This is a genomic window from Curtobacterium sp. MCLR17_045, assembly GCF_003234405.1.
GTDB lineage: Bacteria > Actinomycetota > Actinomycetes > Actinomycetales > Microbacteriaceae > Curtobacterium > Curtobacterium flaccumfaciens.
Map to the genome: position 1 here is coordinate 57,672 of NZ_QKTB01000010.1, position 56,179 is coordinate 113,850.

At 70.8% G+C, this 56,179-nt stretch carries 55 protein-coding genes and 4 tRNA genes (2 of these 59 only partly in view); 18 read left to right on the top strand and 41 right to left on the bottom strand.

The genetic code is table 11. The features are described from left to right. Positions 1–644, bottom strand: partial view of an ABC transporter ATP-binding protein gene (locus tag DEJ05_RS08695; RefSeq protein ID WP_111110241.1) — the 5' end (the start) only. 1,231 nt of this gene lie to the left of the window's left edge; the window shows 644 of its 1,875 coding nt (coding positions 1–644); it begins with the start codon at positions 642–644; its stop codon lies beyond the left edge, outside the window. Positions 645–770: 126 nt separating this feature from the next. Between DEJ05_RS08695 and DEJ05_RS08700 the strand changes: the two genes are divergently transcribed. Together DEJ05_RS08700 and DEJ05_RS08705 are read left to right on the top strand one after the other, a co-directional pair. Then, the gene (locus DEJ05_RS08700; protein WP_111110242.1) at positions 771–2,195 is read left to right on the top strand and encodes an amino acid permease; all 1,425 of its coding nucleotides are present in this window, start codon (positions 771–773) and stop codon (positions 2,193–2,195) included. A gap of 327 nt (positions 2,196–2,522) precedes the next feature. Next, positions 2,523–3,332 (top strand): hypothetical protein, encoded by an 810-nt coding sequence (locus DEJ05_RS08705; protein WP_111046796.1) that lies wholly within the window; start codon positions 2,523–2,525, stop codon positions 3,330–3,332. 177 nt (positions 3,333–3,509) lie between these two features. Here the strand turns inward: DEJ05_RS08705 and rplL are convergent, their stop codons facing one another. The 4 genes from rplL to DEJ05_RS08725 form a co-directional block, all read right to left on the bottom strand. Next, entirely contained in the window at positions 3,510–3,893 is a 384-nt protein-coding gene (gene rplL / locus DEJ05_RS08710; RefSeq protein WP_027466380.1) for a 50S ribosomal protein L7/L12, read from the bottom strand. Between the two features lie 51 nt (positions 3,894–3,944). Continuing rightward, a complete protein-coding gene (gene rplJ, locus DEJ05_RS08715) occupies positions 3,945–4,460 on the bottom strand; it encodes a 50S ribosomal protein L10 (protein ID WP_017888663.1) in 516 nt (171 codons plus the stop codon). A 279-nt stretch (positions 4,461–4,739) separates the two neighbouring features. Then, positions 4,740–6,260 (bottom strand): cell wall metabolism sensor histidine kinase WalK, encoded by a 1,521-nt coding sequence (locus DEJ05_RS08720; protein WP_111110244.1) that lies wholly within the window; start codon positions 6,258–6,260, stop codon positions 4,740–4,742. Further along, the gene (locus DEJ05_RS08725) at positions 6,257–6,997 is read right to left on the bottom strand and encodes a response regulator transcription factor (protein WP_017888661.1); all 741 of its coding nucleotides are present in this window, start codon (positions 6,995–6,997) and stop codon (positions 6,257–6,259) included. Before DEJ05_RS08725 ends, DEJ05_RS08720 begins: the two co-directional genes overlap by 4 nt. A 103-nt stretch (positions 6,998–7,100) precedes the next feature. On the opposite strand from DEJ05_RS08725, the gene DEJ05_RS08730 reads away from it, so the two are divergent. From DEJ05_RS08730 to DEJ05_RS08750, 5 genes are all read left to right on the top strand, one after another. Beyond that, a complete protein-coding gene (locus DEJ05_RS08730; RefSeq protein ID WP_111110245.1) occupies positions 7,101–8,135 on the top strand; it encodes an acyl-CoA/acyl-ACP dehydrogenase in 1,035 nt (344 codons plus the stop codon). Beyond that, positions 8,132–9,487, top strand: a complete 1,356-nt coding sequence (locus DEJ05_RS08735) for a bifunctional PIG-L family deacetylase/class I SAM-dependent methyltransferase (RefSeq protein ID WP_258376123.1) — start codon at positions 8,132–8,134, stop codon at positions 9,485–9,487. Before DEJ05_RS08730 ends, DEJ05_RS08735 begins: the two co-directional genes overlap by 4 nt. Then, positions 9,484–10,194, top strand: a complete 711-nt coding sequence (locus DEJ05_RS08740; RefSeq protein ID WP_181440694.1) for a glycosyltransferase family 2 protein — start codon at positions 9,484–9,486, stop codon at positions 10,192–10,194. Before DEJ05_RS08735 ends, DEJ05_RS08740 begins: the two co-directional genes overlap by 4 nt. A gap of 129 nt (positions 10,195–10,323) precedes the next feature. After that, entirely contained in the window at positions 10,324–11,865 is a 1,542-nt protein-coding gene (locus tag DEJ05_RS08745; protein ID WP_111110248.1) for an ABC transporter permease, read from the top strand. 101 nt (positions 11,866–11,966) lie between these two features. Then, positions 11,967–12,644: an ABC transporter ATP-binding protein gene (locus tag DEJ05_RS08750; protein ID WP_071406345.1), complete on the top strand. Its 678-nt coding sequence runs from the start codon at positions 11,967–11,969 to the stop codon at positions 12,642–12,644. A 148-nt stretch (positions 12,645–12,792) separates the two neighbouring features. On the opposite strand, the gene DEJ05_RS08755 is transcribed toward DEJ05_RS08750, so the two are convergent. From DEJ05_RS08755 to DEJ05_RS08780, 6 genes are all read right to left on the bottom strand, one after another. Beyond that, the gene (locus tag DEJ05_RS08755; protein ID WP_111110249.1) at positions 12,793–13,740 is read right to left on the bottom strand and encodes a biopolymer transporter Tol; all 948 of its coding nucleotides are present in this window, start codon (positions 13,738–13,740) and stop codon (positions 12,793–12,795) included. 157 nt (positions 13,741–13,897) lie between these two features. Continuing rightward, positions 13,898–14,737: a carbohydrate ABC transporter permease gene (locus DEJ05_RS08760; protein WP_017888647.1), complete on the bottom strand. Its 840-nt coding sequence runs from the start codon at positions 14,735–14,737 to the stop codon at positions 13,898–13,900. Beyond that, the gene (locus DEJ05_RS08765; protein ID WP_017888646.1) at positions 14,730–15,725 is read right to left on the bottom strand and encodes a carbohydrate ABC transporter permease; all 996 of its coding nucleotides are present in this window, start codon (positions 15,723–15,725) and stop codon (positions 14,730–14,732) included. The genes DEJ05_RS08760 and DEJ05_RS08765 overlap by 8 nt, the downstream gene beginning before the upstream one ends. Before the next feature lie 216 nt (positions 15,726–15,941). After that, entirely contained in the window at positions 15,942–17,243 is a 1,302-nt protein-coding gene (locus DEJ05_RS08770) for a sugar ABC transporter substrate-binding protein (protein ID WP_111029394.1), read from the bottom strand. Positions 17,244–17,356: 113 nt separating this feature from the next. Further along, on the bottom strand, positions 17,357–18,508 hold the full coding sequence (locus DEJ05_RS08775; RefSeq protein ID WP_071406323.1) for a Gfo/Idh/MocA family protein: 1,152 nt from the start codon (positions 18,506–18,508) through the stop codon (positions 17,357–17,359). Then, the gene (locus DEJ05_RS08780) at positions 18,505–19,251 is read right to left on the bottom strand and encodes a sugar phosphate isomerase/epimerase (protein ID WP_071406322.1); all 747 of its coding nucleotides are present in this window, start codon (positions 19,249–19,251) and stop codon (positions 18,505–18,507) included. The genes DEJ05_RS08775 and DEJ05_RS08780 overlap by 4 nt, the downstream gene beginning before the upstream one ends. Positions 19,252–19,395: 144 nt before the next feature. Here DEJ05_RS08780 and DEJ05_RS08785 point away from each other — a divergent pair, with 144 nt between their 5' ends. Continuing rightward, entirely contained in the window at positions 19,396–20,607 is a 1,212-nt protein-coding gene (locus DEJ05_RS08785; protein ID WP_027466368.1) for an ROK family transcriptional regulator, read from the top strand. A 67-nt stretch (positions 20,608–20,674) separates the two neighbouring features. Next, positions 20,675–21,418 carry a YqaJ viral recombinase family protein gene (locus tag DEJ05_RS08790; protein WP_111046788.1) on the top strand — a complete coding sequence of 248 codons (744 nt, stop codon included), beginning with the start codon at positions 20,675–20,677 and terminating at the stop codon, positions 21,416–21,418. On the opposite strand, the gene DEJ05_RS08795 is transcribed toward DEJ05_RS08790, so the two are convergent. The 6 genes from DEJ05_RS08795 to DEJ05_RS08820 all read right to left on the bottom strand — a co-directional run bounded on the left by DEJ05_RS08795 (position 21,415) and on the right by DEJ05_RS08820 (position 25,050). Then, the gene (locus DEJ05_RS08795) at positions 21,415–22,023 is read right to left on the bottom strand and encodes a Pr6Pr family membrane protein (protein ID WP_071406320.1); all 609 of its coding nucleotides are present in this window, start codon (positions 22,021–22,023) and stop codon (positions 21,415–21,417) included. The genes DEJ05_RS08790 and DEJ05_RS08795 overlap by 4 nt on opposite strands. 101 nt (positions 22,024–22,124) lie before the next feature. Next, the gene (gene rplA / locus DEJ05_RS08800; protein WP_017888639.1) at positions 22,125–22,814 is read right to left on the bottom strand and encodes a 50S ribosomal protein L1; all 690 of its coding nucleotides are present in this window, start codon (positions 22,812–22,814) and stop codon (positions 22,125–22,127) included. Between the two features lie 90 nt (positions 22,815–22,904). Further along, a complete protein-coding gene (rplK, locus tag DEJ05_RS08805; protein ID WP_017888638.1) occupies positions 22,905–23,336 on the bottom strand; it encodes a 50S ribosomal protein L11 in 432 nt (143 codons plus the stop codon). 158 nt (positions 23,337–23,494) lie between these two features. Then, positions 23,495–24,544 carry a transcription termination/antitermination protein NusG gene (gene nusG, locus DEJ05_RS08810; protein ID WP_111110250.1) on the bottom strand — a complete coding sequence of 350 codons (1,050 nt, stop codon included), beginning with the start codon at positions 24,542–24,544 and terminating at the stop codon, positions 23,495–23,497. A 134-nt stretch (positions 24,545–24,678) separates the two neighbouring features. Then, the gene (gene secE / locus DEJ05_RS08815; protein ID WP_371830607.1) at positions 24,679–24,942 is read right to left on the bottom strand and encodes a preprotein translocase subunit SecE; all 264 of its coding nucleotides are present in this window, start codon (positions 24,940–24,942) and stop codon (positions 24,679–24,681) included. A gap of 35 nt (positions 24,943–24,977) precedes the next feature. Beyond that, positions 24,978–25,050 (bottom strand) — tRNA-Trp (locus DEJ05_RS08820). Between the two features lie 151 nt (positions 25,051–25,201). Here DEJ05_RS08820 and DEJ05_RS08825 point away from each other — a divergent pair. Then, on the top strand, positions 25,202–26,428 hold the full coding sequence (locus DEJ05_RS08825) for a pyridoxal phosphate-dependent aminotransferase (protein WP_111110251.1): 1,227 nt from the start codon (positions 25,202–25,204) through the stop codon (positions 26,426–26,428). 117 nt (positions 26,429–26,545) lie between these two features. Here the strand turns inward: DEJ05_RS08825 and DEJ05_RS08830 are convergent, their stop codons facing one another. Genes DEJ05_RS08830 through DEJ05_RS08840 form a run of 3 tightly spaced genes read right to left on the bottom strand, consistent with a single transcriptional unit; the run spans position 26,546 to position 28,448 of the window. Continuing rightward, positions 26,546–27,574, bottom strand: a complete 1,029-nt coding sequence (locus DEJ05_RS08830) for a UDP-N-acetylmuramate dehydrogenase (protein ID WP_111110252.1) — start codon at positions 27,572–27,574, stop codon at positions 26,546–26,548. Positions 27,575–27,576: 2 nt separating this feature from the next. Next, positions 27,577–28,002 carry a MaoC/PaaZ C-terminal domain-containing protein gene (locus tag DEJ05_RS08835; RefSeq protein ID WP_111110253.1) on the bottom strand — a complete coding sequence of 142 codons (426 nt, stop codon included), beginning with the start codon at positions 28,000–28,002 and terminating at the stop codon, positions 27,577–27,579. Then, the gene (locus DEJ05_RS08840) at positions 27,999–28,448 is read right to left on the bottom strand and encodes a MaoC family dehydratase N-terminal domain-containing protein (protein WP_084741396.1); all 450 of its coding nucleotides are present in this window, start codon (positions 28,446–28,448) and stop codon (positions 27,999–28,001) included. Before DEJ05_RS08840 ends, DEJ05_RS08835 begins: the two co-directional genes overlap by 4 nt. Positions 28,449–28,579: 131 nt before the next feature. Between DEJ05_RS08840 and DEJ05_RS08845 the strand changes: the two genes are divergently transcribed. After that, positions 28,580–28,978 carry a hypothetical protein gene (locus DEJ05_RS08845; protein ID WP_071406316.1) on the top strand — a complete coding sequence of 133 codons (399 nt, stop codon included), beginning with the start codon at positions 28,580–28,582 and terminating at the stop codon, positions 28,976–28,978. Positions 28,979–29,089: 111 nt separating this feature from the next. Then, positions 29,090–30,985, top strand: a complete 1,896-nt coding sequence (locus DEJ05_RS08850; RefSeq protein WP_111110254.1) for an ABC transporter ATP-binding protein — start codon at positions 29,090–29,092, stop codon at positions 30,983–30,985. Between the two features lie 93 nt (positions 30,986–31,078). On the opposite strand, the gene DEJ05_RS08855 is transcribed toward DEJ05_RS08850, so the two are convergent. The 5 genes from DEJ05_RS08855 to DEJ05_RS08875 all read right to left on the bottom strand — a co-directional run bounded on the left by DEJ05_RS08855 (position 31,079) and on the right by DEJ05_RS08875 (position 33,629). After that, positions 31,079–31,152, bottom strand: a tRNA-Met gene (locus DEJ05_RS08855). Between the two features lie 32 nt (positions 31,153–31,184). Next, a tRNA-Thr gene (locus tag DEJ05_RS08860) sits at positions 31,185–31,256 on the bottom strand. Positions 31,257–31,349: 93 nt separating this feature from the next. Beyond that, complete coding sequence (locus DEJ05_RS08865) at positions 31,350–32,507, bottom strand: M23 family metallopeptidase (RefSeq protein WP_111110255.1); 1,158 nt, start codon at positions 32,505–32,507, stop codon at positions 31,350–31,352. Positions 32,508–32,655: 148 nt separating this feature from the next. After that, the gene (locus tag DEJ05_RS08870) at positions 32,656–33,486 is read right to left on the bottom strand and encodes an inositol monophosphatase family protein (RefSeq protein WP_111110256.1); all 831 of its coding nucleotides are present in this window, start codon (positions 33,484–33,486) and stop codon (positions 32,656–32,658) included. Positions 33,487–33,544: 58 nt separating this feature from the next. Further along, positions 33,545–33,629, bottom strand: a tRNA-Tyr gene (locus DEJ05_RS08875). 137 nt (positions 33,630–33,766) lie between these two features. Between DEJ05_RS08875 and DEJ05_RS08880 the strand changes: the two genes are divergently transcribed. Next, positions 33,767–34,255: a YajQ family cyclic di-GMP-binding protein gene (locus tag DEJ05_RS08880; protein WP_017888627.1), complete on the top strand. Its 489-nt coding sequence runs from the start codon at positions 33,767–33,769 to the stop codon at positions 34,253–34,255. A 39-nt stretch (positions 34,256–34,294) separates the two neighbouring features. Next, on the top strand, positions 34,295–35,755 hold the full coding sequence (cls, locus tag DEJ05_RS08885) for a cardiolipin synthase (RefSeq protein WP_111110257.1): 1,461 nt from the start codon (positions 34,295–34,297) through the stop codon (positions 35,753–35,755). Between the two features lie 415 nt (positions 35,756–36,170). Here cls and DEJ05_RS08890 read toward each other — a convergent pair whose 3' ends face one another. The 4 genes from DEJ05_RS08890 to DEJ05_RS08905 all read right to left on the bottom strand — a co-directional run bounded on the left by DEJ05_RS08890 (position 36,171) and on the right by DEJ05_RS08905 (position 40,650). Further along, on the bottom strand, positions 36,171–37,286 hold the full coding sequence (locus DEJ05_RS08890; RefSeq protein ID WP_111110258.1) for a heparan-alpha-glucosaminide N-acetyltransferase domain-containing protein: 1,116 nt from the start codon (positions 37,284–37,286) through the stop codon (positions 36,171–36,173). A gap of 7 nt (positions 37,287–37,293) precedes the next feature. Continuing rightward, on the bottom strand, positions 37,294–38,667 hold the full coding sequence (locus DEJ05_RS08895) for an FAD-dependent oxidoreductase (protein ID WP_110863405.1): 1,374 nt from the start codon (positions 38,665–38,667) through the stop codon (positions 37,294–37,296). Positions 38,668–38,750: 83 nt separating this feature from the next. Continuing rightward, positions 38,751–39,827 carry a polyprenyl synthetase family protein gene (locus DEJ05_RS08900; protein ID WP_027466355.1) on the bottom strand — a complete coding sequence of 359 codons (1,077 nt, stop codon included), beginning with the start codon at positions 39,825–39,827 and terminating at the stop codon, positions 38,751–38,753. Between the two features lie 31 nt (positions 39,828–39,858). Beyond that, a complete protein-coding gene (locus DEJ05_RS08905) occupies positions 39,859–40,650 on the bottom strand; it encodes a demethylmenaquinone methyltransferase (RefSeq protein ID WP_071406309.1) in 792 nt (263 codons plus the stop codon). 86 nt (positions 40,651–40,736) lie between these two features. Between DEJ05_RS08905 and DEJ05_RS08910 the strand changes: the two genes are divergently transcribed. Then, positions 40,737–41,996: an isochorismate synthase MenF gene (locus tag DEJ05_RS08910; protein ID WP_111110259.1), complete on the top strand. Its 1,260-nt coding sequence runs from the start codon at positions 40,737–40,739 to the stop codon at positions 41,994–41,996. Positions 41,997–42,090: 94 nt separating this feature from the next. Here DEJ05_RS08910 and menD read toward each other — a convergent pair whose 3' ends face one another. Beyond that, positions 42,091–43,839 (bottom strand): 2-succinyl-5-enolpyruvyl-6-hydroxy-3-cyclohexene-1-carboxylic-acid synthase, encoded by a 1,749-nt coding sequence (gene menD / locus DEJ05_RS08915; protein ID WP_111110265.1) that lies wholly within the window; start codon positions 43,837–43,839, stop codon positions 42,091–42,093. After that, positions 43,832–44,191 carry a PLDc N-terminal domain-containing protein gene (locus tag DEJ05_RS08920; RefSeq protein ID WP_111110260.1) on the bottom strand — a complete coding sequence of 120 codons (360 nt, stop codon included), beginning with the start codon at positions 44,189–44,191 and terminating at the stop codon, positions 43,832–43,834. The genes menD and DEJ05_RS08920 overlap by 8 nt, the downstream gene beginning before the upstream one ends. Before the next feature lie 64 nt (positions 44,192–44,255). On the opposite strand from DEJ05_RS08920, the gene DEJ05_RS08925 reads away from it, so the two are divergent. Beyond that, a complete protein-coding gene (locus DEJ05_RS08925) occupies positions 44,256–44,591 on the top strand; it encodes a DUF4229 domain-containing protein (protein ID WP_111110261.1) in 336 nt (111 codons plus the stop codon). Positions 44,592–44,636: 45 nt separating this feature from the next. Here the strand turns inward: DEJ05_RS08925 and DEJ05_RS08930 are convergent, their stop codons facing one another. Genes DEJ05_RS08930 through DEJ05_RS17850 form a run of 4 tightly spaced genes read right to left on the bottom strand, consistent with a single transcriptional unit; the run spans position 44,637 to position 48,324 of the window. After that, positions 44,637–45,638, bottom strand: coding sequence for a 1,4-dihydroxy-2-naphthoate polyprenyltransferase (locus DEJ05_RS08930; RefSeq protein ID WP_071406305.1), 1,002 nt, complete (start codon positions 45,636–45,638; stop codon positions 44,637–44,639). A 40-nt stretch (positions 45,639–45,678) separates the two neighbouring features. Further along, a complete protein-coding gene (locus DEJ05_RS08935; protein WP_111103630.1) occupies positions 45,679–46,818 on the bottom strand; it encodes an AMP-binding protein in 1,140 nt (379 codons plus the stop codon). After that, positions 46,818–47,747 carry a 1,4-dihydroxy-2-naphthoyl-CoA synthase gene (locus DEJ05_RS08940; protein WP_111029377.1) on the bottom strand — a complete coding sequence of 310 codons (930 nt, stop codon included), beginning with the start codon at positions 47,745–47,747 and terminating at the stop codon, positions 46,818–46,820. Before DEJ05_RS08940 ends, DEJ05_RS08935 begins: the two co-directional genes overlap by 1 nt. Positions 47,748–47,778: 31 nt before the next feature. Then, positions 47,779–48,324, bottom strand: a complete 546-nt coding sequence (locus DEJ05_RS17850) for a hypothetical protein (RefSeq protein WP_146245060.1) — start codon at positions 48,322–48,324, stop codon at positions 47,779–47,781. Positions 48,325–48,442: 118 nt separating this feature from the next. Here DEJ05_RS17850 and DEJ05_RS08950 point away from each other — a divergent pair, with 118 nt between their 5' ends. Continuing rightward, complete coding sequence (locus tag DEJ05_RS08950; RefSeq protein WP_111110262.1) at positions 48,443–49,432, top strand: o-succinylbenzoate synthase; 990 nt, start codon at positions 48,443–48,445, stop codon at positions 49,430–49,432. A 275-nt stretch (positions 49,433–49,707) separates the two neighbouring features. Here DEJ05_RS08950 and ccsB read toward each other — a convergent pair whose 3' ends face one another. The 6 genes from ccsB to DEJ05_RS08980 all read right to left on the bottom strand — a co-directional run bounded on the left by ccsB (position 49,708) and on the right by DEJ05_RS08980 (position 56,037). Further along, positions 49,708–50,727 (bottom strand): c-type cytochrome biogenesis protein CcsB, encoded by a 1,020-nt coding sequence (gene ccsB / locus DEJ05_RS08955; RefSeq protein ID WP_111110266.1) that lies wholly within the window; start codon positions 50,725–50,727, stop codon positions 49,708–49,710. 5 nt (positions 50,728–50,732) lie between these two features. Beyond that, positions 50,733–52,457 carry a cytochrome c biogenesis protein ResB gene (locus DEJ05_RS08960; protein WP_258376124.1) on the bottom strand — a complete coding sequence of 575 codons (1,725 nt, stop codon included), beginning with the start codon at positions 52,455–52,457 and terminating at the stop codon, positions 50,733–50,735. Further along, positions 52,441–53,139 carry a cytochrome c biogenesis CcdA family protein gene (locus DEJ05_RS08965; protein ID WP_071247888.1) on the bottom strand — a complete coding sequence of 233 codons (699 nt, stop codon included), beginning with the start codon at positions 53,137–53,139 and terminating at the stop codon, positions 52,441–52,443. The genes DEJ05_RS08960 and DEJ05_RS08965 overlap by 17 nt, the downstream gene beginning before the upstream one ends. A gap of 45 nt (positions 53,140–53,184) precedes the next feature. Beyond that, positions 53,185–53,823 (bottom strand): TlpA disulfide reductase family protein, encoded by a 639-nt coding sequence (locus tag DEJ05_RS08970; protein ID WP_258367038.1) that lies wholly within the window; start codon positions 53,821–53,823, stop codon positions 53,185–53,187. Next, positions 53,820–54,476, bottom strand: coding sequence for a histidine phosphatase family protein (locus DEJ05_RS08975; RefSeq protein WP_111090281.1), 657 nt, complete (start codon positions 54,474–54,476; stop codon positions 53,820–53,822). Before DEJ05_RS08975 ends, DEJ05_RS08970 begins: the two co-directional genes overlap by 4 nt. 67 nt (positions 54,477–54,543) lie before the next feature. Next, a complete protein-coding gene (locus DEJ05_RS08980) occupies positions 54,544–56,037 on the bottom strand; it encodes a SulP family inorganic anion transporter (protein ID WP_111029374.1) in 1,494 nt (497 codons plus the stop codon). A 69-nt stretch (positions 56,038–56,106) separates the two neighbouring features. Here DEJ05_RS08980 and DEJ05_RS08985 point away from each other — a divergent pair, with 69 nt between their 5' ends. Beyond that, positions 56,107–56,179, top strand: the 5' portion of a protein-coding gene (locus DEJ05_RS08985; protein WP_071247893.1) for a MerR family transcriptional regulator. Its footprint extends 302 nt past the window's final position; the window shows 73 of its 375 coding nt (coding positions 1–73); the start codon lies at positions 56,107–56,109; its stop codon lies beyond the right edge, outside the window.

Genomic DNA, 56,179 nt, shown 5'->3' on the forward strand with positions numbered 1-56,179 from the left:
CCGACGCGGCGCTGCGCGATCACGAGGAGCGGCAGCAGGACCACGGCGACCAGCGTCATCTGCCAGCTCAGCAGGAGCATCGCGACCACGGCGGCGATCACGGTCACGGTGTTGCCGAGCACCGACGAGATCGTGTTGTTCAGCACACTCGCCACGCCACCGACGTCGTTCTGCAGGCGCGACTGGATGACGCCGGTCTTGGTGCGGGTGAAGAACGCGAGCTCCATCCGCTGGAGGTGCGCGAACAGGCGCATCCGCATCGCACCCATGACCTTGTTGCCGACCGTCGCGGTCAGGTAGGTCTGCCAGACGCCGACCCCGGCGCTCGCGATCCAGAGCAGGACCATCGCGGACACGAGCTCGATCAGCACCGGCATGTCCGGGCGACCCGACGGCGGGAACAGCCCGCGGTCGAACGCCTGCTGGGTGAGCAGCGGCGGCACGACCGAGATGGCCGCACCGATCAGCACGAGGACGACCGTGAGCATGATCGCCCGGCGGTGCGGCTCGAACAGCGCGGCGATGCGCCGGACCAGGTGCGGGATCCTCGGCGCCTCGGCGTTGGCGGCCTTCTGCGCGCGGAAGTCGCCGCTCGAGATGCGCCCGCCCCCGCGCGGACCGCCGCCTCGCCCGCCGTGTCCCATGCTCATGGAGCCACCGTAGCCCCGCGCTCGGACATCGACCGCCCTGTCCACAGCACCGCAGTATTTGACCCCGTTCAGGGGGCGTGCGAGCATGTGCCGTCCCCGTCCCCGCACCACCGAGGTCCCATGTCGTCCGCGCCGTCACGTCCCACGTCCCTGGGGGCGCAGCTCGCCCGCCGCAAGCCGATCGAGCAGCTGCAGGCCGAAGCCTCCCGCGGTGTGAACGGGGAACCGCTCCGTCGCTCGCTCGGGGTCTGGCAGCTCACGATGATCAGCGTCGGGGCCACGCTCGGCACCGGCATCTTGGTGGTCCTCGGCACCGCGGTCCCGCTCGCCGGTCCCGCCGTCTGGATCTCGTTCGTCGTCGCGGGGATCGCCGCGCTGCTGTCCGCGCTGTCGTACGCCGAGATGGCGGGCGCCGTCCCGACCTCGGGGTCCAGCTACTCCTACACCTACGCCACGATGGGCGAGGGCATCGCCTGGATCTGCGGCTGGTGCCTCGTGCTCGAGTACGCCGTCTCGGTGGCCGCGGTCGCCGTGGGTGCCAGCGAGTACGTCGACGAGACCCTGCGCGTGTTCGGACTGCACCTGCCCACCGCACTCGCCGCTCCCCCGGTCGACGGCGGCGTGGTCAACCTGCCCGCGGCGGTCCTGGTCCTGCTCGCCACCGCCGTGCTGCTGCCCGGTGCCCGCGAGAGCGCCTGGGTGAACACGGTCATGGTGATCGTGAAGATCGCCCTGCTGGTCTTCTTCGTCGTCGTGGCGTTCACGGCGTTCCGGGCGCAGAACTTCGAACCGCTCGCCCCGATGGGTGCCGCCGGGGTCACCGCCGCCGCGTCACGGCTCTTCTTCTCGTACATCGGCTTCGACGCCGCCTCGACCGCCGGTGAAGAGGCGAAGAACCCCCGCCGCGACCTGCCCCGGGCGATCATCGGCTCCATCGCGCTCATCACCGCGCTGTACATCCTCGTCGCGATCGCCGCCGTCGGGGCCCGCTCGTGGACCGCGTTCTCGTCGTCCGAAGCGTCGCTCGTCCGCATCGTCGTCGACGTCACGGGGCAGCCGCTCGTCGCCCTGGTGTTCTCGATCGGCGCCGTCGTCGCCATCGCCAGCGTCGTGCTCACCGTCCTGTATGGCCAGACCCGCATCCTGCTCACGATGTCCCGCGACGGCCTGGTGCCGAAGATCTTCGGCCGGGTCTCCCGCCGAACCGGTACCCCGATCGCGAACACGCTCATCATCGGCATCGCCGTGACGATCGTCGCCGCGCTCGTGCCCCTCGGGGAACTCGCCGACGCCACGAGCATCGGCACCCTCGTCGCCTTCGCCCTGGTGAACGTGTCCGTCATCGTGCTCCGCCGCTCGCAGCCCGACCTGGAGCGGTCGTACCGGGTGCCGCTGTTCCCCGTCGTGCCGATCCTCGGCACCCTGAGCTGCGTGCTGCTCGCGGTGTTCCTCGGCGCCACCACCTGGATCGCCTTCGGCATCTGGATGGTCGCCGGCGCCCTGCTCTACCTGGCCTACGGCCGCCGCCACAGCACCCTGCGCTGACGCGCGCGCCGCCCCGCCCCGCGCCGCGCGGCCCGCCCGCCCGCGCCGAGTCTCGGCCAGGCGGACTCTCCACGGCTCACCAAGGCGCGAAAACGTCTGCCCAGACGAGACTCGGCACTGTCCTCGAGACAGTCGTGACCTCCCTCTCTCCACAGATCCCGCCGGAGGGCACACAGCGCACATCAGAGTCCGCACACTCGCATCATGCAACTGCACCAGACACGGCCCGATCTCCTCCGCGCCGAGCGGTCGGATCCATCGCAAGCACGACAACTCCGACGGCTCTATGCCGCTGGGCGAGTCGTTCGGCTCCGTGCGGGTATCTACATGGACAAGCGGGTGTGGGATGCACTCGACAAGGCGGACAAGCACCTCGCCATGGCTCGGGCTGTCGCTCCCGACCTGGGTCCGACCAGCGCGTTCTCCCACGTCACGGCTGCGCTCATCCATGGCTGGCCGTTGATCGGACCGGCTCCGGAGCGGATTCACGTCGTCGACTGGGAGCTGGTCGGCGTCGAACACCGGGTCGGACTCATTCGACACGGTATCGACCCCGCTGGCCTGCGCCTCGGCCGCAGCCGATTCGACGGCGTCCCGGTGGTCGATGCGCTTGGAACGGCGATGGCCGTCGCGCGAACGTGTGACCCGGCAGTAGCCGCCGTGGCCATCGACCATGCGGTACGCATGAAGGCGATCGACAGGAAGGTGTTCGAGGAACATCTGCCGCCGCCCGCATCGCGTGGTGGCCGGAGGGCTCGGCTCGTCGCCACTGCGCTCGATCCGGCACACGAGTCACCCGGTGAGTCGTACTCTTCGATCCGACTCGTGCAACTGGGAGTGACCACCATCCACCCGCAGCATGAGTTCGTCACGAACGGGTTTCGCGACCGCGTCGACTTCTGGTTGCCCGACGCCGGAGTCGTCGTCGAGTTCGATGGCAAGCAGAAGTACGTCGACCGCGAGATGCTCGCAGGTCGCGATCCCGGCGACGTCCTCTGGCAGGAGAAGCGCCGGGAGGACCGCATCCGTACCCGCCGAGAAGTCCGGTCCGTCATCCGGGTGACCTGGTGGCACCTCGAGAGCCTCGACCGGTTCCGTGCGCTGCTCCGCTCGCACGAGGTGTTGATCGCTCCATGAGCAGCTCCTGCGACGGGTCCAGTCTCGGCCCACCGGACAACTTCCCGCTCCAACGGCCGGCAAAGTGTCCGCACAGCCGAGTCTCGGCGACAGTCAAGCCGCCGCCGCCAGCGCCCCGCACACGACGAAGGCCGCCACCCCGAGGGGCAGCGGCCTTCGTGACCGGAACGGTCGAGACTACGCGAGCTCGATCGTGGCGCCAGCGGCCTCGAGGGTCGCCTTCGCCTTGTCGGCGGTCTCCTTGTTCGCACCCTCGAGGATCTTGGCGTCGGCGGTCTCGACGAGCGCCTTGGCCTCACCGAGGCCGAGCGACGTCAGGCCACGGACCTCCTTGATGACCTGGATCTTCTTGTCACCAGCGGACTTGAGGATGACGTCGAACTCGGTCTTCTCCTCAGCGGCCTCGGCCGGAGCAGCTGCGCCGGCGGGGGCGGCAGCGGCGACCGGGGCGGCCGCGGTGACCTCGAAGACCTCTTCGAACTTCTTCACGAAGTCCGAGAGCTCGATGAGCGTGAGCTCCTTGAAGGCCTCGATGAGCTCGTCCTGCGAAAGCTTCGCCATGATTTTCTCCTACTACTAGCTAGTACGTGTGGTTGATGAACGCGAGCCTGATCAGGCCGCGGACTCCTGCTTCTCGCGAAGGGCGTCCACGGTGCGGACGGCCTGCGAGAGGGGTGCCTGGAACAGGTACGCAGCACCGAACAGCGAGGCCTTGAGTGCGCCGGCGAGCTTGCCGAGCAGCACTTCACGGGACTCGAGGTCGGCGAGCTTGTCCACCTCGGTCGCGGTGAGCGGGTTACCGTCGAAGTAACCGCCCTTCACCACGAGCTCGGGGTTCGCCTTGGCGAATGCACGCAGCGACTTCGCGACGGCGACGGTGTCACCGTGGACGAAGGCGAGAGCGGACGGACCGGCGAGCTCGTCGTCGAACGACGAGATGCCGGCGTTGTTCGCCGCGATCTTGGTCAGCGTGTTCTTCACCACGGCGTACGTGGCGTGCTCACGGATCGAGTTGCGGAGCTCCTTGAGCTGCGCGACCGTGAGACCGCGGTACTCGGTGAGCAGAACGGCGTTCGAGCTACGGAAGGACTCCGTGAGCTCGGCGACCGCAGCTTCCTTGTTCGCCATGGTTCTCCTTGGGGGTCTTGCCGGCAGCCCCAGGTCCACGAACGAAAAAAGCTCCGGCGCAGAGGCTCGGAGCTGCTCTCACCAGATGGTGGGAGTGGTTCGGAACACCTGCGCGGGATGCCTCACGAGTGAGGACCTTCGGTCACGATGTTCACAAACACGTTGCGAGCAGCACGACATCCGGCGGTCTTTGGCTTCGAGAACAGTAGCAGATGCCGTGGACGAGACCAAACAGCGGCCGGGAGGCGCGGGGCGGCCCCGCCTCGCGCCTCCCGTCCGTCAGTGGGTACGGTCCACCGCAGCGGGTGTCGCCGACCAGTCCGCGGACCCGGCAGGGTCAGCCGACGACGACGCGACAGCCCCGGCCCCGGCCCCGGCGGCAGCCGCAGCCGGGTCGCGGGGCAGGTGCACCGTGAACACGGTGTCCCCCGGTTCGCTCGTGACCTCGACCCGGCCGCCGTGCGCCTGCACGACCGCGTCCACGATGGCGAGCCCCAGGCCGGTCGACCCGACCGTGCGGGACCGCGAACTGTCCGCCCGGGCGAAGCGCTCGAACAGCTTCGGCAGGAACTCCGGGTCGATCCCCTGGCCGGTGTCGCGCACGGTCAGGTCCACGCCGCCGTCGACCGGGGCGAGGCCCACCGTGATGCGGGTGCCCTCTGGAGTGTGGGTGCGGGCGTTGGTGACGAGGTTGACGATGACCTGGTGCAGGCGTGCGGCGTCGCCCGTGATGGTGACCGGCTCCGGCGGGACGTCGACCTCGATGGGGTGTTCGGGCGAGGCGGCGTGGGCGTCGTTCACGGCGTCGAGCACCAGTCCGGTCAGGTCGACCTCGGCGAACTGGATCTCGCGGCCTTCGTCGAGCCGGGCGAGGAGCAGCAGGTCCTCCACCATCGAGGTCATGCGGATGGACTCGGACTCGATGCGGCTCATGGCGTAGACGACGTCCTTCGGCAGGTCGCCGCCCATGCGCCGGGTGAGTTCGGCGTACCCGCGCACCGAGGCGAGCGGGGTCCGGAGCTCGTGCGAGGCGTCGGCGACGAACTGCCGCACCTTCTGCTCCGAGCGTTCCCGCGCCTGCATCGCACTGCCGATGTGCCCGAGCATGCGGTTGAACGCGCTGCCGACCCGGCCGACCTCGGTGCGGGGGTCGGTGTCGGGCACGCGGACGCCGTCGAGGGCGTCACTGCGGTCGAGGGGCATGCGCGCGACGGTGGACGCGGTCTCGGCGACGCGCTCGAGCGGCCGGAGCGACTGCCGGACCACGAACGCGGCGACGACCGAACCGGCGACCAGTGCGGTCGCCACGACGGAGAGGACGACCCCGAAGAGCTTCCAGACGCTGTCGTAGACGGGGGCCATCGGGAGTCCCACGACCAGGACGGCCGGGCCGACGTTGACGGCGGCGAGGCGGTACCGCCCGACGTCAGAGCCGAGGTCGATCGTCTCCGGGTCGGCGTCCACACGGACGGACCCCAGTGCCTCGGCGCTCGTCTGCGGGACCCCGCTCGGGCGGCCGTAGTCGTCGAGCACGTTCGCGATGACGACCTGCCCGTCGACGAAGTACGCCGTCAGGGTGCCGGCGGCCTGCCCGGACGGCCGGGACAGGTCGATGCTCGGCTGCCCCGACTGGTTCTGCTGCAGGTACCGCTGCGCCCGGTGGGTGGCGCTCGTGATCTGCTTGTCGATCGCGCTGGTCTGGATCGAGAAGAGCGCGATGATGCTGGCCGCCCCGATCACCGCGCTGACGGCGACGACGAGGGCGACGATGCTCAGGACGAGCCGGCGCCGCAGGGTCACGAGGTCGGCTTGATGACGTACCCGACGCCGCGCACCGTGTGGATCATCGGGGTCTCACCGGCGTCGATCTTCTTGCGCAGGTAGGAGATGTAGATCTCGACGACCGACGACTTGCCGCCGAAGTCGTACGACCACACCCGGTCCAGGATCTGCGCCTTCGAGAGCACGCGCCGGGGGTTCCGCATCAGGAAGCGGAGCAGCTCGAACTCGGTGGCGGTCAGTTCGATCGGGCGGCCGGCGCGGTGCACCTCGTACGACTCCTCGTCGAGCACCAGGTCGCCGACCACGATGCGGGAGTCCCCGGCCTCGGAGATCGAGATCTGCGAGCGGCGGATGAGCCCACGCAGCCGCGCCACGACCTCCTCGAGGGAGAACGGCTTGGTGACGTAGTCGTCGCCGCCCGCGGTGAGCCCGGTCACGCGGTCCTCGACGGAGTCCTTCGCGGTGAGGAACAGCACCGGGGTGTCGTCGTTGTTCTGCCGCAGCCGGCTCAGCACCTGCAACCCGTCGAGGTCCGGCATCATCACGTCGAGCACCATCGCGTCGGGCTTGAACTCCCGCGCGGTCGTCAGGGCGTCCTGCCCGCCGTTCGCGCTCTTGACGTCCCAGCCCTCGTAGCGGAGCGCCATGGACAACAGGTCGGTGAGGCTGGCTTCGTCGTCGACGACCAGGATGCGCAACGGGGTTCCGTCGGCACGCGTGAGGCGCGGGGCTGCTGCGGGCTGGGAGATGGTCACGTCTTCGAGTATCGAGAAGTTCCTATGAGTCGTCTGTGGCGCGGCCCAGTGCGTTCTGTGGATCGAGGACACGTCCACGTCTGCCGCTCCGTACGTTGGGAGCATGTTGCGATCTGCAGCCTGGCCCCCGTCGGCCCGGCACCTGGACACCGCGCGGATCGAACGGACGACCGGGAGGCCCGGCTCGCCATCGACGGACCGCCTGACGGTCGCGCGGGCGGTCGCCGCCACCACCCCACCCCTGTCCGCCGGTGCGGCCGGCGGGTTCTTCGGCACGCTCGCCGCGGTCGCCGCGGCGGACGTCGCCACCGCCCGCACCGTCGAGCCGCACCTGGACGCGCTCGGGATCCTCGCGCAGGCCGGGGTCGACGCCCCGGACGGCTCGACCTGGGGCGTCTTCGCGGCCGAGGGGCCGGGCCTCCGACTCGACGCCGCACCACAGCACGACGGCACGGTCCTGCTGCGCGGCACGAAGCCGTGGTGCTCGCTCGCCTCGACGCTCTCGCACGCCCTGGTCACCGCGCACCTGGGCGACGAGCGGGTCCTCGTCGCCGTGGACCTGCGACAGCCCGGGGTCACCGCGCACGACGAGGCCTGGGCCGCACGAGGCATGCCGGACGTGCCGAGCGGTCCGGTCGACTTCGACGGCGTCCGGGCACGACCCGTCGGGGCGCCCGGCTGGTACCTGCGACGCCCGGGCTTCGCCTGGGGCGGCATCGGCGTCGCGGCCTGCTGGTGGGGCGGTGCAGTCGGGCTCGCCCGGGTGCTCCGTGACACCGCGTCGGCGCACCCGGAGTCCGAGCTGCTGCAGGCCGCCCTCGGCGCCACCGTGGCCGACCTCGCCGACGCGGAGGACGCCCTCGCCGACGCCGCCGCCCGGATCGACGACTCCGACCCGGCCTCCGACGACACCGACTGGCGGTTGCTCGCCCAGACCGTCCGGTCGCGGGTGCGCCGTTCGGTCGACGCCGTGCGCGAGCGGGTGGTCTCGACGATCGGCCCGGCTCCACTGACCGCCGACCCCGCAGTCGCCGCGCGGGTCGCCGACCTCGAGCTCTACGTCCTGCAGGACCACGGCGCGCGGGACCTCGCCCGCATCGGCCGGATGGTGCTCGAGCGGGGCGGTGTCGCGTGGTGAGCTTCGACCACCGCGAGCCGGGCACCGACCCGGCGGCGTGGACGGGGTTCCTCGACGGCCTGGACGCACCGGCGATCGACCTCTCCGGCACCGGGTCGGTGGTGGTCGTCGCGCCCCACCCCGACGACGAGACCCTCGGCGCCGGTGGTCTGATCGCGGCCGCTGCAGCCGTCGGCATCCCCGTGCACGTGCTGCTCCTCACCCGCGGCGAGCGCTCCCACCCGGACTCCCCCACGACGACCCCGGACGCACTCGCCACCGCCCGTGACGACGAGTTCGTTGCGGCCCTGCGCACCCTGCACCTCGACGTGACGTCGACCTCGGTGGGAATCCCGGACGGCACGACCCGCGAACACCGAGACCGTGTCGTCGACAGCCTCGACACGGTGCTCGCCGACGCCGCCCGCCCCGTGCTGCTCGTCGCGCCGTGGCGCGGGGACGGGCACCGTGACCACCGCATCGTGGGCGAGGTCTCCGAGGCCGCGGCGGCGAGCGCCCCCGACGTCGACCTGCTCGCGTACCCGATCTGGGCCTGGCACTGGGACGACCCGGACCACTCCGTCGCCCCGTGGGACGACGTCCGGGCCCTCGCGCTGCCCGACGACCTCGTCGCCCGGAAGCGTTCCGCTGTCGACGCCTATCCGTCGCAGACCCGGCCCCTGTCGGACGCACCGGGAGACGAGGCGATCGTCGACGACCGGCACGCCGCCCACCACCTGCGGACGACGGAGTGGTTCTTCGCACCGGAGTCCGCCGCGTCGCGGTCGCGCGAGTCGTTCGACGCCCACTACGACCGGAAGCCAGAGGGGTGGGACTTCGACGGATCCTGGTACGAGCAGCGCAAGCGTGCCGTGACGCTGGCGGCGCTCCCCCGCCCGCGCTACCGGTCGGCGCTCGAGCTCGGCTGCGCGACCGGAGTCCTGACCGCTGCTCTCGCCGACCGCGCGGACGACGTCCTCGGCACCGACATCTCGGCGGCGCCGCTGGAGCGTGCTGCCCGCCGCGCCCCGACCGCGCGGTTCGTGCAGGCTACCCTGCCGGCGGAGTGGCCGGACGGGCGCTGGGACCTGGTGGTGATGTCCGAGGTCGGGTACTACCTGTCACCAGCCGACCTCGACGCGACGATCGACCGTGTGCTCGGGTCACTCGACGACGACGGCGTGCTCGTTGCCTGTCACTGGCGGCACCCCGACGACGAAGCCGTGTCGAGCGGTGACGCGGTGGACGCACGGCTGACCGAACGGTGGCCGCGTCCCGCTCTGCTCCGACACGTGGAGGAGGACTTCGTCCTGAGCGTCCTGCCCGGCCCGGCGGTCACCTCGGTGGCCCGGGCCGAGGGGATCATCCGGTGACCCGACCGGAACCGCGTGCACGCATCGACGTCGTCGTCCCCGCGCACGACGAGGCGGACCGGATCGCCGCGTGCCTCGACGCGCTCCTGGTGGCCGTCGACCGGCTCGCCGCGGAGCGACCCGGATTCGACGCCGCCGTCACGGTGGTGCTCGACGGTTGCACGGACGGCACCGCTTCGGTGGTTGATCGGTACCCCGTCGACGTCCTGACCACGGACCGTGTCGGGGTCGGTCGGGCACGGACCATCGGGGCGACGCACGCGCTCCGTGTGCACGACGGCGACCCGGCTGCCCGGTGGCTCGCCCACACCGACGCCGATTCGCGCGTGCACGAGCGGTGGCTCGTCCAGCAGTCCGACGCCCTCACCGCTGGTGCGCACGTACTCGTCGGCGCCGTCGTCCCCGACCCGGACGACCTGGCGCCCGCGGTGCTCGACCGCTGGACGCTGGCGCACCCGCCCGGTGCCGCCCTCGGCCACGTGCACGGCGCGAACCTCGGCGTGCTCGCCGCGGCGTACGTCAGTCTCGGCGGGTTCGACCCCGTGCCGGAGCACGAGGACGCGCGGCTGGTGGCCCGGGCACGGGCGCTCGGTTTCCGGGTGGACGCCACCGTCGACCTGCCGGTGGTGACGAGCGGGCGCTTCGCCGGCCGGACCCCCGGCGGGTACGCGGAGCACCTGCGCCAGCGGTACGGCGACGTCGGCTGACCCTGCCTTAGTCGCCTCATAGGTGCGCGATGGGTCGGTCATCGACAGCGTGCCTAGCTTCTCCTCCGTCGGCCCCGCCGCGTGCTCTGCGCGGCCGGTGACCCCAGCCGGCCACCACCGAGGAGAACCATGTTCCTGACCTACCTCAGGCGCGAACTCACGAACCGCAAGAAGCAGACGGTCATCATCGCGATCGGGATGGCCCTGGCCATCGCCCTCGTGGTGATCGTGTCGTCGATCTCGGGTGGCGTGCAGGCAGCGCAGTCGAGCGTCCTGCAGTCCGTGTACGGCGTCGGCACCGACATCACCGTCACCAAGACCGCGACGGCGTCGACGAACGGCGGGCGTCCGAGCTTCGACTTCGGCAGCCAGGGCGACAGCGACGACGAGAGCGGTTCGACCGACCTGGCGCAGTCGCGGCTCGCGGTCGCGCGCGGCACGAGCACCCTGAACGCCGCGAACCTGTCCACGATCACGAGCACCGACGGCGTCAAGGCCGCAACGGGTGTCCTGACCCTCGAGAACAGCACGTTCTCCGGCCAGGTCGAGCAGCAGTCGACCGACGACAGCAGCACGGACAGCAGCAGCGACAGCACCACCCAGCAGGGCCCGCCGAGCGGGGACACCGGCGGTGGCGGCGGGTTCGGCGGTGGGTCGTTCAGCGTCGACTCGTCCACGGTGACCGGCATCCCGGTGTCCGGCGCGACGGTCGGTCCGCTCACGAGCACCGAGCTCACGAAGGGGCGCACCTTCGCCGCGAAGGACGCGGGCAAGGACGTCGTCGTGCTCGATGCGTCGTACGCGAAGAGGGAGTCCAAGGCGGTCGGCGGCACCGTCGACATCGGCGGCACCGACTTCACCGTCATCGGCATCGTCAGCTCCACCGGCTCGGCCTCGACCACGGGCTCGAACACCTACATCCCGCTCGACACCGCGCAGGCGCTGGCCGACCTCGACGGCAAGGTCACCTCGATCTACGTCTCCGCCGAGTCCTCGTCCGACGTCAGCACGATCAAGTCTGCTCTGCAGGCGAAGCTGACGAGCGCCACCGTCTCCACCGAGGCCGACCTGGCCTCGAGCGTGTCCGGGTCGCTCAGCACCGCGTCGAGCCTGGTCTCGAACCTCGGCAAGTGGCTGTCGATCGTCGTGCTCGCCGCGGCGTTCCTCATCGCGATCCTCTTCACGATCTCCGGCGTGACCCGCCGCACCCGCGAGTTCGGGACCCTCAAGGCGATCGGCTGGTCGAACGGCCGCATCACCCGACAGGTGGCCGGCGAGTCCCTGGTGCAGGGCCTGATCGGCGGCGTGCTCGGCGCCGCGGCCGGCCTGATCGGCATCCTCGTCGTGAACGTCATCAGTCCGACGATCTCGGCGAGCGCCTCGAGCACGACCGGCGGGGGTGCCGGTGGCGGTGGCGGTGGCGGCATGCCCGGCGGCGCAGCGACCGCGGCCGCGGGCAGCGGCACGACGGGCGGTGCACCGGCAGGAGGCTTCGGCGGCGGCGCGAGCACCGCGTCGACGACCGACGTGGTCCTGCACGCCCCGGTGACCGTCGAGATCATCCTGCTGGCGATCGGCCTCGCGATCCTCGGCGGCCTCATCGCGGGCGCGCTCGGCGGCTGGCGTGCGAGCCGGCTCCGTCCGGCCGAGGCGCTCCGGAGCGTGGCCTGATGCCCGGCCGCACCGACACGACCGAACCGACGACAGGAGCAACCGTGACCAGCACCGACACCGCGACCGGCGAGGCGGAGGCGAGCCGTGCCTCCAGTCCGATGTACCGGCTGACGAACGTCAGCAAGACCTACCAGCAGAAGAACCGGACCGTCACCGCCCTGACGAACGTCCACCTGACGATCCCACAGGGGCAGCTCGTGGCCGTCCAGGGGCCGACCGGCGGCGGCAAGTCGACGCTGCTGCAGATGCTCGGGGCACTCGACCGGCCGAGTGCCGGGTCGATCCACCTCGGTGGCGACCGCGACGTGGCGAAGCTCGGCGACGGCGCGCTGACCGACCTGCGGGCGACCGAGATCGGCTTCGTGTTCCAGAGCTTCAACCTGATCCCGACGCTGACGGCGCTCGAGAACGTCGAGACGGCGTTCGCGGGGTCGCTCGCGAACCGGTCGCGGAGCGAGGTCCGCGAGCGTGCGGTCGCTGCGCTCCGCGAGGTCGGTCTGGGTGAGCGGATGGAGCACCTGCCGGCCGAGCTGTCCGGCGGCCAGCAGCAGCGCGTGGCGATCGCCCGGGCGCTGGTGAAGAACCCGAGCGTGCTGCTCGCAGACGAGCCGACGGGTGCGCTCGACGAGTCGACCCGCGACGAGATCATGGCGCTCATCGAGAAGCAGTGGCGGGAGCGCGGACTGACCGTCGTCATCGTCACGCACGACTCGTGGGTCGCGAAGCGTGCCGAGCGGCGCCTGCACATCAAGCAGGGGCAGGTCCGCGAGGTCTAGCGGGGCGGGCGCAGGCGCAGGCGCGCGGGCAGGCGCGGGGCGTCCGATCGCGTTTCGCGCTCAGCGACAGTCCACGCGTCCGGCGGAGCGTGGACTGTCGCGCAGCGCGTGAAGACGCCGCCGGGCCCCGCGACCGCCGCCGCTCCCGCTATCCCGCCGCCGGGTAGTCGCAGTACGCGAACCACGTCGAGTCCGGGGCCCACGGTGGCACGTTGACCGTCCCCTGCCCGCCGTCGAGGGCCACCAGGGTCTCCGGCTGGACCGCGATCCGGGCACCCCGGACGAGCGACCCCGGCAGCAGCCGGAGCTCGACGCGGTGGTCGGCTGGGTGGCCCTGCACGCCAGGTTCGTACGACAGGTAGAGCAGGTGTGCGGCATCCGGGGACAGGTGCGGAAACCAGTTCACCCGGTCGTCGTTCGTCAGGCGGACGGGGCTGTCGTGCCCGGGCCAGCGCACGGCCAGCTGCGCGGTGCCGGGGGTGAACCGCTCGGTGTTCCAGAGCAGGATCCCGCCGGCCGGACTGATGGTGTAGCCGTCGTCGGCGTGCTCGTCCCGGGTGACGAACGTCGGCTCGCCGGTCTCCGGGTCGACCATCGCGACGTCGGTGGTCCAGACGCCGTCCTCGGACAGCTCCCCCACGATCGCCGCGAGGGCGCTCCCGTCGGGGGCGATGCCGTGCAGGTAGAACTTCCGCTTGGTGGGCAGGGCCGCTGCGACGTCGGTGATCCGGGTCGCGGGGCCGCCCTCGGGCAGCGGGACGCGGTACAGCTCGCCGTCGCGGGCACTCACCACGATCGAGGTGCCGGACGGGTCGAGCACGTGGTCGTTGTTGATCTCGTCGACGCCGTCCATCGGCACCGGCACGAGCGCCGTCTCGTCGAGCACGGTGCCGCTGTCGGCCGACGGCAGTCGCAGCAGCCACAGGTCGCCGTCGCCGTTGAGCACCAGGGTCTCGGCGTCCAGGACGTTCGGCGCCTCGACGAGCACCGTCGCCGACTCGAACACGAGCCGCGAGGTGCGGGACTCGACGTCGTACACGTGCACGCGGCTGGTCTGTCCGGGCAGCAGCTGCCGCCCGCGGGTCTCGTCGCTCATGGTTCCATCCTGTCGGTCGTCGGGTGGTCGGAGTCGTCGGGGTCGGTGGGTGGGGAACGGCAAAACACCGGTGTCCACGCTGCGCACCGCGTCATGCGGGGGCGTCGAGCGCGAACACCGGTGTCTTGCGGAAGGAGGCCTTGCGGAAAGGCTCCGCCTACTTCACGGCACCCGCGGTCAGGCCGGCGACGAACTGGCGCTGGACCACGAGGAACGCGGCCACGACCGGGATCGACACGACGAGCGACGCCGCCATGACCTGGTTCCAGTACACGTTCGTCTGCGTCGAGTACTGCTGCAGACCGACCGCCAGGGTCGAACCGAGGCCGTTCGTCATGACCGAGGCGAAGAGGACCTCACCCCAGGCCGTCATGAACGAGTAGATCCCGACCGCCACCAGACCCGGACGGGCCGACGGCAGGATGACCCGGAACAGCGCGCCCATCGGGCCCGAACCGTCGACCATCGCGGCCTCGTCGAGTTCGCGCGGGATGGTCTCGAAGTACCCGGCCAGCATCCAGATCGAGAACGGGAGCGTGAACGTCAGGTACGTGATGATCAGACCGAGCCACGACCCGACGAGCTGGATGCCCAGGGTGTTGCCGAGGTTCGTGAAGATCAGGAACAGCGGCAGCAGGAACAGCACGCCGGGGAACATCTGCGTGGAGAGCACCGCGGTGGTGAAGGTGCTCTTGCCCTTGAAGTTCCAGCGCGAGACACCGTAGGCGGCGAACGTCGCGATGATCAGCGAGAACACCGTCGCCACCGTGCAGACCACGAGCGAGTTGATGAAGTACCGACCGAGCGGCACCGTCGACCACATGTCGATGAACGGCTGGAAGGTGATCCGCGACGGGATCCACGTGAAGTTGTCCTGCACGTCGCCGAGGGGCTTGATGGCCGTGGTGATCATCACGTAGAGCGGCACGACCGTGAACAGCGTCAGGACGACCAGGGTGATGATCTTGAAGGACTTGGCGCCAGTTGTCTCACGCACGGACGGACCTCCGGTTGGTCACGGCGAGGTAGATGCCGGTGACGACGAGCAGGAAGAGCAGGAGCAGGACGCTCATCGCGGCACCGGAACCGAAGTTCCAGGTGATGAACGACGCGTTGTAGATGTGGAAGCTCAGCAGGTCCGCGGCGGGCGGCTGAGCGGTCGAGCCGAACAGCACGAACGGCGTGTTGAAGTCGTTGAACGTCCACAGGAACATCACGAGCACGAGCGTCACGTTGACGGGGCGGACCATCGGCAGCGTGATCGAGCGCCACTGGCGGAACGGCTTGGCACCGTCGACCGAGGCGGCCTCGTACACGTCGTTCGGCACCGACTGCAGGCCGGCCATGAGCATCAGGAACGCGAACGGCCAGGTCTTCCAGATCGCCACGACGACGACGGCCACGAAGGCGTTGTTGCCGATGAGCCAGAACGGGGCGTTGCCGCCGAACAGCCCGAGTTGGTCGACGAGCAGGTGGTTCAGGGCCCCCGAGTCACGCTGGAACATGAACTTCCAGGTGATGACGCCGGCGTACATCGGCAGCGCGTAGGGCACGAGGAACAGGGTGCGGAAGAGCCCGCGTCCGGCGAACGGCTTCTGCAGCGCGACGGCTGCGGCCATGCCGAAGGTCCAGGACAGCCCGACCACGAGGACCGTGAAGGCGCACGTGATGAGGAACGAGTTGAGGACCCCGCGGCCGATCGCCTGGTCGAAGTCGACGACGACCTGGTAGTTCCGGAACCCGGCGAAGGGCGCGGCACCCCAGTTCGCGATGAAGTACTTGGTGAGCTGGATGAACGAGATCCAGATGCCGGTGAGCATCGGGACGATGTGGATGAGCAGCTCGAACAGGATGGCCGGCGCGACGAGCGCGTAGGGCAGCCAGTGGGTCTTGCGCTTGCGACCTGGCGGACGGCCCGACATCGTCGGGGCCTTCGTGTGCGTCAGGTCGATGCGCTCCGAGTCGGGCAGGACCGTCGTGGACATCTGGTGGGGCCTTTCGGCAGGAGGGGCGTGCAGGTGCGGTCCGCGCGGCCGTGGCAGCGGCCGGGAGGCGCGGGGTGCGTGAGGCGTCAGCCGCACGGCCGACGCGTGGTCGGCTCCGGGGCGTGTGCCTCACGGCCGACGGATGGTCGGCCCTGGAGCGTCAGGGGCGGAGGCCCGGGCGCGTCCGTCGGACGCGACCCGGGCCTCCAGGGTGGATCAACCGGCGGCCTGGGACACCTGGTCCTGGGCGGTCTGCAGGGCCGACTTGATGTCGGCCTCGGAGACCTTGGAACCGGTCGCGATCTTGGCGAACATGTCGTTCATCGCCTTGCCGACCGTGGACTCGAACTGGTCCTCGGCGGGCACCAGCGGGAGCGGCTTCGCCTTGTTGTTGTAGATGTCGAGGAACGTCTTCGTCTGCTCGTCCGTGACGGAGTCAGCAGCCTCGGCGAGCACCGGCAGAGCCGAGTACGGCTTGTCCAGCGTCGTCTGCGTGTCCATGCTCGTCATGTACTTGACGAACTTGAGCGCGCCGTCCTTGTTCTTCGTGTTCTTGAACACCGACAGGTTGATGCCGGCCGGGAACGAGGCGATCTGCTCGCCACCGCTCGGGGCGGGCAGCGCCACCACGCCGTACTCGGACGACTTCATGCCGAGGGACTCGATGGTCGCGTTCGCGTTGTTCTGGTTGAGGATGAACGCGGCCTTCTTCTTCGCGAAGTCCGTGGTCGACTGCGTCGCGTTGTCGTACTGCGCGTTCGACGGGTTGGCGACCTTCGCGTCCTGCATGAGGTCGAGGTAGCGCTTGATGCCGTCGACGTTGGCCTTCGAGGTGAAGGTCGGCTTGCCGTCCTTGTCGAACCACTCGCCACCGTTCTGCGCCGAGTTGATGAACGCGAAGTGCGAGTTCTCGGTGTACGAACCGCCCGCGAGGCTGAAGCCGTAGGTGTCACCCTTGGTCAGCTTCTCGGCGGCCGAGACCATCTCCTCCCACGTGGTGGGCGGGGTGATGCCGGCGTCCGACAGCATCTTCTTGTTGTAGTACAGGCCGTACGCGAGGCCGTAGAGCGGGACGCTCGTGACCGTCTTGTCGGGCGCGCCACCGGTGGACAGGGCGACCTTGCCGAACTTGTCCTCGCCGCCGATCGCCTTCATCTCGGCGTCACCGAACTCCTGGAAGGCGCCGGTGGCCTGGAGCGAGGTCGCCCAGGTGTTGCCGATGTTGACGACGTCCGGGCCCTGGCCCGAGGTGACGGCGGTCTGGATCTTGTTCTGCAGGTCGTTCCAGCCGATGACCTGGAGGTCGACCTTGATCCCGGTCTCCTTGGTGAACTTCTTGAGGACGGGGGTCAGTACCTCCTTGTCGTTCTGCAGGGACGTGCCCTGGTTGGACGCCCAGTAGGTGAGCGTCTTCGAGTCGCCGGAGTTGCCGGACGATCCGGAGGAGCAGGCTGCGAGGCCGGACACGGTGAGTGCGGCGGCCGCGGTGATGGCCAGTGCGCGGATGGCAGTGCGCATGACTCTCTACTTTCTCGTCGTTGAGATGGTGCAGGGATGGTGCAGAGGTGGAGCTGGTGCTGCGGATGGTGCTGGTCGGGTGCTGCTGTGGGTTGCGGGCAGCGCCCTGGCGGTCAGGCCAGGGTGCGTTCCGCGGGGTCCCAGCCCTCGGGGAGGGTCGGGGAGGGCGACACGGTGCTCTCGACGAGCACCGCCTCGCCACGTTCTGCCGCCTCGGCGATGGAGACCATCACGTCGAGGACGTGGAAGGCGAGCGCACCGGGGACGCGGTTCTCGTCGCCGGCCCGCAGCGAGCGGGCCAGGTCGACCACGCCGGTGCCGCGCGAGTAGGTGGAGCCGACCGCGGGGATCGTCTCGGGCTCCTCGGAACCGAGGGCGTACAGCTCGGTGTCGCCGTCGAAGTTGTTCGGGTCGGGGAACACGACGGTGCCGGTCTCCCCAGCGATCTCGACGAAGCCGGTGCGGCCGCGGTCGGACTCGAACGAGAAGACGCTCTGCGCGCTCCCGCCGTTCTCGAACTCGATCAGCGCGGAGTGGTTCGTTGGGACGTCCACCGGGAACTCGGTGCCGGCCTTCGGCCCGGAGCCGATGGTGCGGGTGGCGCGGGACTTCGACGCGGTGGCCGTGACCTTCTTCACCGGTCCGAACGTCTGGACGAGGGTGGTGATGTAGTACGGGCCGATGTCGAACAGCGGACCGGCACCGTACGCGAAGAGGAACTCGGGGCTCGGGTGCCACGACTCGGGCCCGGGGCTCTGGAAGAGCGTCAGGCCGTTCAGCGGCGTGCCGATGCGGCCGTCGCGGATGGTGCGGAGCGCGGTCTGCAGGCCGGCGCCGAGGAACGTGTCCGGGGCGACGCTGACGGTCTTGCCCGCGGCGGCCGCGGCGTCGCGGAGCTCGGCGGCGCTGGCACGGTCGAGGGCGTAGGGCTTCTCGCCCCAGACGTGCTTGCCGGCGGCCAGGGCCTGCAGCGCGACCTCGACGTGGGCGGCCGGGATCGTCAGGTTCACGACGATCTCGATGTCGTCGTCGGCCAGGAGCTCCTCGACGGTGCCCGATCCGGGGACGCCCCACTTCTCGGCCTGGGCGGCGGCGCGTGGCAGGTCGATGTCGGCGATGAAGCGGACGGTCACGTCGGGGAAGACGGTGAGGTTCGACAGGTACTGGTCCGAGATGACCCCGGCGCCGATGACGCCGACGCCGACGGGGCCGGTGCGGGTGGTGCTGTCGGTCGCCGTCGCAGCGGCGGTCGTGGTGTCGGTCATGCGCGGGCCCCCTCGAGGAACGTGTAGGAGTCGGCGACGGCCTGGAAGACGTCACCCTCGTGGTCGTCGAGCTCGACGACGTGCAGTGCGTCGGGCGCCGCGGCGATGATGTCGCGGATCGGCATGATGCCGTTGCCGACGGCGACCTGCTGCTTGTCGTCGTGCGAGCCGTCGCCGTCCTTGACGTGCAGGAACTGGACCTTGTCGCCGTACTTGCCGATGACCGCGACCGGGTCGTCCCCGCCGACCTGCACCCAGTAGGTGTCGAGCTCGAGCACGACGTCGTCGGACAGGGCGTCGGCGAAGACCTCGTAGGCGCTGACGCCGTCGATGCGGTTCGAGAACTCGAACGCGTGGTTGTGGTAGCCGAGCACCAGACCGTGGTCGGCGGCGCGCGGGGCGAGGGCGCTGAGTTCGCGGGCGATCGCCTCGACGTCCTCGCGGGTGGTCCAGCGGGACTCATCGATGTGCGGGTCGATGAGGGTCCCGAAGCCGAGGGTGGTGGAGGCGTGGAAGATGCGCTCGAGGTCCTGCTCGCCGGCGTCCAGCAGACGGGCGTGGCCGCTCGGGGCGGCGAGGCCGGCGTCGCGGAGGGCGGCGGCGAGTTCGTCGGCGTTGTCGACGAAGCCGAAGGCCTCGACGTTCGTGTAGCCGATGTCTGCGATGCGCTGCAGGGTGCCGGGCAGATCGGCACTGAGGGCATCGCGGACCGTGTAGAGCTGGACCGAGAGCGGTTGGGTCACCAGGGGTTCTCCTCGTCGAGATGGTGCGGTCGTCACTGACCGATCGTCACACTACGAGCACTTTTGTCGGCGGTCAAGCAGAAGTCCGAGGAATGTCGACGGACTTCATTGCGTGGCGCGAACGATGTGTGCTTCACTCCCCACATGGTCGACTTGAACCGGACGGCAGCGTCGCCTCCGGTCGGGACGAGCGAGCTCTTCCAGATCCTCCGCGACGGCGTGCCGCGCACCAGGGCCGAGCTCGCCGCACTGACAGGACTCGCACGCTCCACCATCGGCGTGCGCCTCGACTCCCTGATCGACATCGGGCTGGTCGGCGCCGTGGACACCGCCGTCTCCACCGGCGGCCGTCCGCCCGCCCAGGTGGCGCTGAAGCCCCGCGCCCGGCTCGTGATCGCCGCCGACCTCGGCGCCTCGCACGGTCGCGTCGCCGTGACCGACCTGGTCGCGGCACCACTCGCCACCCGCGAGGCCCGGATCGACATCGCCGCCGGTCCGGTACCGACGTTGTCCTGGCTCGTCGAGACGATCGACGACCTGCTCGCCGAGGTCGGGCGCAGTCGGCAGGACGTCATCGCGATCGGCATCGGCGTCCCCGGACCGGTCGAGTTCTCCACGGGCCGCCCGGCCAACCCGCCGATCATGCCCGGCTGGGACGGCTTCGACGTGCCCTCGTGGCTCCGTCAGCACATCGCCGCCCACGTCCTGCTCGACAACGACGTCAACATCGCGGCCCTCGGCGAGCGGGAGCACGGCTGGCCGGACGTCGACCACCTGCTGTTCGTGAAGGTCGCCACCGGCATCGGGTCCGGCATCGTCTCCGAGGGCCGGTTGCAGCGCGGCGCCCAGGGAACCGCGGGTGACATCGGCCACGTGCGGGTCTCCCGCGCCGGCGACGTCCCCTGCCACTGCGGCAACACCGGCTGCCTGGAGGCCGTGGCCTCCGGTCCGGCCATCGCCCGCGCACTCCGCGCGAAGGGGCACGACGCGCACACGGGTGCGGACGTGATCGACCTGGTGAACCGGTCGGACCTCGACGCGATCTACGCCGTACGACAGGCCGGTCGGGACATCGGTGAAGTCCTCGCGACGTGCATCTCGCTCATCAACCCGTCCGTCATCGCACTCGGTGGATCGATCACGCAGGCCGGTGAGCACCTGCTCGCCGGAGTCCGCGAGGTCGTCTACTCCCGCTCGATGCCCCTGGCCAGTGAGCACCTCGTCATCGTGCAGTCCCGCGCCGGGTCCCTCGCCGCGCTGCAGGGCGCCGCGGCCCTCGCCATCGGCTACGCCCTCTCCCCCGCCGGGGTCGACGAGCTGGTCGCCTTCGCCGAGGGCCGCGAACTCGTCTCCTGACGCACACCCGCGGTCGCGTGAGCGCGTCGGTTTCGGTCTTGCCGGTGGTCGGGGGGACAATCGTCGGGTGACGATCGTGCAGCCCACCCTGTGGGGCGACCTGGACCCCGGTCTGGGCCCACGCGAGCCGGTACCCGGGCGTCGCGAAGCGGCGGGCGGGCCGAGCTCGTGGGGAGAGGCGCATCCCGCCCCCGGTACGCCGGTCCCGGCTGCGCGTGATGCGTTCACCGCCCTGCGTGGCCACACCGAGCGCATCGTCGCGCACTCCTCGGACCGCGTCGCCTGGCTCCGCGCCCGCGCCATGGGCATCACCGCCACCGACGTCGCCCGGCTGGCCTCACTGCGCGCCGTCGAGGCCGTCGTCACCGAGAAGCGCTACGGCTCCCGGTTCTCCGGCAACGCGTTCACCGAGCACGGCAAGGACCGCGAACCGGTCATCGCCGCCTGGGTGGCCGCCACCCACGGCATCCAGCCCTCGGCACACCTCTTCCACGCCGCTGCGAACCGCGCCCACCTCGCCACCCCGGACGGCGTCGGGGTCGACGAATCGTCCCGCGTGGTGCTCGCCGAGATCAAGACCACCGGCAAGGCCTGGCGGAGCATCCCCCGGCACTACCTCCGGCAGATCTGGTGGCAGCAGTACGTGCTCGGTGCCGACCGCACCCTGTTCGTCTGGGAACGCCACGACGGGTTCGTGCCGGTCGCCGACGAACCCGAGTGCCGCTGGGTCGACCGCGACGACGACCAGATCCGCGGGCTGGTGCAGCTCGCCGACCTGGTGCTCGACAAGCTCCGCGGTTTCCGCTCCTAGACCTTCACCAGCCGCAGCCTGCTCATCCCGACGACGAGGATGCCGAGCAGCGTGATCGAGACCGCGATCCCGACCACGTAGATCGCGACGACGCCGTAGCCCTGCGCCGGATCGAGGAACGGGTACGGCACCCACCCGTCGGTCGCGCCGCGGACGAGCACCACGGTGGTCCAGACCGCCGGGTAGAGCAGGAACCACCACACGTGGCGGAGCAGCAGCCGTGCGCGGTCCGAGAACAGCAGCCAGTCGAGCACCGCGTACACCGGGATGATCTTGTGCACGATGTCGTTCGACCACGGCACCGAGGCCGACACGTTCGCGCCCGTGAGCAGCGTGTTGTAGACGATGCCGGTCGTTGCGATGTACACCGTCGCGGCGCCACGGAGCACCGAGACGGCGAGGTCCGCCCGCTTGCGACGGGCCGCGGCGACGAGCGTCACCGCGAGGGCCACGGCGATGATCAGGTTCGACTGGATCGTGAAGTAGCCGAAGAAGTTCCAGAACGAGTAGGTCGGGGTCTGCGAGCTCTCGAGCCACTGCGCCACGACCGCGACGACGATGGCGATGACGGCGATCAGTCGGAGCGAGTTCACGAGGGTGCGCACGGCACCACGTTATCGGGACACGGCGACGACGTGCAGGAAGGGCCCGCACCGTTGCCGGTGCGGGCCCTTCCATGGGTCGGAGGACCCGTGAGTCAGTGGACTCAGATGCTGTTGACGTCCAGCGGGATGCCGGGTCCGAAGGTCGTCGAGACGGCGCCCTTCATGACGTAACGGCCCTTCGAGGACGACGGCTTGAGGCGGTTGATCTCCTCGAGCGCGGTCGAGATGTTCTCGTCGAGCTGCTCCGGCGTGAACGAGGCCTTGCCGACGACGAAGTGCACGTTGGCGTGCTTGTCGACGCGGAACTCGATCTTGCCGCCCTTGATGTCGTTGACGGCCTGCGCCACGTTCGGGGTCACGGTGCCGGTCTTCGGGTTCGGCATGAGGCCACGCGGGCCGAGCACCTTACCGAGACGACCGACCTTGCCCATGAGCTCCGGGGTCGAGACGGCGGAGTCGAACGAGGTGTAGCCCTCGGCGACCTTCGCGATGAGCTCGTCGCCACCGACCTCGTCGGCACCGGCGGCGATGGCGGCCTCAGCAGCCGCACCCGTCGCGAAGACGATGACGCGGGCGGTCTTGCCCGTGCCGTGCGGCAGGATGACCGTGCCGCGGACCATCTGGTCGGCCTTGCGGGGGTCCACGCCGAGCTTCAGCGCGACCTCGACCGTGGAGTCGGTCTTCGAGGAACCGGTCTCCTTGGCCAGGGCAACGGCCTCGGTCGGGGTGTAGAACTTGTCGGCCTCGATCTTCGCGGCCGCGGCCTGGTAGGCCTTGGACTTCTTCGCCATGGTGGTCTCCTTGCGAGATACGTGGTTGGCGAGCCGGCGAGGCTCTCCCACGGAAAGGTGTCTGGTGGTGGGCCGGAGCCCGATCGGTGCTTAGGCCTCGACCGTGATGCCCATCGAGCGTGCGGTGCCGGCGATGATCTTCGCGGCCTGCTCGATGTCGTTGGCGTTCAGGTCGGCCTGCTTGGTCTCGGCGATCTGACGGACCTGGTCCATCGAGATCTTCGCGACCTTGACCGTGTGCGGGGTCGAGGACCCCTTCTGCACACCAGCAGCCTTCTTGATGAGCTCAGCGGCCGGCGGGGTCTTCAGGACGAACGTGAACGAACGGTCCTCGTAGACGGTGATCTCGACCGGCACGACGTTGCCACGCTGCGACTCGGTCGCCGCGTTGTACGCCTTGCAGAACTCCATGATGTTGACGCCGTGCTGACCGAGCGCCGGACCGATCGGGGGGGCCGGGTTGGCGGCTCCCGCGTTGATCTGCAGCTTGATCAGGCCCGTGACCTTCTTCTTCGGTGCCATGACTTGTCTTCCTCCTGGAATCGAACACACGGGGATCCGTGCACTCTCCCGCTGGTCCGGCCGTTCCGGACAGCGGTGAAGGCCCGCTCGCACGAGGCGCGCGGGCCCAAACCCGTTCAGTGTAGTCGATCTCGGTGATCGCTACAGCTGGGTGGTCGCTAGAGCTTGGTGACCTGGTCGAAGCTGAGCTCGACCGGGGTCTCGCGCTCGAACAGCGAGACGAGGACGGTGAGCTTGCCGCTCTCCGGCTTGATCTCCGAGATCGAACCCGGCAGGCCCGCGAACGAGCCTTCCTTGATGGTGATCGTCTCGCCGATCTCGAAGTCGACCTCGGCTGCGGGCTGTGCCTGCAGTCCGCTGCCCTTCGCGCCGCCCTTGGTCGGGGCGGCCTCGGCGACCTGCACGAGCGACTTGAGCATGCCGAACGCCTCGTCGAAACGGAGCGGCGTCGGGTTGTGCGCGTTGCCGACGAAGCCGGTGACGCCCGGGGTGTGCCGGACGACGGACCACGAGTCTTCGTTGAGGTCCATGCGGACGAGCACGTACGAGGGGATCCGGACGCGGGTGACCAGCTTGCGCTGCCCGTTCTTGATCTCGACGACGTCCTCCATCGGGACCTCGACCTGGTAGATGTAGTCCTCCATCGACATCGAGACCATGCGGTTCTCGATGTTCGACTTCACGCGGCGCTCGAAGCCCGCGTAGGAGTGGATGACGTACCACTTGCCCGGCTTCATCCGCAGCTCGGCCTTGAAGGCCTCGTACGGGTCGACCTCGGCGGGCTCGTCGTCCTCGTCCTCGGCGTCGAGTGCCTCGTCCGCTGCGAGCGTCTCGTTCGCCTCAGCGGCGGTCTCGGACTCGAGCTCGACTTCTTCCTCGTCCTCGACTGCCTCGACGGCGGCCTCGGCCTCGTCGGTGGAGTCGATCTCGAGGGCGTCGTCCACGACGGCGTCGGCCTCGGGGTCACGGGCTTCCTGCAGGGCCGTCAGTGCTTCGTCGAGGCCGGAGTCGACGGTGCCGTCGTCGGGCTCGGAGCTGAGGCCGAGGGACTCGTCGTCGTCGCCCTCGATCGAGATCGCACGCTCTTCAGCGGACTCGACGGAGCGTCCTTCGCCGGTCTCGACGTCGCCTTCCTGGTTCTCCTCGACCTCGGAGGACTGCTCGGCAGCCGTCGCGAGGTCGATGTCATCGCGGGAGTTGTCAGACACAGTCGATTCTTTCCGTTCGGTGGTTCGGGTCGGGGTGGCGTTCGTTCATGGTCACGAGCGACGCCGTCACGATCGACGCCGTCTCGGGCGACCGTACTCCTCGGAACGACCGCACACGGCAGTCGACGTCGGGGTCAGGCCGTGGGCCCGTTGCCGAAGACGTACCCGACGCCGAGACCGAACACGAAGTCGAGGATCGACACCAGGATCATCATGACGACGACGAACACGAGCACGACGCCCGTGTAGCTGAAGAGTTCCTTGCGGGTCGGCGTCACGACCTTGCGCAGTTCGCCGATCACCTGGCGGATGAAGAGCACGATGGCAGCGATGGGCCCGCGGCGCTCGGCCCGGTCCTGCTTCGCCTTGGCGACGACGTCGTCCGCCGTCGTCTCCATGTCTTTGCTCGCCAACTTCTACCCTTCCAGAGTTGCAGGGCGGACAGGACTCGAACCTGCAACCTGCGGTTTTGGAGACCGCTGCTCTACCAATTGAGCCACCGCCCTTCGGACACGGTTCGTCACCGATCCGCGTTCCGGTGGACGAGTCTACGGGAGTCCGTCACACGGTGTCCACTTGGCCCCTTCCACGGCGTGCCGCGCCGGTAGGCTGGGCCCCGTGAGCACCGCAGCCCCAGGCCCCGAGTCCACCGCCCACGTGTCCGTCGACACCCCCGCCACCGCGCCGGTCGATCGTCCGCGCATCGCATCCCGCATCGCGGCCATCGCCGAGTCCGCGACGCTCAAGGTCGACGCGAAGGCCAAGGCACTCAAGGCCGCCGGTCGTCCGGTGATCTCGTTCGCCGCCGGCGAGCCCGACTTCGCGACCCCGCAGCACGTGGTCGACGCGGCCGTCGCTGCCGCGCAGGACCCGAAGAACCACCGCTACACGCCCGCGACCGGCCTGCCCGAACTCAAGCAGGCCATCGCCGACAAGACCGCCCGGGTGTCCGGCGTCACCGTCGAGCCGTCGCAGGTCATCGTCACGAACGGTGGCAAGCAGGCGGTCTACCAGGCGTTCCAGACCATCGTCGACGCCGGTGACGAGGTCCTGCTGCCCGCGCCGTACTGGACCACCTACCCCGAGGCCATCCGGTTGGCCGGCGGCGAGCCCGTCGAGGTCTTCGCCGGCAGCGACCAGGACTACCTGGTGACGGTCGAGCAGCTCGAGGCCGCCCGCACCCCGGCGACCAAGGCGCTGCTGTTCTGCTCGCCGTCGAACCCCACGGGCGCCGTCTACTCCGCCGAGCAGACCCGGGCCATCGGCGAGTGGGCGCTCGAGCACGGCATCTGGGTGATCAGCGACGAGATCTACCAGGACCTGGTCTACGACGGGGTCCGTTTCGCCGGCATCCTGGCCGAGGTCCCTGCCCTCGCCGACACCACGATCCTGGTGAACGGCGTCGCGAAGACCTACGCGATGACCGGCTGGCGCGTCGGGTGGTTCATCGGCCCGGCCGACGCCGTCAAGGCCGCGTCGAACCTGCAGTCGCACCTGTCGTCGAACGTCTCGAACGTGTCGCAGCGCGCCGCGATCGCCGCCCTCACCGGTCCGCAGGAGCCCGTCGCCGCCATGCGCGAGGCCTTCGACCGCCGACGGAAGGCCATCGTCGGCGGCCTCAACGCGATCCCGGGATTCCGCACGCCGACCCCGCAGGGCGCCTTCTACGTCTACCCGGACGTCACCGCACTGCTCGGTCGCGAGTGGGCCGGCACCACCCCGACGACCACGCTCGAGCTGGCAGATCTGATCCTCGAGCACGCCGAGGTCGCGGTCGTGCCGGGTGAGGCCTTCGGCCCCTCCGGCTACCTGCGCCTGTCGTACGCCCTGGGCGACGACGACATCGCCGAGGGCGTCGCCCGACTGGCGAAGTTCTTCGCGTAGACGCTGCGCCCACCACACCCCGCGGAACGCAGAACGGGCCACCTCGTCGAGGTGGCCCGTTCTGCGTGCCGGGAGGCCCGTGGTGCGTCATGCTCGTCCGTCCCGTCGCGCGGACGATCAGCCGAGCAGGTCCCCCACCACGACGGGTTCCGGGACGAGCGAGACACCGAAGCGGTTCAGCACGGTCACCTGCACGAACCGTGCGAGCTCGGCCACCTGCGCCGCCGTCGCCCCGCCGCGGTTCGTGAGCGCGAGGGTGTGCTTGGACGAGATCGCAGCGCGGGAGCCCGGCACCGCGTACCCGCGGTGCACGCCGGCGTGCTCGATGAGCCACGCGGCACTGAGCTTGACGTCGTCGCCCGCGGGCCACCGGGGCGCATCCGTCGGCAGGGTCTCGGCGAACGCCGGCGAGACGATCGGGTTCGTGAAGAACGACCCGGCGCTCCAGGTGTCGTGGTCGTCCCCGTCGAGCACCATGCCCTTCGAGCCGCGCAGCCGCAGGACCTCGTCGCGGACGGTCGTGGGCGGCACGAGCGCACCGAGCTCGACCCCGAGCGAACCGGCGAGCTGCGCGTACCGCACGGGCACGCCGTGCTCCCCCGCGAGCCCGAGTCGGAACTCGACCGTCAGCACGACACCGCGCCGACCGTGCTTGAGGGTCGACGTGCGGTAGCCGAGCGCCAGCTCGGCTGCCGGGACCCACGCGCGCTCCCCCGTGGCCGCATCGAGGAACTCGACGCGGGTGAGCACGTCGGCGAGTTCGACCCCGTAGGCGCCGATGTTCTGCACCGGGGACGCGCCGACGGTGCCCGGGATGCCGCTGAGGGCCTCCAGGCCGGTCCAGCCGTTCGCGACGGTCGTGGCGACGAACGGGTCCCACGGTTCCCCCGCGGCGACGCGGACGGTGACGCCGTCGGCGTCGCGGTCGGCGTCGACGCCCGTCGTCCGGACCAGCACGACGGTGCCGTCGAAGCCCTGGTCGGCGACCAGCAGGTTGCTGCCGCCGCCGAGGACGAGCCACTCGTGGTCGTCGAAGGCGTCGAGCGCGTGGGCGACGAGCTCGTCGGTCGTCTCGGCCGTGAGCAGCCGGGTGGCGGCCCCGCCGACGCGGAGCGTCGTCAGGTCGGCCAGCACCGGCTCGGACACGGTCAGCGGAACACCACCGTGACCTGCGCCTTGCCGAGCACGGTCTGCCCGGCGGCGGTCACGGTGAGGTCGATGCGCTTCGGCCGGCCGTCCTCGTCGACGGTGCCGACCTTCGCGACGATGCCGACGGTGGCACCCTGCTCCGGGTCGACGACGACGGGGCGCGTGAAGCGGACGCCGTAGCCCGCGACCCAGCCGCTGTCACCGAGCCACTCGGCGACCGGCTGCACGGCGATGCCCATCGTGAGCATGCCGTGGGCGAGCACACCGGGCAGGCCGACCGAGGCGGCGACGTCGTCGCGGTAGTGGATCGGGTTGAAGTCGCCCGAGGCGCCGGCGTACCGGACGAGCGAGTCGCGCGTGATGTGCACGTTGCGCTCGGCGACGACGGTGCCGACCTCGAGCGCGGTGGCGGGTGCGGCGGTCATGCGTCGTCTCCTCGGACCACGAGGGTGGAGGTCGCCGTGACGACGTGCTCCCCCTCGGCGTCGTTCATGGTGCTCTGGGCGGTGACCATCGCGTTGCCGCCGAGGGTCTTCACGCTGGTGACCGTCAGGGTCGCGGTGAGCTCGTCACCGGCGACGATCGGCCGGTCGTAGGTGAAGGACTGCTCGCCGTGGACGACGCGGGAGAAGTCGATGCCGGCGTCGGGCTCGTTCAGGAGCTGCGCGAGCGTGGCCTCCTGCACGACGACGGCGAACGTCGGGGGTGCGACCACGTCGTCGTACCCGGCGGCACGTGCGGCGTCCGGATCGTGGTGGACGGGGTTGGTCGCGAAGACCGCACGCGAGAACTCGCGCACCTTCTCGCGGCCGACCAGGTAGGGCTGGGCCGGCGGGAACGTCCTGCCGACGAGCTCGGGGTTCACTGACACCACGGCAGTCTACCGAGGCCCGTCCGGAGGCCGGTGATCGATGAGGACGCTTCAGCTAGACTGTCTGAGACCGATTCGGGGGAATCGGGACGTGCCGTGCGGCACGGGTTCGTTCGGGACGGGGAGGGCCGATGGACACCACGACGGAGTTCGCCGTGCACACGGGAGACCGGTGCACCGCCATGGAGGTCGCGGCCGCCGCGCTGCGCCGCACGGGCCACCACGTCGAGTCGACGGGTGGCACGATGACCGCGACGGCGGGCAGCCGGACGCTCACGATCCTGCTCGGCGCGCTCGTCCAGCCGGCCCGGGAGTACCGCCGGTACGAGCTGTCGACCGTCGTGGACGGTGCCACCACCACGATCACCCTGCGCCGGGCCGGGCACGGCACGGCCGTGTCGGGCGGCAGCATCGGAGCGAACCGGCGACGGGCCGCCTGGCAGCAGGTCACCGCCGCGGTCGAGGACGCGTTCCGTGCGGCCGGGGTGCTCGCGACGCGGACGGACACCGGCTCCCACCGCACGCAGTAGGCCGCCGGACGGCCTCCGGCGGGTGGCCGCGCGGCGCACCGCCACGGGAGCGGTCACCGGGGACCCGGCCAGCCATCTAGGTTGGGCCCGGGGCCCCGGAAAGGAACCGCCATGAGCATGGAGAGCGCAGCCTGGAGCTCGCTGTACAAGATCTCGTCCGCGCAGGGCGGCAAGCACGGGTTCTCCCGCGCGTCCGTCCGGCGGATCATGACGTTCGCTGTGCCGTACCGGGCGAAGCTGCTGGTCTTCATCGGGCTCTCCGTCGTCGGCGCCTTCCTCGCGGTCGCGACGCCGGTCCTCGCCGGGCAGGTGGTCGACGTCATCGTCGCCCGCGGTGAGGTCGCGACGATCGTTCGGCTGGCCGTGGTCATCGCCCTGGTGGCCGTGGCCGACGCCGCCGTGTCGCTGACGACGCGGTGGTACTCGGCGCGGATCGGCGAGGGCGTGATCCTGGATCTCCGCACCGCCGTCTTCGACCACGTGCAGAAGATGCCCATCGCGTTCTTCACCCGCACCCGGACCGGTGCGCTCGTGAGCCGCCTCAACAACGACGTGATCGGCGCCCAGCAGGCCTTCAGCGGCACGCTGTCCGGCGTGGTCACGAACCTCGTGGCGCTGGTCCTCACCCTGATCGTCATGCTCAGCACCTCGTGGCTCGTGACGGTGCTCGCCGTCGTCATGCTCCCGGTGTTCCTGGTCCCCGCGCGCCGGATGGGGAGCCGTCTCGCCGCCCTGCGTCGCGAGGCCGCCGACCACAACTCCGCGATGAGCACCCAGATGACCGAGCGCTTCTCGGCACCCGGCGCCACCCTCGTCAAGCTGTTCGGCCGACCCGACGAAGAGGCCGAGGAGTTCCGTGTGCGCGCTGCCCGGGTCCGTGACATCGGTGTCCGGACCGCGATGCTCCAGTTCGTCTTCTTCACCGCGCTGATGCTCGTCTCCGCGCTCGCCCTCGCGCTGGTCTACGGGCTCGGCGGCTTCCTCGCGCTCGCCGGCCGGCTGGACACCGGCGAGGTCGTCACCCTGGCGCTCCTGCTCACCCGGCTCTACGCCCCGCTGACGAGCCTGGCGAACGCCCGGGTCGAGATCATGAGCGCCGTGGTCAGCTTCGAGCGCGTCTTCGAGGTGCTCGACCTCGAACCACTCATCCAGGAGCAGCCCGACGCGGTCACCATCCCCGACGGCCCGGTCTCCGTCGAGTTCGACGACGTCCGGTTCGCGTACCCGTCCGCCGACAAGGTGTCGCTCGCCTCGCTCGAGGAGGTCGCGACGCTCGACACCCGCGGCGGCGAGGAGGTGCTGCACGGCCTGTCCTTCCGGATCGAACCGGGGCAGACCGTCGCCCTGGTCGGGTCGTCCGGAGCCGGCAAGTCCACGGTCGCACAGCTGCTCTCGCGCCTGTACGACGTCGACAGCGGCGCCGTGCGCCTGGCCGGGACGGACGTCCGCGACGTCACCTTCGCCTCGATGCGGCACACCCTCGGCATGGTGACGCAGGACGGCCACCTGTTCCACGAGACCATCCGCTCCAACCTGCGGTTCGCCCGGCCCGAGGCGTCCGACGACGAGGTGTGGGACGCGGTCCGCCGCGCACGGCTCGAGCCGCTGATCCGGTCGCTCCCCGACCAGCTGGACACGATGGTGGGTGAACGCGGCTACCGGCTGTCCGGGGGCGAGCGCCAGCGGATGACGATCGCCCGGCTCCTGCTCGCCCAGCCGCGCGTCGTCATCCTCGACGAGGCGACGGCGGCGCTCGACTCGACCTCCGAGGCAGCGGTGCAGGCAGCACTCGGCGAGGCGCTCGAGGGACGGACGGCGATGGTGATCGCGCACCGGCTCTCCACGATCCGCAGCGCGGACGTGATCCTGGTCGTCGAGGACGGCTCGATCGTGGAGCGGGGCACGCACGACGAACTGCTGGCCGCGGGTGGCCGGTACGAGGAGCTGCACCGCACCCAGTTCGCCGCGCAGGAGAACGTCGCGGCCGACGTGCCGGCGACAGACTGAACGCGCGGCGGGTCGGCCCCGGCAATCGAAGTGGGGCCGGCAACAGAGAAGGCCCCCTGACCCAGGGGATCCTGGACGAGAGGGCCTTGCGTGTAGCGAGGGCGGGACTTGAACCCGCGACCCCACGATTATGAGTCGTGTGCTCTAACCAACTGAGCTACCCCGCCAGAGATCCGGAGCGACACGCGCACCGGGTCGGAGCCCCGAGTCAGGATTGAACTGACGACCCCCTCCTTACCATGGAGGTGCTCTACCACTGAGCTATCGGGGCGATGTGCCGCGAACGGCACCACACGAGGATAGCAGACCTCCGACGCTGCTCCGGAACCGGGCGAGACGCCCGGGCGTGCCGCGTCGTGGGCCGCTAGTTCGCGTTGGTCTTGAGCCACGCCAGCGGGTCCACCGGGACCCCGTCGACGTGCACCTCGAGGTGCAGGTGCGGGCCCGTGGAGTTGCCCGTGCTGCCGACGAGGCCGAGGATGTCGCCGACCTCGACGTGCTGGCCCGTGACCACCTTGAAGGAGTTGTCCTCCATGTGGCCGTAGACGCTGACGAACTGCTTGCCGTCGACGTCGTGCTCGACCCAGACGTCGTTGCCGAAGCCGCCGTCGTTCGCCTGCACCTTGATGACGGTCCCGGCCGCGATGACGCCGATCGGGGTGCCCTCGCCCGGGGCGAAGTCGACGCCCATGTGGTTCGTCGAGCAGAACGAGCACCCGGCGACCTGGCGTCCGCCGAAGCCCGAGGTGATCGGGACACCGGTCAGGAACGGCCACTGGATCGTGCCGGTCGGGTCGTTCGTGAAGCTGGAGGAGTCGACGTTCGCGTACTGTGTGGCGTCCGAGACCGTAAACTGGTCACGGGCGGTCGACCCGTCAGCAGCGGCACCGACCTGCATCGACTGGGTGGCACCCGAGCTGGCACGGGCCGCGGTCGAGCCGGACTCGGGCACCCAGAGCGCCTGAGCCGGCAGCGAGGTCGACACGACCAGGCCGGCCGCGAAGAGCAGGGCGCCGACCGCGGTCACACGGGAGGCCGACCGGCGGAACGACGCACCACGCTTCGGGGCCGGTGCGCTGACGGGGGTGCTGGAACGGATGTGGCGGGTCGCCCGGTCGACCGGGGCCTTCGGCGCCGGACGGCTGGTGCGACGACGCGACGCGGGGACCTGCCCGGCGACCCGACGCGGCTGCGACACCGACGGGCTGGGAGCGGCCGGCTGCGCGTGCACGACGGGCGAGGTGGGGGCCGGCGGCGTCACGATGCGGGAGGCCGGGCGCACGGGCGATGCCGGTGCGAGGTCGATCGGCGACACGGGGACCGCGGGGGTTCCCGGCGTGACCGCACCGATCACGTCGTCGAAGCTCGGACCCGCCGAGCCCTGCGCCTCCTGCACCACGACCGTGCCCTTCGCCGCGGCTCGCTCTGCCTCGATCCGAGCGCGTCGGGTCTGGTGGACGACCGGGTTGGCGGCGTCGACGGAACCGTCGGTGGGAGCGGACGACAGAGGAGTACGGGGCATGCGTGCGGTGGCGATCCTGATCGGAGAAGGGCTCACTCGTTGGTAACGAGCAGGTAACGGGACCTGAGCACGCTAGCAGGAGACGTCGCAGGTCGCCAGTCGTGGTCATGCCCTCCCGGCACCTCCGGACCTGGGGATCGGCGCGTCCTCAGGCCCGCACGGCTCCGAGTGCACCGGCCTCGAGTCCACGCACCAGGGCCTCGAGTTCGTCGGCGACGGCGGGGCTCGCGAACAGGAAGGAGCGGGTCCCGCCGGCCTCCCAGATGCGGATCACCGCGCCGGCCTCCTGCGCGACGAGGGCCCCGCCCGCCATGTCCCACGGGTTGATCCCGCGCTCGTAGTACGCGTCCACCACGCCCGCCCCGACGGCGCAGCAGTCGAGCGACGCCGCTCCCCCGCGGCGGATGTCCCGCACCTCGCCGATGAGTCCGGCCAGCACCGCGACCTGCTCCCGGCGACGGTCGGCCGTGTACCCGAACCCGGTGGCGACGAGCGTCTCGGCGAGCGAACCGGGCGTGGCGACGGACAACGGTTCCCCGTCACGGGTCGCACCCTGCCCAACCGCCGCCCGGAAGACGGTGCCCGTCGCCGGCGCCACGACGACGCCCGCGATCGGCTCCCAGGTCATCGGGTCGGGTGCTCCGCGCACGACGCCGATGCTCACGCCGTAGTCGGCGCTGCCGTACAGGTAGTTGACCGTGCCGTCGATCGGGTCCACCACCCACGTGATGCCCGAGGCGCCGGAGGCCGACCCGGACTCCTCGCCGTGGAAGGCGTCGTCCGGTCGGGCCTCGGCGATGCGGGCGCGGATGCGTGCCTCGACCTCACGGTCGGCGGCCGTGACCACGTCGACGATGCTCGACTTCCGGTCCGCGACCTCGACCCCCTCGGCGCGGCGCCGTGCGGCCAGCGCCGCTGCGTCACGGGCGATCGACTCGGCGAGGTCGGCGAACTGGGACGGGGTGAGGTCGGATGCCATGCACCCATCCTCCCGGAAACACCATCGGCCCCGTCCGCAGTGGACGGGGCCGATCAGATGGTGGCAAGTGAGGGATTCGAACCCCCGAAGGCTACGCCGGCTGATTTACAGTCAGATCCCTTTGGCCGCTTGGGTAACTTGCCATGCGCACCCAGCCGGTGTGATCACCAACCGAAGGCGCGCACAAAAGCATAGCGGATGGCTGACGGTGGTCGTGACCACCGCGAGCCGATCCGCGCGACCGGAACCGCGCCTCCTGTCCGCCGTTAGGCTGTTCCGCATGGCAGACAGTTCCTTCGACGTGGTCAGCAAGGTCGACAAGATGGAGGCGGAGAACGCCCTCAACCAGGCGGCCAAGGAGATCGAGCAGCGGTACGACTTCAAGGGCGCCGACGCCTCGGTCGCGTTCAGCGGCGAGGACGTCCTCATCAAGGCGAACTCGGAAGAGCGCGCCAAGGCCGTCCTCGACGTGCTGCAGAGCAAGGCGATCAAGCGGAACATCAGCCTGAAGAGCCTCGACGCCGGCGACCCGTACCCATCGGGCAAGGAGTACCGCATCGAGGTGAAGTTCAAGAACGGCATCGAGCAGGACGTGGCGAAGAAGATCGGCGCGTTCCTGCGGGCCAACGCCCCGAAGACGGTGAAGAGCCAGATCCAGGGCGACGAACTCCGCGTCTCGTCGAAGAGCCGTGACGACCTGCAGAACACGATCCAGCTCCTCAAGGGTGAAGAGTTCGACGTCCCGTTGCAGTTCATCAACTTCCGCTGACCAGCGGCCCCTGCGAACGACACCCGACACCGGCACCCCGTGGAGCACTGGCTCAGCGTCGTCATCACCGTCCTGCTCGTCCTGCTGGACCTGGCGATCCGCGTCTTCTCGATCATCTACGTCCCGATCAACCGGAAGCCGCAGACCGCGACGGCGTGGCTGCTCGCGATCTTCCTCATCCCCTACATCGGCTTCATCGTCTTCCTGGTCATCGGGTCGACGAAGCTCCCCCGCGCCCGTCGCGAGAAGCAGACCGAGATCAACGCGTACATCCTCGAGCAGACCGAGGGCATCGAGCGGGTCCGCCGTGACCACCCGTGGCCCGCGTGGCTCGAGAGCGTCACGCGGCTGAACCGCGAACTCGGTGCGATGCCGTTGGTCGGCGGCAACTCCGCGGAGCTCTACCCCGACTCCGAGGAGTCCATCGCCGAGATGACCCGGGCGATCGACCAGTCCCGCCGGTTCGTGCACGTCGAGTTCTACATCGCGACGCTCGACGACACCACACGCCCGTTCTTCGAGGCGCTCGCGCGGGCGCAGGCACGTGGCGTCACCGTACGGTTCCTGCTCGACCACTGGGCGAGCCGTGGCTACCCGGGTTACAAGGACACCCTGGCGTTCATGGACCAGGCGGGCATCGAGTGGCACCTGATGCTGCCCCTCCTGCCGCTGCAGGGGAAGTTCCAGCGGCCCGACCTCCGCAACCACCGGAAGATCATGGTGATCGACGGCTCGGTCGCGTTCACCGGCTCGCAGAACCTGATCGACGCGTCGTACGACATCAAGTCGCACGTCGAGAAGGGCATGGTCTACAAGGACCTGTTCGCCCGGTTCGAGGGACCGGTCGTCGCCGGGCTCAACGCCCTGTTCGTCACCGACTGGTACAGCGAGACCGACGAGCTGCTGCTGCGTGAGAGCGACCCCGTCCAGCGGGCCGACCGCGGCGATGCGCTCGACTGCCAGGTGGTGCCGTCCGGCCCGGGCTTCGACGGCGAGAACAACCTGCGCCTGTTCAACGCGCTGCTCTACTCGGCGCAGCAGAAGGTGTCGATCACCTCGCCGTACTTCGTGCCGGACGACTCGATGCTCTACGCCATCACCACGACGGCGCAGCGCGGGGTCGACGTCGAGCTGTTCGTCGGCGAGATGGGCGACCACGCCATGACCTGGCACGCGCAGCGCTCCTACTACGAGGAACTCCTGCGAGCCGGCGTGCGGATCTGGCTGTACCGGGAGCCGACTATCCTGCACGCCAAGCACTTCACGATCGACGACGAGGTGTCGGTGATCGGGTCGAGCAACATGGACATGCGCTCGTTCAGCCTGAACCTCGAGGTCTCCGTGATGGTGCGCGGTCACCGCTTCGTCGACGCTCTGCGCGAGGTGCAGGACTCCTACAAGGAGCACAGCTTCGAGCTCACGCTCGACGCGTGGGTCGACCGTCCGCGACGTTCCAAGGTCCTCGACAACGTCGCGCGGCTCACGGCGGCGCTGCAGTAGCCGTCGCTGTCGCAGCGTCGCAGCGTCGCACCGTGCGTCGTCCTCCACCCGGTGCGACCTTGGCCGCACCGTGCGTCGCGACAGCGGGGCACCCGGCGAGCAAGCCCGCGGTGAACGGACAACCCTGCACCGTGCGGGGCGTTCCGAGCCGGTTCAGGATGCCGTGCGCCACGCGTCGCACAACCAACCACGCACGGTGCGGACGGGAGGCGCGGGTCGCCTCCGCCGCGCACGGTGCGGACGGGAGGCGCGGGTCGCCTCCGCCGCGCACGGTGCGTCGTCCCCCACCCGGTGCGACCTTGGCCGCACCGTGCGTCGCGACAGCGGGGCACCCGGCGAGCAAGCCCGCGGCGAACGGACAACCCTGCACCGTGCGGTGAGCGTTCCGTGGCCGGTGCGGGTCCGCCAGGTGCGCTCAGCGCATCGGGACGAGGGACGCCAGGGCCCCGACCACCCGCTCGAGCGGGCCGCGGCCGAGGAACCGCCGCCACAGCATCGCGAAGACCACCGAGCCGAGGGCGAACCAGCCCCACGCCTCGGCCGATTCGGGGTACGTCGGCAGCATCGCGATGACCACGAGGTGCCCCGAGTACACCGTCAGCGGCATCGACCCCACGGCCGTCAGGGGGAACGCGATCCGCTCGGCGACGCGCCCGCGGCCGTCGAACACGAGCAGGCAGAGGGCGATCACCGCGACCGCCACCCCGGCGGTGCCGACCACGTCGACGACCGACGACGAGTGGTCGCGCGGGGACAGGAACAGCTGCGCGAGGGCCTGGCCGGGGGTCGTCGCCTCGCCCGCGTACGGGACCCCGGGGAACGCCAGGGCCGCATCGTCGGGCAGCGGGGCGAGGACCGACCCGGCGACGTACGCCGTGGCGGCGACCAGTGTGCCGGACGCCAGGACCAGGATCTGCCGGCCACGGTCCTCCAGGCCGCCCCGGGCGACCGCGAGCCCCACCAGGACGTACGCCAGGAAGGTGACCACGGGGTAGACCAGGCCGAGCTGGACGCCGATCATGCCGGCGTCCGCGTAGGCCGGCGCGATCGTCAGCGCGGCGAGCGGCGACAGCACCGCGCAGAGCGCGGCGATGCCGAGCAGCGCCGCCGGGCGGACGCGGAGCACCGGGACCACGAGCAGGAACAGCACGCCGTAGGTCGGCAGGATCACGTACACGGGGGTGTCGAGCGCCATCAGGGCGAACCCGATGCCGACGACCACGACGGCGCGGATCGCGAGCCGTGCACGGATGCGGCCGATGGTGGGCGGGCCCGGCGGGTCGGTGCGGCCGCTCGTCAGACCGATCGAGACGCCGGCGAGGACCGCGAACAGCGTGGACGGGCGCCCGTGGGCGACGGCGGTCCATGTGGCCGGGTCGGTCCAGTCGAGCTGCTCCGCGATGCCGCCGATGTGAGCGGCCATCATGCCGAGCAGCGCGACCGCACGGGCCACGTCGACGCCCTGCAGCCGCATCCCCGACGCGGACGCGCCCCGCACCGCTGTGAACGGGACGGGGCGCGTGTCGGTCATGGTGTCGTCAGCTCGTCGGGGTGTCGACGCGTCCGAGCGAGACCTCGATCATCTCGTCGCGCGGCACCACCTTGATGCGCTCGCGCCCGTCGACCGCACCGAGCGCCTGCTCGTGGGTGTCGAGGTGGTGCCAGCCCTCGAGGTCGGTGTACTCGACACCGCGCTCGCGGAGCAGGGCCGGGATGGCCTCGTCGGAGGGGTCCTCCGGGGTCCACCAGCTCGCCTGGTCGTTCACGATGTGCTGCACGGTCTCCATCGCGTCGGACTTCGTGTGTCCGATGAGCCCGACCGGACCGCGCTTGATCCAGCCGGTGGCGTACACCCCGGGGATCTGCTGGTTGTCGTCGTCGAGGACCTGGCCCTCGTGGTTCGGGATGACACCGTGGCGCTCGTCGAACGGCACACCGGGCAGCGGGGAACCGAAGTACCCGACCGCGCGGTAGGCGGCCTGGATCGGGATCTCGCGGATCTCGCCGGTGCCCTCGACGCCGCCCTCGCCGTTCGGCCGGGTGCGCTCGTAGCGGATGGCGGTCAGCTTGCCCTGCTCGTCGCCGACGAACTCGATCGGCTTCGCGTAGAAGTGCAGGTGGAGCCGGCGGCTGGCCTGGCCGACCTCGCGCGTGCGCCACTGCTCGAGGACACGGTTGATCACCATGACCTGCTTGTTCGTCGCGATCGCGGTCTTCGAGGCCTCGTCGTGGTCGAAGTCCTCGTCGTAGACCACCATGTCGACGTCACGGACCTCACCGAGCTCGCGCAGCTCGAGCGGCGTGAACTTCACCTGCGCCGGGCCGCGGCGACCGAAGACGTGCACGTCCGTCACGGGCGAGGCCTTGAGGCCCTCGTAGACGTTCGCGGGGATCTCGGTCGGCAGCAGGTCGTCGGCGTGCTTCGCCAGGATGCGGGAGACGTCGAGGGCGACGTTGCCGACGCCGATGACCGCGACGCTCTCGGCGTTCAGCGGCCAGGTGCGCGGAACGTCCGGGTGGCCGTCGAACCAGCTCACGAACTCGGCGGCGCCGTACGAGCCGTCGAGGTCGACACCGGGGATGTCGAGGTCGGCGTCCTTGATCGCGCCGGTCGAGAACACGACCGCGTTGTAGTGCTTCTTGAGGTCCTCGAGGGTGATGTCCTCGCCGTAGCGGACGTTGCCGAACAGCCGGACGACACCGCGGTCGAGGACGTCGCGCAGGGCGTTGATGATGCCCTTGATGCGCGGGTGGTCGGGGGCGACGCCGTACCGGACCAGACCGTAGGGCGCGGGGAGCTGCTCGAACAGGTCGATCGACACGTCGTAGCCGTGGGCCTCGCGCAGCAGGATGTCCGCGGCGTAGATGCCGGCCGGGCCGGCGCCGACGATGGCGAGTCGGAGGGTGGGCACTGATCGTCTCCAGTTCGTTCGGGTGGGGGTTCCCGGGGGGCCTCCCGACCGGGCCGCAGTGCGTGCGCCGTCGGGAGGGGTGTTCAGCGGCTTCGGTCGACGACGGAGTCCGCGAAGCGGGTGAGTGCCCGTTTCACGGTGCCGTCGGGGAGCGGGGCGAGGGCGGCGACGGCTTCGCGGGCCCAGGCGACGGCGACGGCTCGGGTCGCGGCGGTGGCCTCGTGCTCGCGGAGCGCGGCGACGGCGGACTGGTACGGCGCGGAGTCGACCACGTCGTCGGGCGCACCGTTGACGTCACGCTCGATGCGCTCGACCAGGTGCTGCGCGGACGGGTCGGTCGCGGCCATCCGGCGCAGCTGCAGGACCGGCAGGGTGTCGACGCCGGCGCGCAGGTCGTTGCCGGCGATCTTGCCGGTCTTGTCCGTCGCGGGGGCGAGGTCGATGACGTCGTCGACGAGCTGGAAGGCCACGCCGACCTTCTCGCCGAAGGTACCGACGGCGTCGAGGTAGGCGCGGTCGGCACCGGAGAACATCACGCCGGCGCGGGCGGCGGTGGCGATGAGCGAACCGGTCTTGTCGCTGAGCACCTGGATGTAGTGCTCGAGCGGGTCGTCGTCCGGCTGCGGCCCCGTGGTCTCGTGCAGCTGCCCCATGCAGAGGCGCTGGAAGGTCTCGGCCTGCATCCGGATGCCCTCGGTGCCGAGGTCGGCGGTGATCAGGCTGGCGCGGGCGAAGAGCAGGTCGCCGGTGAGGATCGCCACGTTGTTGCCGTAGGTGATCTGCGCGGCGGGGACCCCGCGGCGCACGGGCGCTTCGTCCATGACGTCGTCGTGGTACAGCGACGCCAGGTGCGTGGTCTCGATGCTCACCGCGGCCTTGACCACGGCGTCCGTCACGCCGTCACCGAGCTGGGCGATGAGGAGCGTCAGGGTCGGACGGATGCGCTTGCCACCGGCGGACAGCAGGTACCGGCTGGTGGTGTCGGCGAGGGTGTCGGTGGAGCGCATGGCGTCCTCGAGCCCCTGCTCGACGAGTTCGAGCCCGTCGTCGACCGCGGAGATGAAGCGTCGGTCGGCGGGCGTGGCGAACAACCGCTCGCCGATGCCCAGCGATGCGCGCAGGCTCGGCGCGCGACGTGCGACCGGGACGCTCGGATTCAAGTGCTGCTCCGTCTTCGGGGGTGGTGACCGGTCAGTCGGCGGCCGGGTCGACGCGCGGCTGCTCGCCGGTGTTCTGGTGGTCACGGCGGGCCTTCGCACGCCGTGCCGCGGACTCGCGCACCGTGTCGGCGACGGGCTTGCGGCCACGGTGCAGTGCGACGATACCGGCCGTCAGGTTGCGGTAGGCGACCACCGAGAATCCGACACCGCGGAGCCACTGGGTGAGCACCTGCTGGTCGGGCCACGCGTCGATCGACTCGGCGAGGTAGCGGTAGGCGGCCGGGTTGCTGCTCGAGAGCCGCGCGATGCCCGGGAGCACGCGCTTCAGGTAGGTGCCGTAGCCGAGGCGCAGCAGGGCGCGGGGCGGCGTCGAGAACTCACAGATGACGACGCGGCCACCGGGCTTCAGGACGCGCAGCATCTCGGCGAGCGCCTGCTTGGGGTCGTTCACGTTGCGCAGCCCGAACGAGATCGTGACGGCGTCGAACGTGTCGTCGTCGAAGGGCAGCTGCTCGGCGTTGCCCTCGACGAAGGTGATCTCGGGGTGGCGTTCGCGGCCGACGGCGATCATGCCGGCGGACAGGTCGAGCGCGGTGACCTCGGCGCCCTTCTTGGCGAAGGCCGCTGCACTGGTCCCGGTGCCCGCGGCGATGTCGAGGACCTTCTCGCCGGGCTGCGGGTCGACCGCGCGGACCGTCGCGACACGCCACAGCGGGGCGTTGCCCGCCGACAGGATGTCGTTCGTGAGGTCGTACTTGGCCGCGACGTCGTCGAACATCGCCGCCACCTCGTCCGGGCGCTTGTTCAGGTCCGCTCTGCTCACACGATCAATCCTAGAGGTCCCGACCGAGCGTTCACCGGACTCGCAGCCACCCGGGCGGTGCGGGATCGGCGCGTAGCATCGGAGCCGTGACCCGAACCACCACGGCGGCGCCCCCGCTGACGGTCTCGACCCGGATCCTCGACGACCCGGGCGCCGTCCTCCGCCACACGCTCCGCGACCGTCCCCTCGCCTTCGTCCGGAACGGCGACGGCATCGTCGGCATCGGTGAGGCGCTCCGGTTCACGTTCACCGGCCCCGACCGGATGCGGGACGCCGCGGCCCTCTGGCGCAGCATCGTCGAGACCGCCGTCGTCGACGACCCGGTGCAGCTGCGCGGGTCGGGGCTCGTCGCGTTCGGGTCGTTCGCCTTCGCCGACGACTCCGCCGACGAGAGCGTGCTCATCGTGCCCCGGGTGGTCCTCGGCCGGCGTCGCGGCAAGGCCTGGCTGACCGCGATCGACACCACGCTCGGCGCGGAGCCCCTGGCCTTCACCCGGACCTCGGTCCCGGTCCCCCACGTCGGGCCGCACGTCTCCGTGGCCCTGCGTCCCGGGCACATCGACGAGGACACCTACGCCGCCAACGTGACCGAGGCGGTCCGCCGCATCGTGGCCGGGGACGCCCGCAAGGTCGTGCTCGCCCGCGACCTCGTCGGCACGCTGCCGCCGGGAGCCGATCGACGGGCGGTCCTGCTCGACCTCGCGGCCGCCTACCCGCAGTGCGTGACCTTCGCGGTGGACGGACTGGTCGGCGCCACCCCCGAGACCCTCGCCCGCACCGACGGCACACGGTTGACCGCACGGGTGCTCGCCGGCAGCGCCGCCCGGGGCACCGACGAGGTGTCCGACCGGGCCGCCGCCGAGGCCCTGGCCAGCAGTGCCAAGGACGTCGAGGAGCACACCTTCGCGATCGACAGTCTGCTCGCGGCCCTCGCACCGCTCGCGACGGACCTGCGCGCCGACGCCGAACCGTTCCGGCTGCAGCTGCCGAACCTGTGGCACCTGGCGACCGACGTGCAGGCCACGCTGCCGCCCGACACCACGTCGCTGGACGTCGCCGACGCCCTGCACCCGACAGCCGCGGTCGCCGGGACCCCGACGGACGTGGCCGTGCGGCTCGTCGCCGAGCTCGAGGGCGTCGACCGCGGCCGCTACGCCGGGCCGGTCGGGTGGATGAGCGCGACGGGCGACGGCGAGTGGATGCTCGCGCTCCGCAGCGCCCGGATCGACGACGACGGCACCGTCCGGGCATGGGCGGGGGCCGGGATCGTGGCCGGTTCGGAGCCGGCGCGCGAGGTCGCCGAGACGGCCCTGAAGTTCCGGCCGATCGCCGACGCGCTGGCCTGAGGCAGGCGCGCGATCCAAGCGGTCGCGCGATCCGCGCGGTCGCGGGACCCACGCGGTCGCGCGACCCTCGCGGTCGCCGACAGCCGCTGGGTGGTCAGTCGGCCAGCGGGACCTCGATCACGACCCGCTCGGCTGGGTCGGTGAGCACCCGCTCCAGGTCACCCCACGTCGCCGCCCGGCGGTACTCCCACCCGAGGCCCGTGACGACCCGTTCGACGTCGACGTGCTGCGGGGTCGACATCATCCGCCGCATGTCGGCTTCGGGCGTGGTCTTCGCCACCTCGAGCCCGCGGAAGATCGCGCCGCCGTGGTCGTTGCCGACGACGACCTGCACCCGGTGGGTGCGTTCCTCGGTGCCGGTGACGAACGCTCCGAGGTCGTGCAGCAGGGTCAGGTCGCCGAGGAGCACGCGTGTGGTGCCCACTGAGGCCGAGGACTGCTCGAGCGCCGCGGCGATGCCGAGTGCGGTCGAGACGGTGCCGTCGATGCCGGCGAGCCCGCGGTTCGCGTGCACCCGGATCTTCTTGCCGAGCACCCGGGCGTCGGCTTCACGGATGAGCTGCGACGCCCCGAGGACCAGCCGGTCGTGCGGCCAGGTCACCCCCCAGACGGCCTCGGCGAGCATGGCCCGGTCGACGGGTCGGCGACGGAGCGCGACCTCGTCACGCAGGAACTTGTTCCGCTCGGCACGGTCGGCGGAGCGCTTGGCGTCGAGGTTCGGGCCGGCATCGCCGTCCCCCAGGATCCGTCGGCTGGCGCCGACCCAGCGGCCGACCCAAGCACGGTGCTCCGGCCGGGTGCGGCCCGTCACGCGGACGTCGGACACGAAGGTGGTCACGGCGTCCGGTCGGGAGGCATGGGCCGGGTCGAAGGGGTCGGCCGCCGGTCCGCGGACGACGATCGTCTCGACCCCGTCGCGCTGCAGGAGCGCGGGGACCTCTCTGCTGAGGGTCGGGTGGCCGAGCACGACGGCGCGGCGGACGGCGCCACCGTGGTCGGCGTCGCGCAGGAGTTCGCGGTAGGCGACGACCAGGTTGCGGCCGAAGCGCGCGCCGCTCGAGACCTCGGCGAGGAGCGGCGCCCCGAGTTCCCAGGCGATCCGCTCGGCGTCCTCGCCGGCATCGTGCCCGGCGATGACGACGGTGCCCGGTTCGTCGTCCGGGGTGAGTTCGGCGACCGGCAGAGCCGTGTGCGCCCGGCGGGTCGCGAACGCCAGGTCGACCTCGTCCTCGGGCACGGGGCTGACGTGCTCCGGGGCGAGTCCGGCCGACAGCGGCTCGCGGAACGCGACGTTGAGCTGCGCGGGACCGGGCTGTCCGGTGTGCCCGGCTGCGGCGGCGACCGCCTGGCGGGCGAGGGTGCGCAGGGTGTCGCGGACCGAGGCGTCGACGCCGTGCGCCGACGGGGCCTCGACGTCGCGGACGAAGGCGACGGCCTGGCCGAAGATCCCCGGCTGGACGGTGGTCTGGTTGCTGCCGATGCCGCGCAGTTCGTCGGGACGGTCGGCGCTCAGCACGATCATCGGCACGCCGGAGTGGTGTGCCTCGAGCACGGCGGGGTGCAGGTTCGCCACCGCCGTGCCCGACGTCGTCACCACCGCTGCGGGTCGGTGCGTCTCGACCGCGAGCCCGAGTGCGAAGAACCCGGCCGTCCGTTCGTCCAACCGCACGTGCACGGTCAACCCGCCGGCGCGCTCGAGGGCGACCGCCGCGAGGGCGAGTGCCTGGGAACGCGAACCGGGGCTCACCACGACGTCGGTGACGCCGGCACGCACGAGTTCCTGCAGGAGGGCGAGCGCGGTGTCCGTCGCCGGGCTGCCCGAATCGGCGGGGCCGTCAGCGATCGGTGCGGCCGTCGTCGTCGCGCTCGTGGAACTGGTCTTCGAGGTCTCGGAGGGTCGCGTCGTCCTGGTCCTTGTCCGTGAGGGTGGTGCCCGGCTCCGGCGTGGTGCGGAGGAAGTCCGGGTCGTCTTCGGGTCCACGGTAGCGGGCCGACGCACCGGGGTCGGCCGCCGGGGTGCGGCCCAGCAGGAACCAGAGCACGCCACCGAGGACGGGCAGGATGATGACGAGCAGCAGCCACACACCGCGACGCAGGGAACGGACGCGCTGACGGGGCATCGTGCCACAGTCGATGGCCGCGTACACCGTGAAGGCGACGGCGGCCACGGCGACGATCAACCACAAGCGGACCATGCGGTGAAGTCTAGGTCGCGACCCTGTGATGCCCCTGCCGGTCGGCGCTCCGTAGACTCACCGTGTGAAAGCGTGGCTCCTGTACACCCTGGCTCGGCTCGGCATCTTCGTGGTGGCGCTCGTGCTCCTCCTGCTCCTGACGCCGATGCCGTGGTACTGGGCGACGATCGTGGCCGCCCTGGTGGGCCTGCTCATCTCGTACATCGCCCTGTCCGGACTGCGCACGCAGGTGGCCCTGAGCCTGGCGAACCGCCGCGGTACCCCGGAGCGTGACGCCGACTCGGACTTCGAGGACGACTTCGTCGACGCCGCCGACTCCGACGCCGCGGCCATCCCGACCGTCCGTCCGGTGTCCGACGCCGACCGGCACGAGGCGCGCCGGGACACCGACGCGGACTGACCCCGAGCGCGAGGGCGGGGCCGTCCGGTGGAGCAGCCGGAACGGCTACGGCTGGACGGCCAGGGTGATCCCGAGCACCACGCCGAAGGCGAGCGAGGCGAACGACGACAGCTGCAGGGCCGTGATGAGCTCGCGGGGCTTCCGTGACGACACCCCGATCGCCAGCGCCGGCAGGGCAAGCAGCAGCGAGAAGTACGTGAAGCCCGTGCGGAAGTACAGCAGCACGAACCAGAGCAGCACGACGTACGGCAGCATCAGGAACAGGCCGTACAGGACGCGGGCCACCGGACGACCGACGACCACGGCGAGCGTGCGCTTGCCCGCCAGCTGGTCCTCGTCGATGTCGCGGATGTTGTTCACCATCAGGACCGCGCAGGCGAAGAACCCGGCGGCCACCGCGGCTGCCCAGCCGCTGACCGTGACCTCGCGGATCTGCACGAACTGGGTGCCGAGCACGGCGACCAGCCCGAAGAAGACGAAGACGAAGACCTCGCCGAGGGCGTTGTACCCGTACGGCTTCTTGCCACCCGTGTAGAACCAGGCGGCGACGATGGCGGCTGCCCCCACGAGCAGCAACCACCACAGCTGGGTGAGCAGCACGATGACCAGGCCGGCGACCGCGGCCAGGCCGAAGAACGTCAGGGCAACGGTGAGCACGGTCCGGGGCTTGGCCAGACCGGCTCCGGTGAGTCGTGCCGGGCCGACGCGGTACTCGTCGGTGCCGCGGACCCCGTCGGAGTAGTCGTTGCTGTAGTTCACACCGATCTGCAGGAACAGTGCCACGGCCAGGGCGAGCAGCGCGACGGCGAGGTGGCCGTCCTTCGCCAGGTAGTCGCCGAAGTCGCCGGGCTCCCCGCTGTCGACGAACGCGACGGCGGTGCCGAGCACGACCGGGACGACACCGAGGGTCAGGGTGCGCAGGCGTGCGCCACCGATCCAGTCGCGTGCGGTCGCCTTCCGCTTGGTGCGGGCGGGGGCAGCGGCCTTCGCCGGGTTGCCGGACCGGCCCTGCTTCTGCGTCGAGTTCTTCGTTCGTGCCACGAGCACCGATCATATTGCCGATGCGCCGCCCGGCCGCTCGCGGTCCCTACGGGCGGCCCGGCTCCACGAGCGCCTGCACGGCCCGACGGTCGGGTTTGCCCGACGACAGCATCGGGATCCGGTCTAGCACGACGACGTCCGCCGGCCGGGCGGCACGGCCCAGGGTGGCCCCGACGTGCGCACGTACGGCCTCGACGTCGAGCGGCTGCTCGGTGACGACGACCGGGACCTCGCCCCACTCCCCCGCTGCGCGCCGGACGACGACGGCGCTCTCCTGCCCGGGCAGCCCGCGGACGAGCCGCTCGACCGCACCGAGCTGGACCTTCTCGCCGCCGGAGATCACCACGTCGTCGAGGCGTCCGAGCACGCGGACCACGCCGTCGGACAGGGTCGCGGTGTCCCCGGTCCGGTACCAGCGCAGCCCGTCCCGTTCGACGAAGGCCGACGCCGTGCGGGCATCGTCGTCGAGGTACCCCTCGGCGAGCATCGGCCCCGCCAGCTGCAGCTCGCCGTCGACCAGCGCCGTGCGCACCGTGCCGAACGGGACGCCGTCGTACACGCATCCGCCGCTCGTCTCGCTCGCACCGTACGTCGTCACGACCCGGACCCCGGCCTCGAGCGCACGCTGCCGGAGCGGCGCCGGGGTGGCCTGCCCGCCGACCAGGACCGCGTCGAACCGGGCGAGCGCACGGGTGGCGTCCGGGTCGTCGAGGACCCGGGCGAGCTGCACCGGCACCAACGAGGTGTAGCGACGCGACGCGGCCGGACCGGTGACGAGCCGTTCGGCCGCCTCGGTGAACGCGGCGGCCGCGAAGTGCCCGGGCGGCACGACGACCGGTTCGGTGCCCGCGGTGATCGAGCGGGTCAGGACGTTGATGCCGGCGATGTAGTGCGTCGGCAGCGCGAGCACCCAGCGCCCGGGCCCACCGAGTGCCGCGTCCGCCGCGGCGGCACCGGCGAGGAGCGCCTCGGACGAGAGCGCCACGCGCTTGCCGGTGCCGGTGGACCCGCTCGTCTCGACCACCAGGGCGACCGCCTGCCGAACCTCGGCCGGAGGTGGCGTCGGCAGTGCCGGTGCCCCCTCGGCGACGGGGAGCAGTGCGGGGCCGCCGGCGAGTGCTGCCTCCAGGCCGCGCAGCACGGCCGTCGGGTCCGACGTACCGGTCGCGACCAGCGGACGGGGCATCAGTAGTGCCAGGGGAACGCGGTCCACTCGGGAGCGCGCTTCTCGAGGAACGAGTCGCGACCCTCGACCGCCTCGTCGGTGCCGTAGGCCAACCGCGTCGCCTCGCCCGCGAACACCTGCTGGCCGACCATGCCGTCGTCCACCGCGTTGAACGCGTACTTGAGCATCCGGATCGCCGTCGGCGACTTGCCGAGCACGATCTCGCCCCAGCGGATCGCCTCACGCTCCAGGTCCTCGTGCGGCACCACGGCGTTCACCGCACCCATCTCGTACGCGCGCTGGGCGGAGTACTCCTGGGCGAGGAAGAAGACCTCGCGGGCGAACTTCTGCCCGATCTGCTTGGCGTAGTAGGCGCTGCCGTATCCACCGTCGAACGAGCCGACGTCGGCATCGGTCTGCTTGAACTTCCCGTGCTCGGCGCTCGCGATGGTGAGGTCGCAGATCGCGTGCAGTGAGTGCCCACCGCCAGCGGCCCAGCCGGGGACGACCGCGATGACGACCTTGGGCATCATCCGGATCAGCCGCTGGACCTCGAGGATGTGCAGCCGCCCCATCGATGCCTGGGCGGCCGCGGGGTCGACGCCCTCGGGCGGGGCGCCCTCGTCACCGACGTACTGGTAGCCGCTCCGCCCCCGGATGCGCTGGTCGCCGCCGGAGCAGAACGCCCACCCGCCGTCCTTCGGGCTCGGGCCGTTGCCGGTGAGCAGCACGACACCGACACGGGGGTCCTGCCGGGCGTCGTCGAGGGCGCGGTAGAGCTCGTCGACCGTGCGCGGGCGGAAGGCGTTGCGGACCTCGGGACGGTCGAAGGCGACCCGGACGATGCCCTTGGAGACGTGCTTGTGGTACGTGATGTCGGTGAACTGCTCCGCGATCGGAGCGGTGGTCCAGACGTCGGGGTCGAACAGGTCGGAGACGGGAGCAGCCATGCTCCCAACGTACCGCCGGGCGTCTGGCGGGTCAGGCGCCCATGTCGGTCAGGATCTCCGGCGCGACGAACACCATGATCACGATGAGGATCACGGGGTTCGCGAAGAACGCCAGGACGACACCGACGGCGCCGTACCAGCGTCCGAACGAGCCGACGGCGGCAACGAACCCGAGCACGGCGGCGACGAGCGTCAGGAACACGACGACGAAGCAGATCCCGAAGGCGAAGTTCGTGTCACCGCCCATGAACACGGCGAAGGCACTGGCGTCCACAGCGGCGGACACCACGGCCAGGCCGAGGGCGATCTTGCCGACGACGGGGTTGCGGCGCTTCGTGCCACCCGTCTGCCGGACGTCGACGGTGTTGCGCTGCATGAGGCGGGCGAAGTCGTCGGAGTCGCGCCCGGGAGCCGCCGCGGATCGAGCGCCCGCTGCCGGGCGGGTCGCCGCCGAGGGTCGCGCTGCAGCTGCCGGACGAGCCGAGGCCGCCGGGCGTGCCGCTCCGGCGCTCGACGGGTCGGACGGGCGCTGCGATGCACGCTGCTGTGCTGCGCGCTGCCGCGGATCCACCGCCACCGAGCCTCCCTCGTTCCGGGTCGTTCCCCTGCCGACCGAGGCCGACCGATGCATGCTAGTGCCCTGCCCTGGCGGTCCCCTCCGAGGAACCGGCGGGCCCCCTGGGTGCGGTGGGAGGATGGCGGACGTGCTCCCCGACCTCGCCGACCTCCTCGCCGACGCCCACGTGGTGGCCCTGCCCATGCGGGTGCGGTTCCGCGGCATCACCACGCGCGAGGCGGTCGTGCTGCGCGGACCCGCCGGCTGGACCGAGTTCTCGCCGTTCGTCGAGTACGACGACGCCGAGGCCGCCGCCTGGCTGCGCGCCACCGTCGACTTCGGGTGGACCGACCACGAACCCGCCGCCGACTCCGTGCCGGTCAACGCCACCGTCCCCGCGATCGCCGCCGCCGACGTCGCCGACCTGCTCGCGCGGTACCCCGGCTGCACGACGGCCAAGGTCAAGGTCGCCGAACCCGGCGCGACCGTCGACGACGACGTCGCCCGGGTCGCCGCCGTCCGCCGGGTGATGGGGCCCGAGGCCGCGGTCCGGGTCGACGCGAACGGGCTGTGGAGCGTGGAGCAGGCCACCGCGGCGCTGGAGCGGCTCGCACCGTTCGACCTGCAGTACGCCGAGCAGCCCTGCGCGACGGTGCCCGAGCTCGCGGAGCTCCGGTCGCGGATCGCCGGCCTCGGCGTCCGGGTCGCCGCGGACGAGAGCGTCCGGAAGGCGAGCGACCCCCTCGCCGTCGCCCGGGCCGGCGCCGCCGACGTCCTGGTCGTGAAGGCCCAGCCGCTCGGGGGGATCACCGCGGCCCGTGCCGTCATCACCGACGCCGGGTTGCCGTGCGTCGTCTCCAGTGCGCTCGACACCTCGGTCGGGCTCGGGATGGGAGCGTTCCTGGCCGCCGCGGCGATGACGCCGGGGTACGCCGCAGGGCTCGGGACGGCGGCGATGTTCGCCGGGGACGTCACGGCCGATCCGCTGCTGCCGGTCGGCGGTCGGGTGCCGGTGCGCCGCGTCGACGTCGCTGCGGAGCAGGTGGAGCGGTACGCCGCGTCGCCGGAGCGCACGGCGTGGTGGCGTGCGCGGGTGGCCCGCGTGCACGCCGTGCTCGCCGCCGGGTAGCGCGCCGCCGCTCGGTCGGGTCCGTCGAGGGTGCCCGACACGCCACTCGCGTTCGCCGAGGTCTCCCGTTCCGTCGTTCGGACGGCCCCAGAACGACGGTTCGTGCGACCACGCCGCTCCGCACACGGCATGTCGTGACCGCTGGCGGGGTCCGCCGGACCGGTCGCGGCTCTCGACGCACCCCGGACGACGGACGGGAGGCACGGTGCCAGCTGGCACCGTGCCTCCCGTCCGGTCGTGGTCGCGACCAGGGCCGCGTCAGCGACCCGCGTGACTCACAGACCCGAGTAGCTGTGCAGGCCCTTGAAGAAGACGTTCACGACCGAGAAGTTGAACATCACCGCGGCGAAGCCGATGAGGGCCAGCCAGGACGACCGCGCACCGCGCCAGCCGCGGGTCGCACGGGCGTGGATGTAGCCCGCGTAGACGACCCAGATGATGAAGGTCCAGACCTCCTTGGTGTCCCAGCCCCAGTAGCGGCCCCAGGCGCGCTCGGCCCAGATCGCACCGGCGATGAGCGTGAACGTCCAGAGGACGAAGCCGACGAGCAGGACGCGGTAGGTCAGGACCTCGAGCCGGTCGGCGTCGGGCAGCGTCGCCATGAAGCGGAGCTTGCCGGTGGCCGTGCGGCCCTGGCGGTACGTCTGCACGAGCTGCGCCACCGCGAGCCCCGCGCCGAGCGCGAAGAACCCGGTGCCGGCGATCGCCACGAAGACGTGGATGACCAGCCAGTACGACTGCAGGGCCGGCTGCAGCGGGACGACGGGGACCCAGTAGTTCACGGTCGCGATGCCGAGCAGGATGATCGTCAGGCCGGTGATGAAGACGCCGAGGAACTTCAGGTTCTGCCAGAACTGCACGAGCAGGAAGATCAGGGTGATCAGCGCCGTGCCGGTCAGCGAGAACTCGAACATGTTGCCCCACGGCACACGGTCGGCCGCGATGCCGCGGAGGACGACCGACGCGACGTGCAGGACGAGCGCGAGGATCGTCATCGCCATGCCGACGCGCTCGAACTTCGTGCCGCGGCCGGCCGAACCGCCCGACGGCGGTGCGGCGACCTGCTCGAGCACGACGGTGCCGCCGCGGACGGTCGCGACCGTCTTCGCGCCGGGTGCTGCCGCAGCGCTTGCCGCGTCGGCCGAGCTGTCGTCGGCGCCCGCGTTCTTCGCGGCGGCCGTGACGTCGCCGGAGCGTTTGGCCATGTCGAGGGCGAACGAGATGAACGCGACCACGTACACCGCCATCGCGGAGTACGTGAGCACGACCGAGTAGGTCGCGAGGTTCGTGGTCATGTCGTTCACTGGGGCATCCTAACTCCGAGGTCCGACGTGTGGCGCTGTGCGATGTCCGCGACGGCCCGTTCGAGGTTCGGGTCCTCGCCGCGTGCGAGCCCGGCGTACTCGAGGTCGTACTCGCCGCCCGCCGTGTCCTTGCGCGGGACGACCTTCACCCAGACGCGGCGGCGCGGGACGAACAGCGAGGTGAGCAGGCCGAGGGTGGAGAGCAGGGCGAACCCGCCCACCCAGAGCTGCGAGGGGTCGTGGTGGACGTCGAGGGAGACGTACCGCTTGACGCCGTCGAACGTGATCGATCCGGCACCTTCGGGGAGCTTTTTCGTCTGGCCGGGCTTCAGCGCGATGCTCTCCGTGTCCGACTGCCGACCGGCGATCTGGTCGAGCCCCTTGGTGCTGAGCGTGTACACGCTCTGCGGGACTCCGCTGTCGAGCCCGAGGTCGCCCGTGTAGACCTGCAGCGTCAGCAGCGGGTTCTGGGTGTCCGGGTAGGCACTCGAGTAGGCGCCGCTCGCGAGCTTCGATGCCGTGGGGTAGAAGAACCCGACCATGCCGAGCTGGTCCGGCTTCGCGTCCGGCACCTTGATGACGCCGGTGGAGGTGTAGTTCGCGTCCTCCGGCAGGAACGGCACGACGTCCTTGAAGGCCACGTTGCCGTCGCCGTCGCGCACCGTGACCTGCATCGCGTAGCCGTTGCCGAGCAGGTAGACGTTCGTGCCGCCGACGTGCAGCGGATCGTTCACGCCGAGACGGCTGGTCTTCGGCTCGCCGCCCTTCTCGGTGCTCGTGACCGTGGCCGAGTAGTCGAGCGCCTGCCCGAGGGCGTCGAGGTTGCGCTCCTCGTACTTCGTCACGAACTTGTCGAGCCGGAGGTTGTAGCCCTTGAGGTCGGTCTGCTGGAACCAGCGCCCGGGATTGAACGAGTCGTAGGAGCCGAGCACGTTGGAGAAGGTCTGGCCCTCCACCAGCAGGCGCTGTCCGGTGAAGCCGAAGCCGCCACCGACGCCGACTGCCAGGAGCACCCCGACGAGGGCGGCGTGGAACACCAGGTTGCCGGTCTCGCGCAGGTAGCCGCGCTCCGCGCTCACCGAGTCGCCGAACCGCTCGACGCGGTACCCGGACCGCTTCAGGATCGCCATCGCGCGCGTCACCGCGTGCTCGGCGGACGGGAGGCCCGTGGTCGCGTCGATCCCGGTCGTCCCGTCGATCATCGCGTCCGGCTGCACCGCCACGGTGCGGAAGCCCGCCAGTCGCGTCAGACGCGCGGGGGTCTTCGGCGGACGGGTCCGCAGTGCCTGCCAGTGGTGCTTCGTGCGGGGCACGATGCAGCCGATGAGCGAGATGAAGAGCAGCAGGTAGATCGCGGAGAACCACACCGAGGTGTAGGTGTCGAAGACCTGCAGCTTGTCGAGGACCGGGTAGAGCTGCGGGTGGTCCGCCTTGTACTGCACGACGCCGTTCGGGTCGGCGGTGCGCTGTGGGACGAGCGAGCCCGGGATCGCCGCGAGGGCGAGCAGCATGAGCAGGAACAGCGCCGTGCGCATGCTCGTCAGCTGCCGCCAGAAGAACCGGAGGTACCCGACGAAGCCGAGCTTCGGCTGGTTGATGCCGCCGTCGGTCGGGCCGGAGCCGTCGACGTGGTCGGACGGTCGCTGCGGGTCGGAGGCGCTGTCGGCTCCGTCGCCTGCGCCCGTCGGGATGTGCTCGTTCAGGTCAGACCGCGGGGACAAAGCTCTGGATCACCGCCCCGACGCTCGACATGACGGCCGACCAGATACCGGTGACCATGAGCAGACCGATGACGATCAGGATCGCTCCTCCGATGATGTTGACGGTGCGCATGTGACGCTTCACCGCCGCGATGGCCCCCGTGGCCCAGCCGGCGCCGAGGGCGACGAGGACGAACGGGATGCCGAGCCCGAGGCAGTACGCCACCCCGAGCCACATGCCCTGCCAGGCGCTGCCCGACTGGACGCTGAGCAGGTTGATGGCCGCCAGGGTCGGGCCGAGGCACGGGGTCCAGCCGAGGCCGAACACGATGCCGAGCAGGGGGGCGCCGAGGAGCCCGGTGGCCGGGGTCCAGCTGGGCTTGATGGTGCGCTGCAGGAACGTGAACCGACCGACGAACACCAGGCCCATCGCGATCACGACGACCCCGAGGATCTGCGTGATGAGGTCGCGCCACCGCACGAGCCAGAAGCCGAGCGCGCCGAACACCGTCGTGTACGCCACGAACACCGCGGTGAACCCGGCGATGAACAGCAGCACGCCGAGCACCACACGACCCCGACGCTGCCCGCCCTCGGCGACACCGCCGACGTACCCGAGGTACCCCGGCACGAGCGGCAGCACGCACGGGGACAGGAACGACACGAGCCCGGCGAGGGCCGCCACGGGCAGCGCCACGGCCATCTGGCCGCTCAGGATCGCGTCGGCGAAGGGGTTGGAGGTCACGGGTCAGGAGGCCTTGCCGGCGTCGAGCTCGTCGCTGACCAGGGTCTGCAGGATGCTCGTGCCGTCGATCGCGCCGAGGACCCGGGCGGCCACGCGGCCCTTGGTGTCGAGGACGATCGTCGCCGGCACCGCGTTCGGTGCGATCTGCCCGGACATCGCCAGCTGCATCGTGCCCGTGCGCTGGTCGAGGACCGTCGGGTACTGCACGTCGAAGGTGCGCTCGAAGGCGGCCGCGGTCGCTGCTTCGTCGCGGACGTTGACGCCGATGAACGCGACGTCGTCGGCGTCGGCGTACTCGTCGTGCACCTTGTTGAGGTACTTCGCCTCGGCTCGGCACGGGGGGCAGCTGGCGTACCAGAAGTTCAGGACGACGACCTTGCCGCGGAGGTCCTTCGACGAGACCGTGTCGCCGTTCGAGTCCTCGGCCCGGAAGGTGACCGGGTCGGTGCGGTCCTTCGCGGAGACCTCGGTCACGGCACCGTCACCGGAGATGTAGTTCTGCGTCGTGCCGTTGCCGTACTGCTTCGCGATGCCGCCGCTGTCCGACGAGCAGCCGGACAGGACGAGCACGGCGGCGACGGCCGTCGCTGCGAGGACCGCGAACCGCTTGCTGATGACGCCCACACGCTTCGTGCTGTTCACACTGCTCCTTCGTCGACGGCGGTCGCGCGCAGTTCCTGCGCGGGGTCCGCGTACCCGACCTCGGTGAACCGACCGGTCGACGTGGCGGGCACACGTTCGACGGTGGTGATGCTCGACAGGTCACAGCGGCGCTTGCGCGGGTCGTGCCACAGGGGCTCCCCCGCGAGCTTCCGGTGGACCATCCAGATCGGCAGCTGGTGGCTGACCAGGACGACGTCGCCCTCGTCCACGCTCTCCCACGCCGTGGTCATCGCCGCGAGCATGCGGTTGGCGATCGACTCGTACGCCTCGCCCCAGCTGGGACGCAGCGGGTTCGCGATCCACGGCCACTCCGCCGGGCGGCCGAGCGAGCGCTTCGTGAACCCGGGGGGCTGCCCCTCGTAGCGGTTCGTCGGTTCGATCAGGCGCTCGTCGAGCGTCACGTCGAGCCCGTAGGCGGCCGACCAGGGTGCGGCGGACTCCTGCGTGCGCTGCAGCGGGGACGCGACGATCCGACGCACGTCGACGCCGGCGTCCTTCCAGGCGGTCGCGGAGGCCTGCGCCATCCGCGTGCCGAGTTCACTCAGCCCGAAGCCCGGGAGCCGGCCGTAGAGGACGCGGCCCGGGTTGTGCACCTCTCCGTGCCGGACGAGGTGGAGACGGGTCGCGGGCATGGGTTCCAGTGTAGGTCGCCCGCGGTTCCCACCGCCCCCTCAGGTGATTCACCGGATGCGGAAGCACTCAGCCGCCGAGCTCACCGGAGAGCCGCCCGTGCAGCGCGATCGACCCCGTGTCGAGGTTCACCACCTCGACGGTCGACCCGTGCTTCGCGAACCGCTGTTCGACCCCGTCGAGCGCCGCGACCGTGGACGCGTCGAACACGTGGGCGTCGGCCAGGTCGATGATCACGTGTTCCGGGTCCTCGGCGTACGAGAACCGTGTGACGAGGTCGTTCGACGAGGCGAAGAACAACGCCCCGCGGACCCGGTACCGCACGGTGCGGTCGTCGACCGGCTCGCGCACCACGGTCACCACGTGCGCCACCCGTCGGGCGAAGACCAGGGCCGCCACGACCACACCGACGAGCACCCCGGTCGCGAGGTTCTCGGTCACGACGACCACCACGACGGTGACGAGCATGACCGCGGTCTCGCCGAGCGGCATCCGTCGGAGGGTGCGCGGTCGGATGCTGTGCCAGTCGAACGTCGCGACGCAGACCATGAGCATGACCGCCGTCAGTGCCGCCATCGGGATCTGGGCCACGAGGTCGTGGAGCACGATCGTCAGGACCAGCACCGAGACACCGGCCGCGAAGGTCGAGACGCGGGTCCGGGCACCCGCGGTCTTCACGTTGATCACCGTCTGGCCGATCATCGCGCAGCCGCCGGTCCCACCGAAGAAGGCGGACGCGATGTTCGCGACGCCCTGGCCCCACGACTCGCGCCACTTGCTCGAGCCCGTCTCCGTGATGGAGTCGACGAGCTGCGCGGTGAGCAGGGTCTCGATCAGCCCGACGATCGCGACACCGAACGCGTACGGAGCGATGATCTGCAGCGTCTCGAAGGTGAACGGCGTCGTGATCCCGCCGAAGCCCGGGAGCGCCGTCGGCAGTTCGCCCTCGTCGCCCACCGTCGGCACGGCGACGCTGAACACCATCGTGATGCCGGTGACGACGACGACCGCGATGAGCGGTGCGGGGATCGCCTTCGTCAGGAACGGGAAGCCGACGATGATCGCGATGCCGAGCGCCGTCAGCGGCCAGACGATGAACGGCACGTCGTCGCCGAGCAGGTTCGGCAGCTGGGCGGTGAAGATGAGGATGGCCAGGGCGTTCACGAACGCGACGTTGACGCTGCGCGGGATGAAGCGCATCAGCCGTGCCACCCCGAGGAACCCGAGCACGAGCTGGAACACGCCGCCCAGGACGATCGCGGGCACCAGGTACTCGATCCCGTGCTCCCGGACGAGCGGGGCGATGACGAGCGCCACCGAGCCGGCTGCGGCGGAGATCATCGCGGGGCGACCACCGACGATCGAGATCACGATCGCGATGACGACGCTCGAGAACAGGCCGACCGCGGGATCGACCCCGGCGACGACGGAGAACGAGATCGCCTCGGGGATGAGGGCCAGCGCGGTGACGATGCCGGCCAGGACCTCTCGGGTGAGCATGCGGGGCGAGCGGAGGGCGGCGAGGACGCTCGGGGCCGTCGGCGCGTGTGTGATCACGGACATCGATCGGAACTCTACCCTCACGTGAGGGTAGAGTCGTACGCCGTGAGCACCAGCGACGCCCCCGACACGATGCACATCGGCGAGCTCGCCGACCGCGCCGGCATGTCCCTGCGCACGATCCGGCACTACGACGAGGTCGGGC

Excerpts from the sequence above, each read along its gene's own strand:
- DEJ05_RS08700 (WP_111110242.1), top strand. The coding sequence starts at position 771 with ATGTCGTCCGCGCCGTCACGTCCCACGTCCCTGGGGGCGCAGCTCGCC.
- DEJ05_RS08705 (WP_111046796.1), top strand. The coding sequence starts at position 2,523 with ATGGACAAGCGGGTGTGGGATGCACTCGACAAGGCGGACAAGCACCTC.
- rplL (WP_027466380.1), bottom strand. The coding sequence starts at position 3,893 with ATGGCGAAGCTTTCGCAGGACGAGCTCATCGAGGCCTTCAAGGAGCTC.
- rplJ (WP_017888663.1), bottom strand. The coding sequence starts at position 4,460 with ATGGCGAACAAGGAAGCTGCGGTCGCCGAGCTCACGGAGTCCTTCCGT.
- DEJ05_RS08730 (WP_111110245.1), top strand. The coding sequence starts at position 7,101 with ATGTTGCGATCTGCAGCCTGGCCCCCGTCGGCCCGGCACCTGGACACC.
- DEJ05_RS08745 (WP_111110248.1), top strand. The coding sequence starts at position 10,324 with ATGTTCCTGACCTACCTCAGGCGCGAACTCACGAACCGCAAGAAGCAG.
- DEJ05_RS08750 (WP_071406345.1), top strand. The coding sequence starts at position 11,967 with ATGTACCGGCTGACGAACGTCAGCAAGACCTACCAGCAGAAGAACCGG.
- DEJ05_RS08755 (WP_111110249.1), bottom strand. The coding sequence starts at position 13,740 with ATGAGCGACGAGACCCGCGGGCGGCAGCTGCTGCCCGGACAGACCAGC.
- DEJ05_RS08765 (WP_017888646.1), bottom strand. The coding sequence starts at position 15,725 with ATGTCCACGACGGTCCTGCCCGACTCGGAGCGCATCGACCTGACGCAC.
- DEJ05_RS08770 (WP_111029394.1), bottom strand. The coding sequence starts at position 17,243 with ATGCGCACTGCCATCCGCGCACTGGCCATCACCGCGGCCGCCGCACTC.
- DEJ05_RS08775 (WP_071406323.1), bottom strand. The coding sequence starts at position 18,508 with ATGACCGACACCACGACCGCCGCTGCGACGGCGACCGACAGCACCACC.
- DEJ05_RS08785 (WP_027466368.1), top strand. The coding sequence starts at position 19,396 with ATGGTCGACTTGAACCGGACGGCAGCGTCGCCTCCGGTCGGGACGAGC.
- rplA (WP_017888639.1), bottom strand. The coding sequence starts at position 22,814 with ATGGCGAAGAAGTCCAAGGCCTACCAGGCCGCGGCCGCGAAGATCGAG.
- rplK (WP_017888638.1), bottom strand. The coding sequence starts at position 23,336 with ATGGCACCGAAGAAGAAGGTCACGGGCCTGATCAAGCTGCAGATCAAC.
- secE (WP_371830607.1), bottom strand. The coding sequence starts at position 24,942 with ATGGAGACGACGGCGGACGACGTCGTCGCCAAGGCGAAGCAGGACCGG.
- DEJ05_RS08835 (WP_111110253.1), bottom strand. The coding sequence starts at position 28,002 with ATGACCGCCGCACCCGCCACCGCGCTCGAGGTCGGCACCGTCGTCGCC.
- DEJ05_RS08845 (WP_071406316.1), top strand. The coding sequence starts at position 28,580 with ATGGACACCACGACGGAGTTCGCCGTGCACACGGGAGACCGGTGCACC.
- DEJ05_RS08850 (WP_111110254.1), top strand. The coding sequence starts at position 29,090 with ATGAGCATGGAGAGCGCAGCCTGGAGCTCGCTGTACAAGATCTCGTCC.
- DEJ05_RS08865 (WP_111110255.1), bottom strand. The coding sequence starts at position 32,507 with ATGCCCCGTACTCCTCTGTCGTCCGCTCCCACCGACGGTTCCGTCGAC.
- DEJ05_RS08870 (WP_111110256.1), bottom strand. The coding sequence starts at position 33,486 with ATGGCATCCGACCTCACCCCGTCCCAGTTCGCCGACCTCGCCGAGTCG.
- DEJ05_RS08880 (WP_017888627.1), top strand. The coding sequence starts at position 33,767 with ATGGCAGACAGTTCCTTCGACGTGGTCAGCAAGGTCGACAAGATGGAG.
- DEJ05_RS08890 (WP_111110258.1), bottom strand. The coding sequence starts at position 37,286 with ATGACCGACACGCGCCCCGTCCCGTTCACAGCGGTGCGGGGCGCGTCC.
- DEJ05_RS08920 (WP_111110260.1), bottom strand. The coding sequence starts at position 44,191 with ATGGTCCGCTTGTGGTTGATCGTCGCCGTGGCCGCCGTCGCCTTCACG.
- DEJ05_RS08935 (WP_111103630.1), bottom strand. The coding sequence starts at position 46,818 with ATGCCCCGTCCGCTGGTCGCGACCGGTACGTCGGACCCGACGGCCGTG.
- DEJ05_RS08940 (WP_111029377.1), bottom strand. The coding sequence starts at position 47,747 with ATGGCTGCTCCCGTCTCCGACCTGTTCGACCCCGACGTCTGGACCACC.
- DEJ05_RS08950 (WP_111110262.1), top strand. The coding sequence starts at position 48,443 with ATGGCGGACGTGCTCCCCGACCTCGCCGACCTCCTCGCCGACGCCCAC.
- ccsB (WP_111110266.1), bottom strand. The coding sequence starts at position 50,727 with ATGACCACGAACCTCGCGACCTACTCGGTCGTGCTCACGTACTCCGCG.
- DEJ05_RS08965 (WP_071247888.1), bottom strand. The coding sequence starts at position 53,139 with ATGGCCGTGGCGCTGCCCGTGGCGGCCCTCGCCGGGCTCGTGTCGTTC.
- DEJ05_RS08975 (WP_111090281.1), bottom strand. The coding sequence starts at position 54,476 with ATGCCCGCGACCCGTCTCCACCTCGTCCGGCACGGAGAGGTGCACAAC.
- DEJ05_RS08980 (WP_111029374.1), bottom strand. The coding sequence starts at position 56,037 with ATGTCCGTGATCACACACGCGCCGACGGCCCCGAGCGTCCTCGCCGCC.